37 protein-coding genes, 1 tRNA gene and 2 pseudogenes (1 of these 40 cut by a window edge) are annotated in these 42,177 nt (G+C 62.7%); 22 read left to right on the top strand and 18 right to left on the bottom strand.

What is annotated here, in order from left to right:
* Positions 1-258: 258 nt before the first annotated feature.
* The 6 genes from R2N16_RS19685 to tssH form a co-directional block, all read right to left on the bottom strand.
* Complete coding sequence (locus R2N16_RS19685; protein ID WP_316667746.1) at positions 259-1,071, bottom strand: DUF2145 domain-containing protein; 813 nt, start codon at positions 1,069-1,071, stop codon at positions 259-261.
* On the bottom strand, positions 1,068-1,604 hold the full coding sequence (locus R2N16_RS19680; RefSeq protein ID WP_316667743.1) for a hypothetical protein: 537 nt from the start codon (positions 1,602-1,604) through the stop codon (positions 1,068-1,070). The genes R2N16_RS19685 and R2N16_RS19680 overlap by 4 nt, the downstream gene beginning before the upstream one ends.
* Before the next feature lie 68 nt (positions 1,605-1,672).
* Positions 1,673-2,158, bottom strand: a complete 486-nt coding sequence (locus tag R2N16_RS19675) for an Hcp family type VI secretion system effector (protein ID WP_222327954.1) — start codon at positions 2,156-2,158, stop codon at positions 1,673-1,675.
* Between the two features lie 107 nt (positions 2,159-2,265).
* A complete protein-coding gene (tssC, locus tag R2N16_RS19670) occupies positions 2,266-3,759 on the bottom strand; it encodes a type VI secretion system contractile sheath large subunit (protein WP_316667741.1) in 1,494 nt (497 codons plus the stop codon).
* A gap of 49 nt (positions 3,760-3,808) precedes the next feature.
* The gene (gene tssB, locus R2N16_RS19665) at positions 3,809-4,348 is read right to left on the bottom strand and encodes a type VI secretion system contractile sheath small subunit (protein WP_316667739.1); all 540 of its coding nucleotides are present in this window, start codon (positions 4,346-4,348) and stop codon (positions 3,809-3,811) included.
* 39 nt (positions 4,349-4,387) lie between these two features.
* Positions 4,388-7,096, bottom strand: coding sequence for a type VI secretion system ATPase TssH (gene tssH, locus R2N16_RS19660; RefSeq protein ID WP_316667737.1), 2,709 nt, complete (start codon positions 7,094-7,096; stop codon positions 4,388-4,390).
* Between the two features lie 383 nt (positions 7,097-7,479).
* Here tssH and R2N16_RS19655 point away from each other — a divergent pair, with 383 nt between their 5' ends.
* From R2N16_RS19655 to R2N16_RS19630, 6 genes are read left to right on the top strand one after another with little or no spacing between them, the layout of a single operon-like run.
* Positions 7,480-8,133 carry a TagK domain-containing protein gene (locus R2N16_RS19655; RefSeq protein ID WP_316667735.1) on the top strand — a complete coding sequence of 218 codons (654 nt, stop codon included), beginning with the start codon at positions 7,480-7,482 and terminating at the stop codon, positions 8,131-8,133.
* The gene (locus R2N16_RS19650) at positions 8,130-8,963 is read left to right on the top strand and encodes a type VI secretion system accessory protein TagJ (RefSeq protein ID WP_316667733.1); all 834 of its coding nucleotides are present in this window, start codon (positions 8,130-8,132) and stop codon (positions 8,961-8,963) included. Before R2N16_RS19655 ends, R2N16_RS19650 begins: the two co-directional genes overlap by 4 nt.
* Positions 8,960-9,481, top strand: a complete 522-nt coding sequence (gene tssE, locus R2N16_RS19645) for a type VI secretion system baseplate subunit TssE (RefSeq protein ID WP_316667731.1) — start codon at positions 8,960-8,962, stop codon at positions 9,479-9,481. The genes R2N16_RS19650 and tssE overlap by 4 nt, the downstream gene beginning before the upstream one ends.
* 3 nt (positions 9,482-9,484) lie before the next feature.
* Complete coding sequence (gene tssF / locus R2N16_RS19640; protein ID WP_316667729.1) at positions 9,485-11,365, top strand: type VI secretion system baseplate subunit TssF; 1,881 nt, start codon at positions 9,485-9,487, stop codon at positions 11,363-11,365.
* 2 nt (positions 11,366-11,367) lie between these two features.
* A complete protein-coding gene (tssG, locus tag R2N16_RS19635; protein ID WP_316667727.1) occupies positions 11,368-12,405 on the top strand; it encodes a type VI secretion system baseplate subunit TssG in 1,038 nt (345 codons plus the stop codon).
* A 4-nt stretch (positions 12,406-12,409) separates the two neighbouring features.
* Positions 12,410-13,480, top strand: coding sequence for a type VI secretion system protein TssA (locus R2N16_RS19630; RefSeq protein WP_428984148.1), 1,071 nt, complete (start codon positions 12,410-12,412; stop codon positions 13,478-13,480).
* Here the strand turns inward: R2N16_RS19630 and R2N16_RS19625 are convergent.
* On the bottom strand, positions 13,468-13,767 hold the full coding sequence (locus tag R2N16_RS19625) for a hypothetical protein (protein WP_316667723.1): 300 nt from the start codon (positions 13,765-13,767) through the stop codon (positions 13,468-13,470). The two genes, R2N16_RS19630 and R2N16_RS19625, sit on opposite strands and share 13 nt — an antisense overlap.
* Before the next feature lie 121 nt (positions 13,768-13,888).
* Here R2N16_RS19625 and R2N16_RS25545 point away from each other — a divergent pair.
* A pseudogene (locus R2N16_RS25545) lies at positions 13,889-13,987 on the top strand (recombination directionality factor); the annotation flags it as partial.
* A gap of 657 nt (positions 13,988-14,644) precedes the next feature.
* Here the strand turns inward: R2N16_RS25545 and R2N16_RS19610 are convergent.
* Positions 14,645-15,694 carry a filamentous hemagglutinin N-terminal domain-containing protein gene (locus R2N16_RS19610; RefSeq protein ID WP_316667721.1) on the bottom strand — a complete coding sequence of 350 codons (1,050 nt, stop codon included), beginning with the start codon at positions 15,692-15,694 and terminating at the stop codon, positions 14,645-14,647.
* Between the two features lie 628 nt (positions 15,695-16,322).
* Positions 16,323-16,572 (bottom strand): annotated as a pseudogene (locus tag R2N16_RS25540) (acyl-CoA thioesterase); the annotation flags it as partial.
* An 88-nt stretch (positions 16,573-16,660) separates the two neighbouring features.
* On the opposite strand from R2N16_RS25540, the gene R2N16_RS19605 reads away from it, so the two are divergent.
* From R2N16_RS19605 to R2N16_RS19595, 3 genes are all read left to right on the top strand, one after another.
* Entirely contained in the window at positions 16,661-17,587 is a 927-nt protein-coding gene (locus tag R2N16_RS19605; RefSeq protein WP_316667720.1) for a LysR substrate-binding domain-containing protein, read from the top strand.
* 336 nt (positions 17,588-17,923) lie between these two features.
* The gene (locus tag R2N16_RS19600; protein WP_316667718.1) at positions 17,924-19,252 is read left to right on the top strand and encodes an MFS transporter; all 1,329 of its coding nucleotides are present in this window, start codon (positions 17,924-17,926) and stop codon (positions 19,250-19,252) included.
* Positions 19,253-19,277: 25 nt separating this feature from the next.
* Positions 19,278-20,477, top strand: coding sequence for a M20 aminoacylase family protein (locus R2N16_RS19595; RefSeq protein WP_316667716.1), 1,200 nt, complete (start codon positions 19,278-19,280; stop codon positions 20,475-20,477).
* A gap of 191 nt (positions 20,478-20,668) precedes the next feature.
* Here the strand turns inward: R2N16_RS19595 and R2N16_RS19590 are convergent, their stop codons facing one another.
* Complete coding sequence (locus R2N16_RS19590; protein WP_316667714.1) at positions 20,669-21,130, bottom strand: Lrp/AsnC family transcriptional regulator; 462 nt, start codon at positions 21,128-21,130, stop codon at positions 20,669-20,671.
* A 146-nt stretch (positions 21,131-21,276) separates the two neighbouring features.
* Here R2N16_RS19590 and R2N16_RS19585 point away from each other — a divergent pair, with 146 nt between their 5' ends.
* Positions 21,277-22,755: an aminotransferase class V-fold PLP-dependent enzyme gene (locus R2N16_RS19585; protein WP_316667712.1), complete on the top strand. Its 1,479-nt coding sequence runs from the start codon at positions 21,277-21,279 to the stop codon at positions 22,753-22,755.
* A gap of 17 nt (positions 22,756-22,772) precedes the next feature.
* Here the strand turns inward: R2N16_RS19585 and R2N16_RS19580 are convergent, their stop codons facing one another.
* Positions 22,773-23,294, bottom strand: a complete 522-nt coding sequence (locus tag R2N16_RS19580; protein WP_316667710.1) for an Lrp/AsnC family transcriptional regulator — start codon at positions 23,292-23,294, stop codon at positions 22,773-22,775.
* Between the two features lie 145 nt (positions 23,295-23,439).
* Here R2N16_RS19580 and R2N16_RS19575 point away from each other — a divergent pair, with 145 nt between their 5' ends.
* The 3 genes from R2N16_RS19575 to R2N16_RS19565 all read left to right on the top strand — a co-directional run bounded on the left by R2N16_RS19575 (position 23,440) and on the right by R2N16_RS19565 (position 27,818).
* A complete protein-coding gene (locus R2N16_RS19575) occupies positions 23,440-24,456 on the top strand; it encodes a 1-aminocyclopropane-1-carboxylate deaminase (RefSeq protein ID WP_316667708.1) in 1,017 nt (338 codons plus the stop codon).
* Between the two features lie 91 nt (positions 24,457-24,547).
* Complete coding sequence (gene mdeB, locus R2N16_RS19570) at positions 24,548-27,247, top strand: alpha-ketoglutarate dehydrogenase (protein ID WP_316667706.1); 2,700 nt, start codon at positions 24,548-24,550, stop codon at positions 27,245-27,247.
* A 151-nt stretch (positions 27,248-27,398) separates the two neighbouring features.
* A complete protein-coding gene (locus R2N16_RS19565) occupies positions 27,399-27,818 on the top strand; it encodes a hypothetical protein (RefSeq protein ID WP_316667704.1) in 420 nt (139 codons plus the stop codon).
* A gap of 4 nt (positions 27,819-27,822) precedes the next feature.
* Here the strand turns inward: R2N16_RS19565 and R2N16_RS19560 are convergent, their stop codons facing one another.
* Positions 27,823-28,656 (bottom strand): aldo/keto reductase, encoded by an 834-nt coding sequence (locus R2N16_RS19560; RefSeq protein ID WP_316667702.1) that lies wholly within the window; start codon positions 28,654-28,656, stop codon positions 27,823-27,825.
* Between the two features lie 112 nt (positions 28,657-28,768).
* Positions 28,769-30,004 (bottom strand): NADH:flavin oxidoreductase/NADH oxidase family protein, encoded by a 1,236-nt coding sequence (locus R2N16_RS19555; protein WP_316667700.1) that lies wholly within the window; start codon positions 30,002-30,004, stop codon positions 28,769-28,771.
* 91 nt (positions 30,005-30,095) lie between these two features.
* Here R2N16_RS19555 and R2N16_RS19550 point away from each other — a divergent pair, with 91 nt between their 5' ends.
* A complete protein-coding gene (locus R2N16_RS19550) occupies positions 30,096-30,551 on the top strand; it encodes a MerR family transcriptional regulator (RefSeq protein WP_316667698.1) in 456 nt (151 codons plus the stop codon).
* 69 nt (positions 30,552-30,620) lie between these two features.
* On the opposite strand, the gene R2N16_RS19545 is transcribed toward R2N16_RS19550, so the two are convergent.
* Positions 30,621-31,262 carry a LysE/ArgO family amino acid transporter gene (locus tag R2N16_RS19545; protein WP_316667696.1) on the bottom strand — a complete coding sequence of 214 codons (642 nt, stop codon included), beginning with the start codon at positions 31,260-31,262 and terminating at the stop codon, positions 30,621-30,623.
* Between the two features lie 74 nt (positions 31,263-31,336).
* Between R2N16_RS19545 and R2N16_RS19540 the strand changes: the two genes are divergently transcribed.
* Positions 31,337-32,233 (top strand): LysR family transcriptional regulator ArgP, encoded by an 897-nt coding sequence (locus R2N16_RS19540; protein ID WP_316667694.1) that lies wholly within the window; start codon positions 31,337-31,339, stop codon positions 32,231-32,233.
* A gap of 4 nt (positions 32,234-32,237) precedes the next feature.
* Here the strand turns inward: R2N16_RS19540 and R2N16_RS19535 are convergent, their stop codons facing one another.
* A complete protein-coding gene (locus R2N16_RS19535; RefSeq protein WP_316667691.1) occupies positions 32,238-33,098 on the bottom strand; it encodes an MBL fold metallo-hydrolase in 861 nt (286 codons plus the stop codon).
* A gap of 101 nt (positions 33,099-33,199) precedes the next feature.
* Between R2N16_RS19535 and R2N16_RS19530 the strand changes: the two genes are divergently transcribed.
* The 5 genes from R2N16_RS19530 to R2N16_RS19510 all read left to right on the top strand — a co-directional run bounded on the left by R2N16_RS19530 (position 33,200) and on the right by R2N16_RS19510 (position 36,074).
* Positions 33,200-33,565, top strand: a complete 366-nt coding sequence (locus R2N16_RS19530) for a metalloregulator ArsR/SmtB family transcription factor (protein ID WP_316667688.1) — start codon at positions 33,200-33,202, stop codon at positions 33,563-33,565.
* A gap of 2 nt (positions 33,566-33,567) precedes the next feature.
* Positions 33,568-34,389, top strand: a complete 822-nt coding sequence (locus R2N16_RS19525; protein ID WP_316667686.1) for a sulfite exporter TauE/SafE family protein — start codon at positions 33,568-33,570, stop codon at positions 34,387-34,389.
* A gap of 35 nt (positions 34,390-34,424) precedes the next feature.
* A tRNA-Pro gene (locus R2N16_RS19520) sits at positions 34,425-34,501 on the top strand.
* Between the two features lie 137 nt (positions 34,502-34,638).
* Positions 34,639-35,112 carry a phosphohistidine phosphatase SixA gene (gene sixA / locus R2N16_RS19515; protein WP_316667756.1) on the top strand — a complete coding sequence of 158 codons (474 nt, stop codon included), beginning with the start codon at positions 34,639-34,641 and terminating at the stop codon, positions 35,110-35,112.
* A gap of 128 nt (positions 35,113-35,240) precedes the next feature.
* Complete coding sequence (locus tag R2N16_RS19510) at positions 35,241-36,074, top strand: GNAT family N-acetyltransferase (RefSeq protein WP_004634231.1); 834 nt, start codon at positions 35,241-35,243, stop codon at positions 36,072-36,074.
* Between the two features lie 80 nt (positions 36,075-36,154).
* Here the strand turns inward: R2N16_RS19510 and ppx are convergent, their stop codons facing one another.
* Positions 36,155-37,693 carry an exopolyphosphatase gene (gene ppx / locus R2N16_RS19505; RefSeq protein ID WP_316667683.1) on the bottom strand — a complete coding sequence of 513 codons (1,539 nt, stop codon included), beginning with the start codon at positions 37,691-37,693 and terminating at the stop codon, positions 36,155-36,157.
* 169 nt (positions 37,694-37,862) lie between these two features.
* On the opposite strand from ppx, the gene ppk1 reads away from it, so the two are divergent.
* On the top strand, positions 37,863-40,034 hold the full coding sequence (gene ppk1, locus R2N16_RS19500; RefSeq protein ID WP_316667681.1) for a polyphosphate kinase 1: 2,172 nt from the start codon (positions 37,863-37,865) through the stop codon (positions 40,032-40,034).
* A 79-nt stretch (positions 40,035-40,113) separates the two neighbouring features.
* On the opposite strand, the gene phoR is transcribed toward ppk1, so the two are convergent.
* Positions 40,114-41,442 (bottom strand): phosphate regulon sensor histidine kinase PhoR, encoded by a 1,329-nt coding sequence (gene phoR, locus R2N16_RS19495; protein ID WP_316667679.1) that lies wholly within the window; start codon positions 41,440-41,442, stop codon positions 40,114-40,116.
* An 84-nt stretch (positions 41,443-41,526) separates the two neighbouring features.
* Positions 41,527-42,177, bottom strand: partial view of a phosphate regulon transcriptional regulator PhoB gene (gene phoB / locus R2N16_RS19490; RefSeq protein ID WP_039597542.1) — the 3' portion only. The gene runs 63 nt beyond the window's last position; the window shows 651 of its 714 coding nt (coding positions 64-714); its start codon lies off the right edge, out of view — the gene reads right to left on this strand; the stop codon is at positions 41,527-41,529.

Genomic DNA, 42,177 nt, shown 5'->3' with positions numbered 1-42,177 from the left:
GTTGTGGACACAGTCGGTCGTCCGTGTCCGTCGCAGACGATCATCGCATCAGTTCCTCAAGGCGGGGCGACGGTACATATCAGATGCTTACCGAGAAAGGAAAAGAAGCCCGCTAGTAGCGCTGCCCAAGATGCCGCGACAAAGGCGAATGAAGGTTGTTGAGCGTGGTGATTCATCGTTCTGCCGTTTTCTTTAGATGAGGTGACCGCGCTTCCTCGTGACTTGGAGCGCGCACCACCTTCTGTTCTGAATAGCCAACTACTTTGCCGACTTGACCTCAATCGCCTCCCAGCCTTTATTGCGTGCTGTGAGGAACTTTTGAACTGAGTCCACCGTTACCGTTTGAATCCGGTCCGAGAATCGCAACTCGTTGGGGTGGTCATCAAACGCGACGTTGGCCTTGAACATCCGCCCGCCCAGTCGTTTGAATGCACCAACGTTCATTTCTGATGGTTGATAGCCAGCTAGCCGCAACCACGCCTGGGCCTGTTCACGGTTGCTGATCTTGATTTCCTTGCTTTCCGCTGCGGCAGTCGTCTCCAGAACCCAGGTATTGGAGTTCTCGTATCGCAGCGAAAACGGATACGCCACCAGGCTGTACGCAGGGTTGTGCACCGCACGCAGTTCCGCTGGGTTACTCATGCGCTCCAGCAGGCGGTCTGCCACAGGCTTGGGCGGAACCATGATGAGCGCGTCGTACGAGAACATGTCATCCATGAAGAAGTTCGCGAGGCCCTCGTACCACAGGTCTGACTTTCCAGTCCCGCAGGTATTTAGCAGGTGCACCACGCGCCAAGGTTGGCCGGGTTCTGCCCGATACACAAAACCCACGTGGGAGTACTTCAACCCGTACTTGGAAAGATCTTGCCCAACACGTGCCAACAGCACGACGCGTGCATCATCGTGTTGATCCAGCGCCGTTCGCACACGTTGTGCGGCAGCCATCGCGTCGCGCAACGTGGTCTCAGTCAATGCTGCCTCGTTGCAACTCTGTCCAGCGCTTGCCGAGAACGGCAACGTGGCAGCAAGCAAAGCCGCGCAGCCGACTAGTTTTCTCAAGCCGCTACTCATGACGACTCTCCAGGAACGCGCGAGTGATGCAGCAGGGCCTCGCCTACGGTATTGGGAATGAAGGCCAACACCTTGCCTGATGCGACCAGCAGCGTGCCCGTGGCGACGGCCGAAACCTCGACCGTGGCACCCACAGAAGCGCCGACCGTATGTAGTGCGCTCTTTGCGATCTTGGCCGAAAGCTTGCCCGCTCCCTTGACCGCATTGAGCATGACTTCAACGGAGTCCCCGCCAACGTCGACGATGCCAGAAATCACATAAAAGCCACCGATGCTTGCCAATGCACCCCCTGCCGCCGGACCGCCATTTCCAGCAGACCCGGCAACGCTAGCCACTGGCGCCGTCAAGACAGAAAGCGTGCCAACCGAGATCGCCTCCGATCCGTGCACGCTTGGATTCGACTGTGCGTGCGCATGCAGTGCAACAGTGCTTGCCGCAACCAGGATCAAACCAGTTGTCAGCGCCTTCATTTTTTCTTGTATCACCTCACACTCCCCAATGATTGCTATTCCAAAGCCCGCAATCGTCTTCAACCGCGTGGCCTCAGATCTTGTATTTGGCGCCCACCCAACCGTTGCTTTGGCCGGGCAGGTGAACCGCATCAAGCTTCCTTATTGCCCTTGATGTCGTAACCGGCGGTCACGGCGCCGCCGCTACCGCCCTGGGCGTTCTGCACCACGTACTCTTGCTTGACCTTGGCGAAGGACAGCGACACGGTTTCGCGCGAACGCACCTTGTCGTCCGTGGAGCCGCCCGGGGCCACTTGCGTCACGAGCACGTCGCTCATCGTGATCTTGAGAAACTCCAGCGGGTTGCCACCAGCCTCGCGCACCACCAGCGTGGCTTGGTCGATGTGCTTACCGGTCAGGCAATACTTCATCAGGTTCGGCGAAGCACGATCGATGTGGTGCTCGAAGGTCAGGTCCGACACGGTTGCCTTGCCGGCGCCACCACCGCTGCCCGAGTGCATCGTCGAGAGCTGCTCGATCTTCCAGCTCCAATTGAGCACTTCCACTTCGTTCTTGTGCGACGCGTCTTGCGACTCACCGTCGATGCCATTGATCTTCAGGAAGATGTCCTGTGCCATTGCAACGCTCCTTCTTTGGATTGAGGGGTACAGCAAACAAAGAACCAAAAGCCTCCCCACAGGCCTGAGGTGTCAGGACCGCGAGGGAACTGCTTGGGGTTTAGGGGTTAAGCGGCGGCCTTGACCGACGGCAGGCGTGCGACCAGGCGCAACGACACCGTCAGACCTTCCAGTTGGAAGTGCGGACGCAGGAAGAACTTGGCGCTGTAGTAGCCCGGGTTGCCCTCCTGCTCCTCGACCACAACTTCAGCGGCGGCCAACGGGCGGCGAGCCTTGGTCTCTTGCGAGGAGTTAGCCGGATCAGCATCCACGTAGTTCATGATCCACTCGTTCAGCCAGCGCTGCATGTCTTCGCGCTCCTTGAACGCGCCGATCTTGTCGCGCACGATGCACTTCAGGTAATGCGCGAAGCGCGAGCACGCGAACAGGTACGGCAGGCGTGCTGACAGGTTGGCATTGGCCGTGGCATCCGCGTCGTAGTACTCGGCGGGCTTTTGCAGCGACTGCGCACCGATAAAGGCCGCGTAATCGGTGTTCTTGCGATGCACCAGCGAGATGAAACCGTTCTTCGACAGCTCGGCCTCGCGACGGTCCGAGATGGCGATCTCGGTCGGGCACTTCATGTCGATGCCGCCGTCGTCGGTCGGGAAGGTGTGGCACGGCAGGTTTTCCACCACGCCACCGCTCTCCACGCCGCGGATCAGCGTGCACCAGCCATACAGCTTGAACGAACGGTTGATGTTAACCGCCATGGCGTAGGCCGCGTTGCTCCACACGTACTTACGGTGGTCGGCGCCGTCGGTGTCCTCTTCAAAGCCGAAGGCATCCACCGGGTTGGTCTTGATGCCATACGGCAGACGCGACAGGAAGCGCGGCATGGCTAGGCCCACGTAGCGAGCATCTTCCGAATTGCGCAGCGTGTTCCACGGTGCGTATTCCAGGTTCTGGAAGATCTTGGAGAGGTCACGCGGGTTGGCCAGTTCCTGCCACGAATTCATCTGCAGCACGGAGGGCGAGGCGCCAGCAATGAACGGTGCGTGTGCAGCGGCCGAAATCTTGGCCAGCGAGCCAAGCAGTTCCACATCGGGCGGGGTGTGGTCGAAGTAATAGTCAGCCACCAGGCAGCCATAGGGCTCACCACCCAGTTGGCCGTACTCTTCTTCGTAGATGCGCTTGAAGAACGGGCTTTGATCCCAGCCGATGCCCTTGTAGCGGCGCAGCGTGCGGCGCAGTTCTTCCTTGGACACATCCATCACGCGGATGCGCATCTTGTCGTCGGTCTCGGTGTTCGACACCAGATGATGCAGGCCACGCCAGGCGGATTCCAGCTTCTGGAAGTCCTCGTGGTGCAGGATCAGGTTGATCTGCTCGGAGAGCTTGGTGTCGATGGCGCCGATGATGGCTTCGATGCTCTTGTAGGCGTCGTCGCTCATCGTGAAGGTGCTGGCGAGCGCCTGCTCAGCAAGGGTACGGACGGCCAGATCGACGGCCTCGCGGGCCTGATCGGTCTTGGGCGAGAACTCGCGGTTGAGTAGCGATGCAAAGTCGGACTGGTCAACTGTCGCGACGGTCTTGTGTTGCTGTTGTTGTGCGGAAGACATGGATAACTCGATCAATGGTGGAATTCAGGAGGGCAAAAAGCCCCGCGGCTCAGGACTCAGCCGATTCGGCGTCGATCGAGGTTTGGGCTCCCTCGGGTTTCGGCGCCTTGGCCAGCGCTTGCAACAGGGTCGGGTCTTGCAGCAGTTGGTTGATGAGCGATTCGGCGCCCGACTTGCCATCCATGTACGTCTGCAGGTTGGCCAGTTGCGTGCGGGCTTCGAGCAATTGCTTGAGCGCGTCGACCTTGCCAGCAACGGCGGCGGGCGAGAAGTCTTCAATGCTCTCGAAGGTCATGTCGACCATGAGTTGGCCTTCGCCCGTGAGCGTGTTGTTCACGGCAAACGCCACGCGCGGCTTCATGGCCTTCATGCGCTCATCGAAGTTGTCGATGTCGATTTCGAGGAACTTGCGGTCAGCTACCTGCGGCAGCGGCTCGGCCGGTTTGCCCGACAGGTCGGCCAGCACGCCCATCACGAAAGGCAACTCGATGCGCTTTTCCGAGCCATAGACTTCGACGTCGTATTCGATCTGCACACGCGGCGCGCGGTTGCGTGCGATGAATTTCTGCGAACTGTTCACAACAGACATGGTTCTCCCCAATGGGCTGGATAAACGTGCCGTGCGGGCTTATGCCGCCTCGGTTTCGGAATACGCCGGTGCAGCAACTAGGCTGTCGGCGCGATATTTGGTGTGGTAGGTCAGCTCTTTCGGCTCGGTGCCCGAGCATTCGATATGGATGGCGCTTAACGGGCGCTTCTCGGAGAGCGCACCGAGCCACAACCGCGCGAGTGGCGGTTGAATGACCTGCTCGATAAAGCTGATCAACTGGCGGGCCCCCGTTTCTCCTACCGGGCAGCGTTCCACGATGTGTGACACCACGGCCGCGCTATAGCCCAACGGGATGTCGTGCTGCTCGCGCATACGCTTGACCACGCGGTCCAGATGCAAGCACACGATTCGGCCGAGGTTCTCGGGCGCGAGTGGCAGATAGGGCACGACCACCAGGCGGCCCAGAAAGGCCGCGGGGAACACCTTGCGCAACTCGGGTAACAGCGCTTCGCGCAGGGCGGCGGGCTCGGGCATCAGCGTTGGGTCATCACACAGACTAGCCAGCAGGTCCGACCCGGCATTGCTGGTCAGCAGCAGGATGGTGTTCTTGAAGTCAATGACGCGCCCTTCCCCGTCTTCCATATAGCCCTTGTCGAAGACCTGATAGAAGACTTCATGCACATCGGGGTGGGCTTTCTCGACCTCATCGAGTAGCACCACGCTGTAGGGGCGGCGGCGCACGGCCTCCGTCAGCACACCACCCTCGCCATAGCCGACATAGCCCGGCGGGGCCCCCTTCAGGGTCGAGACGGTGTGCGACTCCTGGAATTCGGAGAGATTGATGGTGATGAGGTTCTGCTCGCCGCCATACAACGCGTCCGCCAGTGCCAACGCGGTTTCGGTCTTGCCAACCCCGGACGGGCCGACCAGCAGGAACACGCCGACCGGCTTGTTGGGGTCGGTCAATTGCGCGCGAGCGGTCTGAACGCGCTCGGCCAGTTGGGTCAGGGCGTGGTCCTGACCGATGACACGCGCGCCGAGCGTTTGCGGCAGCGCCATGACGGACGCCACCTCGTCGGCCATCATGCGCGTGACAGGGATGCCGGTCCAATCGGCCACAATGGCGGCGACGACGGATTCATCCACTTCTGTATACACAAGGGGCGCTTTCGCCTGAAGCGCATGCAGACAGGCTTCCAACTCCGCCAAGGCGCCTTGGTAGTCCGATGGCGGCTCGTCGGCGCCTGACGTAAGCATCGCCTGCCGATGTTCGAGGATGCCCGTCGCCAGCACACTTTCCTGCTGCCAACGGGCTTCGGCCTGGGCGAGTTCCGTCAGGATGGTTTGCGTTGTGGCATTGACGGCGGCAATCCGCGCGCTGTCCGCCCGGCCAAGGGTGGCTTCCTTTTCCAGGAGTTGGACTTCGGCCTTGGCCGCAGACAAACGTTGGCGCAGCAATTCAACCGCAGTGGGCGGTGCGTGCAACGACAGCGCGACCCGCGCACAGGCCGTATCGAGCAGGCTGATGGCCTTGTCCGGCAACTGGCGCGAGGGGATATAACGATGTGACAGCTTGACAGCAGCGCGCACCGCCTCATCGCGGATCAGTACATTGTGGTGCGTCTCGAAGGTGGGCACCAGGCCGCGCACCATGGCGACCGCGCTGGCCTCCTGCGGCTCCATCACTTGCAGCACCTGGAAGCGGCGCGTGAGCGCGGCGTCTTTTTCGATATGGCGCTTGTATTCGCTCCACGTGGTGGCGCCGATGGTGCGCAATGCACCACGAGCCAATGCGGGCTTGAGCAGGTTGGCAGCATCGCCGGTACCAGCTTGGCCGCCAGCACCCACCAAGGTATGGACCTCATCGACGAACAGGATGATGGGCTTGGGCGACTTGGCGGCCTCCTCTAGTACGCCCTTCAGACGCGCCTCAAACTCGCCTTTCATGCTGGCGCCGGCCAACAGCGCGCCGACATCCAGGCTGAGCAACCTTACGTCCTTCAGACTCGGAGGCACTTCGCCAGAGGCAATGGCCTGGGCCAAGCCTTCGATCACTGCGGTCTTGCCGACACCGGCTTCGCCCGTGATAAGCGGATTGTTCTGCCGGCGGCGCAGCAGGATGTCCGTCATGGTGCGGATCTCGTGCTCCCGGCCGATCACGGGGTCGAGTTCGCCAGCACGAGCCGCCTGGGTGAGATCGCGGCAGTACTGGCCCAGAGCGGACTTGCCCGACTTGGATGCAGCCATGGCACCACTGGCCTCGCCCGGCGTGGCGGGCTCCAGACCGCTACCGTCATAGGCAGCCTCGCCACTCTCCGGAGATTGCGCGACCAACGCTGGCACGGTCTCCACCAACTCGTCAACGCGCACCTTGGCGAACTGGTTCGAGATGGCGAGCATCGTGCGACGCAGCTCAGGCGTCTTGAGTAGCGCGGTCAGCAGATAGGCGCCGCGCACACGGTCGTCGGTAAGGGCCAGCGTGGCGAACACCCAGGCACGCTCGATGGCGGTTTCGATCTGGAAAGCGAAGTCGCTGATGGACGTGGCGCCTGCCGGCAGTGCCGCCAGCGCACGGGTCAAGTCAGCGTCAAGCGCGGACCGGTCCACGCCCGCGTGCGTCAAGACCCGCTGAAGATCGCCATCCGGCGCCTGCAGCAACTGATGCAGCCAGTGCACCACCTCCACATACGGGTTGCCGCGCAACTTACAGAACGCGGTCGCGCTCTCGATGGCCTTGAACAGGGTGGGATTAAGTCGACCGAACAGCGCCTGACGCGATATATCCATTGAAACTATTTTTGTGACTTCTCTTGAAATTCCGACCACCTATTCCGGGCGGCCTGAATCGGCTCTTATTTTTAGAATACGAGGGACAGCCCGCTCAGTGCAATTGAACTTATGCACTAGAAATTTCAATATAAATTTACAATTCAACCGAAAACAACGCGAAAACCCGTGTTATGAAAATAGACAGAAGCCAAAACCTTTTCCTGGCGCGGCCCTCAGGGTCTTAAGCGTCAATAGGGATCGACCTCCGATGGCGCCACCACCAATAGCATGCGAGACCCGCAGGAATTCGATTTTCCACAAATATTGACAATTCATTGCACCTCAATCCATGAATTAGAATTTACTGAACTCTGATGTTTGAAATATTAGATTCCAAATAATTGGCATTACGAAAGCATCCCGTTTGCGAATATCATTCGCATCGTTTCAATCCGTTAGTCCATTTGCGCGTGAAAATCATGGGTAACCAACAACTTGACCAGCACGAGGGCGGCTTGCTCGACGATCTCCTGCCCGCTGGCCGTGGCGACTCGGCGCGAAATGCGGACGACCCATTTGCCTTGTTGCGACACAACGGCACGCCCACGCGTCACCTGCCCTCGCAGGATGTGCGGGATGCGGTCGTGGACCCGTTGGCGCAGCTTCAGCGTGAAGCGAAGGCCGTGCTGCGCAACCCGGAGTTGGCCAGCACCTACCACCAATCGGCGTTGGTTGAGCGGTCCACCGCGCTGCCAGAGGCGGATACGCCAGCGAAATATCCTTGGGGAGGCGCCGATGCCGAAGCTGCCAGCCTGCTTGATCTACTTTCAGGGCCAGCAGGCATCAACGACCTGATCGGCACGATGGACTCCCTCGATACCCGCCGACTCTTGACGCCGCCCACAACGCCAGATGTCTTGCAGCTCTTTGCAGGTGACATCGTCACGCATCAGCGGCACGGCATGACGGCCACACTGACCCGCCGCGAGCATCACCTCGTGTCGATGGACAGTGCCTATCTGCCAGCAGCGCAAACCGAAGGGGAACAACCATGACCACGATTGCCTTGGCGTCAAACCAGCCATCCAGCCCCGGACTCGCGGCCGCCCTGCAGGAAGCTGGATCGGTTCCTCTTGCCTTGCAAGCGGCGGAAGCGCGCGTGCGCCAGCAACCCGCCGCACTCGATGCTCGCTGGCCGTTGTTCCAGTGGCTTTGCGTGGTGGGCGATTGGCCGCGTGCCCTCAAGCAACTGCAGGTGGCCACCCAGTTGGCGCCCGACTTTGCGCAGACCGCGCACGTCTATCGGGATTTGCTCCGGGCCGAGATCTTCCGCGCTGCCGTGCTCAACGGCGAGCGAGAGCCGGGCGCCTTGTTGGCATCCCCCGCTTGGGTCCAGCCACTGCTTGATGCACTGAGGCTGGTTCGAGAAAACAACCTTGACGATGCGGATCGCTGCCGCGAGCTGGCGCTCTCCAAGGCTGCCGCGCCCGCAGGCACGCACGATGGCACGCCGTTTGGCTGGATCACAGACAGCGACACGCGCTATGGGCCGACGTGTGAGCTGATTTCGGCAGGCCGCTACGCATGGCTGCCGCTTGCGCAGATGCGCAAATTGGAGATGCAGCCAGTCACAGGGTTGCTCGACCTGATCTGGCGCCCCGTCACCGTGACCCTGATCGACGGCGCTGTCTGCCGAGGCTTCACGCCCGCGCGTTATTCGGGCTCCGAGCGTAGCAGCGACGTGCTCCAACTGGCACGCAAGACGGATTGGACTGATCTCGGCCAGACCGGCGTCGTCGCGCTTGGACAAAAGACGTGGATGACCGATGCGGGCGACGTTGGCCTGCTCGACGTCACCTCGCTGACCTTTGAGCACGGCACATGAGCGAACATCACACGCCCAAGCGGCCCAATACGCAATTGTTGCCGACGCTCTTCGACCGTCTGCGTGACGATGCACCGCTACGGCAAACCGAGAACGCCAGCGAGTACACGGTGAGCCGCTCACAGATGCGCGAGATCATCCAACGCGACCTGACCTACCTGCTCAACACCACCAACCGCGAAGACGAAATCGACCGCGCTCGCTACCCGGCGGTGGCACGCTCGACGGTCAATTACGGCGTACCGCCCGTGGCCGGCAGCTATCTCTCGACCCACAAGTGGACTGACATTGTTTCGATTGTCCGCCGAGCGATCCTGGACTATGAGCCGAGACTCATTCCCGGCTCACTCGGGGTCAAGCCCCTGGGCGATGAAGACGCGCCAACGCGCTACAACACGCTGGTGTTCGAGATCAGCGGGTTGATCCACATGGACCCTTATCCAATGACGTTCACTGCCCAGAGCTCACTCGACTTGGAGACCGGCAAGATGAACGTCCAATCCATTCACACAAGCTGACCGATGGACCCTCAACTGCTGGATTACTACAACCGGGAACTCGTCTACATGCGGGAGCTGGCAGGCGAATTCGCCAAGCAGCACCCGAAGGTGGCCAAGCGCCTGGGCATGCACGGCATCGAGGTGGCCGACCCCTATGTGGAGCGGCTGATCGAGGCGTTCTGCTTTCTGTCGGCGCGCACACAGATCAAGCTGGACGCGGAGTTTCCGCGCTTCACTCAGCGACTGCTGGAAGTGGTGTATCCCAACTACGTGGCGCCCACGCCCGCCATTGCGGTGGCGCAATTCCACCCGAGCCACAGTGAAGGCGATCTCGTGCGCGGCCAGCCGGTACCGCGGGGCACCTCTTTGCTCGCCAAGGCGCCACCCGGCGAATCCACGCAGTGCGAGTTCCGCACGACGCAGCCGCTGTCGCTATGGCCGATCGAGATTGCCGAGGCGCGGCTGACGGGCATTCCACCAGACATTCAACGGCTGGAACGCTATGTGCCCGCGCATGTGACGGTGCAAGGGGCGCTGCGATTGCGGCTGCGCCTCACCCTGGACGCCACCTTTGCGCAGTTGAATGGGTTGGAATCGCTGCCGATTCACCTGTGTGGTGATGACCAGATTGCCTCACACCTGTTCGAGCTGCTGCACAGCGCGGGCTGCGCCACGTTGATCGGCAAGCCGGGGGCCATGGGTGAACGCGTGCATGCCGTCACTAGCAATGCGGTGAGCCACGTCGGCATGGCGCCCGATGAGAGCGCGCTGCCGCTGGATTGGAACAAGTTCCACGGGCACAACCTGGTGCATGAGTACTTTGCGTGTCCGCAGCGGTTTTATTTCTTCGGGCTCAACGGGCTAGCGTCTGGGTTGTCCGGGATCGACGGCCGGGAGGCGGAAATTGTGGTGTTGCTATCCAAGTCGCCGCAAGCATTGGCTAGCCAGGTGGACGCGGGACAGTTCGCGCTCTTCTGCACGCCCGTCATCAATCTGTTTCCGATGCGGGCCGACCGGATGGAGATTGATCCGGGGCGCACGGAGTTTCATCTCGTGGCGGATCGGCGCCGGCCCCTGGATTACGAGATTTTTTCGATTCGGAAGCTGTCGGGGCAGGCCAACGAGCACAGTGCTCCGGTCGACTTTCGGCCGCTGTTTTCCACGCTCAACAGCGATGAGGGCAACCACGGCCGCTACTTCTCGATGCGGCGGGAGCGCCGGCTGGTGTCTGAACACGGGCGCAAGCACGGCACGCGCACGGACTACACCGGTACCGAGGTGTTCGTCTCGCTGGTGGATCAGGTTGAGACGCCCTACCCCAATGATCTGCGCTACCTGTCGGTCGAGGCCATGGCGACCAACCGGGATTTGCCGATGCTGGTGCCACGCAATGGCCTCAATGACTTGCGCTCGCCCGATTCCATTCCGGTGGCGGGGGTTGGGCTGATCCGGCCACCTTCCACGCCGCGCCCGCCCTTTGCGGAGGGTGAAACGGCTTGGCGGCTGGTCCGCCAACTGGGCTTCAATTATCTGTCGCTCACGGATCTGGATCACCGTGAAGGGGGGCAGGGCCTGCGCGACATGCTGCGCCTCGTCGTGGGCAGCGAGGACCTGGCACAGCAGCGCCAGATCGAGAGTTTGATTGGCTCCAACATCAAACCGGTCACGCGGCGGTTGCCGGGAAGCGGGCCGATCCTCTATGGGCGCGGCGTGCAGTGCGAGCTGACAGTCGATGAGACAGGGTTCTCCGGCATCAGCCCGTACCTCTTTGGGGTGGTGCTGGAACACTTCTTGGCCCGGCATGTGTCGGTCAATGCCTTCACGGAGGCGGAGTTAACCTCTATTCAACGTGGGCGTGTACATCGCTGGCCGGTGCGCATGGGTAACCGGAGTGCGGTCTAGCCATGTATCGCGGAATCGACGATAACGCGCCACCGGCCGGAGGAACCCAGGTACCGGCAGCCCAGCCGCTCCATCACGCACCCTGGCGGCTGAGTTTCCTGGGGCTGTTGCGGCAGTTGAGCGCGCAGCAGCAGGATCGTCCACCGATTGGTCATGCGCGGCGGCCGAGTGACGAGCCCTTCCGGATTGGACAGGTCGCCTCACTCACCTTCGCCCCACGGGAAATCGCGCAGATTCGACAAGAGCGGGACAAGCTCAAGATTCGCCTTTTCGGGCTCGGCATGCTGGGCCCAAATGGTGCGCTACCGATCCACTTTACGGAAATCGTGCGTGAGCGGACCGAGGCGCACCGCGACAGTACCACAGCGAATTTCCTCGACCTGTTTCACCATCGCGCGCTCACGCAGTTCTATCAGGCGTGGGCGCATGCGCAATCGACGGCGGGGTTGGATCGCAAAGACGATGAGGTGTTCTCGCGCTATGTTGGATGGCTGGCGAGCAACGTGCCGGAAGAGATGGCAGGCCCTCTGCCCTCGCATGCCCGGCTGGCGGCCAGCGCCCACCATGTCCGCGAGGCGCGGAACCCCGATGGCATTGCGGCCACGTTGGCGCATTTCTTTGGCGTGCCTGTGCAACTTGAGGAATTTGTGCTGCACTGGATTGCGATTGATCCAACTGAGCAATCGTTGCTGGGCGCCCCCGGCGCACTTAGCGTCATGGGACAAGGCGCCATGTTGGGTGAGGCGGTACCGGACCGCCAGCACAAGTTCCGCTTGGTCATTGGGCCGCTGGACCTGAAGCAATACCTGAACTTCACGCCGAATGGGCGGGATTTGCCCGTGTTGATCGAGTGGGTGCGCTCGTTCGTCGGCTACGAGTTCGTGTGGGAGGTCGAGCTTCAGGTCATTCCCGACTCAGCGCCACCGGTGGTGCTGGGTTCCTCCGAACGTCTGGGCTGGTCAACCTGGCTTGGCGAGCCGGATCAGGATCGCGCCATTACCGGCATGGTGTTTGAGCCGGAGCAGTATGCAAAACATTGAAGCAATGAAAACGAAATCGAAGAGTCCGGCATTCGGGCAGCCCGTCACTGCGTTCCCAGAGTTGTACGAGCCTATCTCCAAAGAAAGGCCCTGCGGGGATGACCTGGAGTACGACCCCGAGTTTGTGGTGCTGCAGGCCAAGGCGGCAACCAAGCCCGACGCCCAGTATGGCGAGTTCGTCAGCACACCGGAGGCGGTGAACTGGTCCGATTTGGAGCGCGATTGCCGCCGTCTGCTGCTGCGTACGCGCGATATTCGGGTGCTGGTGCTGTTGCTGCGCTGCCGGGTCCGGCTGGATGGCGCGAGCGGCTTGCGCGATGGCTTGGCGGTCTTGGCACAATTGCTGGCGAAATGGCCGGAAGCCATTTACCCGCAACTGGTGGTGGACGGTGAAATCGACCCGGCGTTGCGCGCCAATGCGCTGGCTGCGCTGGCGGACCCGCAGGGGCTGATGCAAGACGTGAGGGAACTGGCCATCACCAGCACCGGCGCGCTGCGGCTGCAAATGCGCGATGTGGAGCGGTCATTCGGCATCCCCAGGCCGGCGGATGCGCTGGCACCGGAATCGGTGCAACAACAGCTTCAGGACTTGCGGCAGCAGCAAAGTCCGGCGCTGATGGCACTCGACCAAGCAGCAGCCTTTGCGGCATCGATCGACGCATGGGCTCGTCAGCATCTGTCAGACGACCACCCTGATCTGGGGCCTTTGCTCAAGTTGCTGGGTTTCGTCGCCGAGGCTATCCCTCGTGCAGCCACGTTGGTACCTGTTGAACCCGTGCGCGCCGCGTCAACCGACGTGTCTTCAACGGGTGGAGTGAACCTGGATCGCGCCGATCCGCCTATTGACGCCCTACATAAAGCAAGCCTCAGCGGCACTTTGCCTGATGCCCACATGGACCGGGATGCGGTTCGCGCCACGATTCGCTCCGCCCAGCTTTGGTTTGAACACAACGAGCCGAGCAGTCCGGTGTCGCTGCTGCTCAAGCAAGCCGAGCGCTTGACCGGCAAACGCTTTGATGAGGTGTTTCAGGCCATTCCGGCCGATCTCGTGGAACGATGGGCTCAGAACGATTGATGCATCACGATGGCCGGCGCGCCATGATTGAAAACAGCAGCACACCAACGCAAGAAGAATCGGGTACGCCCACCCTGCAGGACCTGCAGCGCGAACTCCAGATCGTCAACCTCAAGCTCAAGGCTGCGCAGCAGCGCGAGCGCAAGGTAGGCCTCGTCAGCGTACAGCGGACCATTATCAAGTTCGGCATCCAGCCGCATGAGTTGAGTTTCCTGCCCCCACGCGGCGTTGGGCGATGCCTCCCGGGCCTTATTCGAAGCCGGCGAGGTGTCCTTCAAGCGCAGCAAGGATGGCACCTCGACCGATTTGGCGCGGCTGTTGGCCCACCACCCTGCCCTGGCCCAGCAATACGCCACCCCCAAAGCCGGTTCCCGGCGTTTTCTCATGTACCCCTGACGGAGTGTTCTCATGATCAAAGGACTTGCTATTACGCCGCCCGTCATCGGGCGGATTTCGATTGGCCGTGTGGTGGAGAAGAACGGCCACCGTCGGACCGCTGGCACAGATGTTCGTCATCGATGCACTGTGCAAGTGGTCCGGCAAGATCGCGCTGACACGGATCGAGGAACTGCGCAAGGCGTTCGAGGGCAATCCGCTGATCGGTGAGAATCGAGCCACCAGCGTTGACAACGTTGTTAGCCGTGATCTTGACGCTGCCAGCGTCCGCGGTGATATAAGCCAACCGGGCGGGATCGATTACCTCGCCATAGTCGACTGACATGCCGGATTCACGCTTGGAGAAAACCAGCCAGCGTGTACCGCGGCTCGAGTAGGTAACGGGTGTCCCTGCGCCCACCCCATCGGCATGGTCAATGATGTTGAAAAGATCACCACCAGCTGACAAGGCGACCTGTTGATTCGACAGGATGCGCGCGTTCCGATTGGTGATGTTGCCAGCGGCATTGACCGAAACGTCGCCGTTCTGGCCGAACAGAATGCCCAACTGACTGCCTGGCGTCGTCTGGTTCAGTACGTTCCCGCCTGCATTCAGGGTCACCGCGCCGAGCGAGTCCGAGTTTGCGCTGATGCTGGTATTACCTTGTATCAGCGTGTTTCCGTTGGAAATATCGCCTGCGCTCTTGATCAGCACGCCGCTGTTGACCGATGCGAGCGTGCTTGTTCCTGATCCATTGTTCTGAAGCGCAACCGATGCGCCATCCAGAATCACGGCGCCGTTGGAGACAACGCTGCTTTCAGACAGCCAATGTTTCCAGTTGCGGACACATTGAATCCGCCACTGTTGGCCTTGATGTTCATGCCACTAAGTTGAACCGCGTCCTTGGCGGTGAGACTCACGTTGTTAGCCGCCGTCAGCGCAGCGTTGGTGAGTTGAACGCCTCCATTAGACGTGAGAACGAAATCGCCATACGACGCGTTCAATGCACCGGCACTGCGTACGCCCGGGCCTTTATCCGTGACGATCGGTTCAATGCGGCCGCTGGCGAGGCTGCCCGCCGCCGTGATATCGATGGCATAGCTGCTTGCCGTTTGCGGCTGACTAGGCGGCGTCAGTTGAAGCCAGTCATGACCGTTGTCCGTTGGGGACAGACCCGTGTTGATAACGGCGCGGCTCGTACCGGCGGTCAGCCGGGTTACTGCCGTTGGGGAGGAAAACGTGTTGGTGACTGGCCCCTGCACATTGATGTTTCTGGCCAGCATGTCCAAACCGATCAATGTACCGGTCAAACCGTTCGGCCCCACGGTGATGGTGCCGCTGTTCGTATCGAGGTTGACGTTGCGTTGATTGAGACCCGGCGCGATCTGCACGTCGGTGAAGCTGATCTGGCCTGTGGACAGTGCGAGGTGGCCGGTGTTGACGAATGAGCCTCCGTCAACCGTAATGCCATTGGGATTGGCGAGTACGACGTTGGCCCTGAGCCCCGCTACAGACAACTCACCCGAGATCTGGCTCGGATTAGTACTGGTCACCTGGTTGACGATCGTGCGGGCATTGATGCCGACGTTATTGAGAGTGACACCAGAGTTACCGACGTTGAACTGTGTATAGGTATTCTGCGAAACGCCTGACACGGCAGGGGCGATATTGACGATCTGCCGTCCGTTTGCCCCCGACACAACACTCGTCGCGGTTCCGCCGTCTGGAACCACGCCTGCACCAAATGTGGGAACACCCCACGCGAGCGCGCAGAGGCATGCAATATCGCGAAACACGGCATGCGTGCCACGCGGCTCAATATGGATCGACTCGGCCATCTCTGCTTCGCCGCCTGCGTCTGGCGGGACACTCCCAGTTTTTGTAGTTGTTCGCGGGTACCGCTATCCATGATCGAGACAGCGGACACTCGGGGTGTGAACGGAGAAAGCAGCGACAACTTAATGCGTCATTTACCCCTCTCAAGCAGGGAAAGAGGCAAATAAAATCGGGAATCAGACCACATCTACCTAAATCGATCTACCCAATCGGAAGGGTTGGCATTCAACTCAGCAGAGCAGTCGCCTCAATTCAATATTGATGACATCCTGGCTTAGTTTTATTTAATTCTTGAAATACGCTGCTGCTGCGGGCGCCAGTCTCTCAAGAGCTTCGACATGGATTTGTCGACTCACCGCGGCCCGACTGTTCACACGTCTTCGGACGCGGCATAACGCAATTGTGCGACCACGAAAGCTCCGGTCGGAACGGCAAAGACATGCTATTGATCCCCCCGTAAGGCACGTCTACTTCGAGAAAATCGCCGCCGGTTGGCAGGTGGCGAAAATGGTGCTCCCCTCACGACCAAGACGTTCTCAACGTGAGCTTTGCCAAAAGACGGCCAATCAAGCTGTTGAACAACTACATCGAGTTACGCTTTCTATCGCGGCGGTGGCAGTCCACGCACTAAAACGGAAACGTCTTTTCCATGAACTCTTGATGAGCACGCTTGGTCATGAAGATGGCACCATCGCGCATCAAATCGACGCATTCGTGAAACCACCGCTCGCGCATCACGCCCTCACTCCAAATAGCGAGCGAGATAGGCGTTTGCGAAGGCGTTGGAATCCTTCAACTGCACATCGAAGGAGTAGTGGAAAAACTGCCGCGCCGAAACAGGGTCGGCAGAGTCACCTGCTGCGCCCCCGAGCAGCCACAATTGCCGTCGCCCACCGCCTGCGACAAAATGGCGACGCCCCGACGGACCGCCGCATCACGCGGGAACGGCCTTCGCTCACGACACCTCCATGAAACTCCACCAGCTCCGCGCACTTGCTGCAATCGCCGACGCCGGCAGCATCCAGGAGGCCTCGCGCGTGCTGCACATTACGCAGCCTGCACTCAGCAAGGCCATCAAGGAGCTTGAGACCTCGGTGGGCGCGACACTCTTCGTTCGGTCCAGCAAAGGTATCCGCCTGACACCGTATGGCCAGCGGCTGGTCAGCCATGCACGGCTCATCAGCGAGAACGTACGCCGCGCGCGCGACGACCTCGAAGACATGAAGGGCACTGTCGTCAGCGAAATCAGCTTCGGCGTGACGCCGGTAACGGCGCTGATGCGCCCGGTGGCGGCCGTGCTCGACACCTTCCGCCGCGAGTTCCCTGCCGCCCGCCTGCGCATCCAGGAAATGCGCTCGGCGCAGTTGCTGGAACAGGTCCGAGAGGGATTGATGGACTTTGCCCTGACCTCGCAACTGCTCCCGGCCGATGGTGGGCTCGACTGCACGCCGGTGTGCCGCGTGCCCTCGGTGATCGGCGCGCGCAAGGAGCATCCGTTGCGAGGCTCGCGTTCGCTGCGCGAGCTGCAGCAGGCCGACTGGCTCACGCTGGACCCGCTCAGCGATATCCACGCACCCTTTTCGCGGCTCTTCGCCAACGCCGGGCTCGAGCTGCCGGGACGCGTAGTGGAATGCACGTCGATGAACCTCGCGCTGGAACTGTGCTGGAAGTCCGACGCGCTCTTGCTCCTCTCAGCTGAATCCCTGCGCCATTCAGTGATCCTGCAGACCATCGACTTCATTAGCGTCGACGAGCCGCTGCCCGATCGCATGGTGTCGCTCGTCACGCGCGACCGCCACACCCTCACGTGGGCCGCCGAACGCCTGCACAGCCGCCTGCTCGCCGGGCTGCAAGGACGACACGGGCATCTGGGAAAGCTGCCCGCTGCGAACTGACCTCGCAGCGGCCCGCTCGGGAAAGCCCCATCTCACTGACCAGGCAACCTGGCAACCTGCACCATGGGCGTGTTCGCTGGACAAGCCAGACAACCATGAACGCGGGCTAGCGGACCGCAATCCATGCGCCGCATCGGGTATGGCCGCTCGGGCCAGTCAAATCTGCCAACGCTTCGACCGTCTGCCTACGGGATAACCCGCACGAGCCATAGCCGTTGCTCATACCCATGAACAAAAGCGAGGGCCGTGAATGCTACGGGGCTCTTACCATGTGCCGCACAGGATCGGGCGCACCGGTCTCCTGCCAGTGCTACCTGCCCTACCAGCGAGGATTTCATGATCGAGTCGCAGCCCGTGTCACTTTCTCTGCCGTCACAGCCGGGGGCCGCGACGAGCAACGCTGGCGCCACGCCCGCTGCTGAACGCTCCCACGCGCGCCGCGCCGTGGTGGCAGCCGCCATCGGCAACGGCCTGGAGATGTACGACTTCACCGTCTACAGCTTCTTCGCGGCGACCATCGGACGGCTCTTCTTCCCCAGCACCAGCCCGCTGGCCTCGCTGATGCTGTCGTTTGCCACCTTCGGTGCCGGCTTTGTCATGCGGCCGCTGGGCGCGGTGCTGATTGGGCACTTCGCCGACCGCCGCGGCCGCAAGGCCGCCCTCACCCTCACCATCGGCTTGATGACGGCCGGCACCGCGCTGATCGCCTTCGCACCGACTCATGCCTCGATCGGACTGGCCGCCACCGCGCTCGTGGTGCTGGGGCGCCTGCTGCAAGGCCTGTCGGCTGGCGGTGAGATCGGCGCGGCCTCGGCGCTGCTGATGGAATCGGCCAGCAAGCAGAAGCGCTGCTTCCTGGTGAGCTGGCAAGGCGCGACGCAGGGCGGCGCGGCGCTCGCCGGCGCGCTGACGGGTGCGGCCATCACGGCGACGCTCTCTCCGGAAGCCATGATGTCGTGGGGCTGGCGCATTCCGTTCATGATCGGCCTGCTGATCGCGCCGGTCGGCTTCTACATCCGCCGCAACCTGAAGGAAACGCATGTAAGCGGAGCCGAACACGCCGATCTGAAGACCGTGTTCCGCCAGTATTGGCGCGTGCTGCTGCTGGGCATGCTGTTGATGACGGGTAGCACCTCGGGCATGTACATCACCGTGTTCTACATGCCGACGTACCTGATCCAGTCGATCCACATGCCGCCGGTCACGGCCTTCCTCGCCGCGTGCATGGCCGGTCTTGCCATGCTGGTCATGTCGCCCATCTTCGGCCGGCTCGCAGACCGCATGCCCACGCGCAAGCCCATCATCGTGGCAGCCGCGCTGGCGTCACTGGCTTGGTGCTATCCCAATTTCCTGCTGCTGACCACGCACGCCACGCTGGTATCCGTCGTGCTGCAGATCGGCGTGAGCGTAACGATCATGTCGATCAGCGGCGGTGCCGGCGCAGCCATGATGATGGAGGCGTTCCCGCGCGAGCACCGCGCCACCGGCATGGCGGTGATGTACAGCCTGGGTGTGACCGTCTTTGGCGGCTTTGCCCCGCTGATCGTGACCTGGCTGATTGCCGCCACCGGCTCCTCCATGGCCCCTGCCTGGTACCTGATGACTGCCAGCACCATCAGCCTGATCGCCCTGACGCTGTTTCCCTCGCACCCCGGCCGCGATTGACCCATCTCCGCACCCATACGACGCCATGAACCAACTGCCCGAAAACCTGAACATCCCGGCTCCGCTGCGCGAGGCTGCACAGCGATTCGCCCAGATCCGACAGCGCATCCACGCCCGTCCTGAACTGGGGGCGGATGTTGGCAACACCGCCGAACTGGTGGCCGGCTTGCTGAAGCAATGGGGCTATAGCGTGCATACCGTGGGCGGCCACGGCCTGGTGGGCCAACTCAAGGTGGGCGACGGCACGCGCAGCATCGGCCTGCGTGCAGACATGGACGCCCTGCCCATGCAGGAGCGCACGGGCCTGCCCTACGCCAGCGAAGTCCAGGGCCGCATGCACGCCTGCGGCCACGATGGACACACCGCCACGCTGCTGGCCGCCGCTGAATACCTGGCTTCCACGCGCAACTTCAACGGCACCCTCAACCTGATCTTCCAGCCCGACGAAGAAGGCCTGGCCGGGGCGCTCGCAATGATGGCCGATGGCCTGTTCGAGCGCTTCCCGTGCGACGGCATCTATGCCTTCCACAACGCGCCCGGGCTGCCGCTGGGTGCTGCCGTGGTGCAGGAAGGCCCGCTGGGCGGCTCATCGGACCGCGTCACCGTGACCTTCCGCGGCCGCGGCGGCCATGGCGCCATTCCCAATTTGGCCAACGATCCAACCCTCGCCATGTCGGCCACCGTGCTGGCCCTGCAGAGCATCGTCTCGCGCAACGTGGCGCCTGTGGACGCCGCCGTCATCAGCGTTGGCGAAATGCATGCCGGCACGACGCACAACATCATTCCCGAGACGGCGATGCTCAAGCTGAGCGTGCGCGCCACCAAACCGGAAGTGCGCGAGTTGCTGGAGCGCCGCATCCGCGAGGTGATCACGCACCAGGCTGCCTCGTATGGCGTGGGGGCGGACATCGAGTATGAGCGCCTCGTGCCGGCCATTCAGAACAGCGCGCACGAGGCCGGCATAGCCCGCGAGGCGGTGGCGTCGGTCGTGGGTGGCGAGCGCGTGCTGCGCATGCCGCCGTCGTCGCAGATGGGCAGCGAAGACTTTGCATGGATGCTGGAGAAGATGCCCGGCTGCTACTTCGCCCTGGGCAACGGCATCGCCGGACAAGCGTGGGTCGGCTGCTCGCTGCACAACGACGGCTACGACTTCAACGACAAGCTGATCCCGATCGGAGCGGCATGCTGGGTAGCGCTCACCGAGCAGTGCCTGCGCGCGTCGTGAACTTCGCCATGCTCGGTCTCGGCCGACCGATGCTGTGTTCTCGCTGCACCAAAAATTGCGCCAAAACGCCGCTCATTTAGAGAGAAGCCGCGCCAGCACAGGCGCGGCGTCCAGCTGCTGAGGCTGATTTAGGCCAACGGTCTGGGGTTCGAACCCCTCCGGGCAGGCCAGAAGCTCGGGACATTGACGGCCTACGCACCATCCCGCACCGGCAGCGCAGTCGAATACTTGATCTGCTCCATCGAGAACGATGAACTCACATCCGACAGCGGCACGGACTTGATGAGGTGCTTGTAGACCCGGTCGTAGTCTTCGATACCCGCCACCGCAACGCGCAGCAGATAGTCCATCTCGCCGCTCATCCGATAGACCTCGACCACTTCCGGCATGTCGCGCACCACCTGCGTGAAACGCTGCGCCCATTTCTCCGTGTGCTGATCGGTTCGCACGGCAACGAACACCGTCGTACCCACACCCAGCTTGCGTGGGTCGCACAGCGCCACCTGGGCGCGGATGACGCCCGTGTCCTTGAGCCGCTGCACCCGTTTCCAGCATGGCGTCTGCGAAAGATTCACACGCTGCGCAAGCTCTGCAATGGGCAGCGTCGCATCGATCTGCAACAGCCTCAGTAGTTCGCGGTCAATGGTGTCCATTTCCAGTCGAGAAATTAATTTCTATGCATGCGTAATTTTAGGGAAAATTTTCCGCAACACTGTGGAATCCACAGGAAACTTTGAATTATTTTTCTGGGCTGTCCGCCGTATCATTTTCGTGCCTCCATCGCAGCACAGAGAACGAAATGAGCGACAGCAACACCTTGCATTACCTCGACTACGCAGCCACCACGCCGGCCGACCCTCGCGTGATTGCTGCCATGACCGCCTGCCTTGGCATGGAAGGCGCGTTTGGCAATCCTGCGTCGAGTTCGCATGCGACGGGCCGCCTCGCACGCAACAAGGTCGAGCAAGCGCGCGGGCAAGTTGCTGCGCTCATTGGTGCAGATGCCGACGAGATCATCTGGACGTCGGGCGCCACCGAATCCAACAACCTCGCGCTGAAGGGCTACGCGGATACCGCCACAGGCAAGCGCCACCTCATCACCAGCCGCATCGAACACAAGGCCATCCTGGACACGATGGCGAGCCTGTCGGCGCGCGGCTGTTCAGTGACGTATCTCTCGCCGACACGCGATGGCGAAATAACGCCTGAAGCCGTGGCCGCAGCGATGACTCCGGACACTGGCCTCGTATCACTCATGCTGGTGAACAATGAGCTTGGCACGCTGACCGACGTTCGCGCGATCGCGCAGATCGTGCATGCCGCGGGCGCGCTGTTCCACGTCGATGCCGCACAGGCACTGGGCAAGACGCCGATCGATGCGCGCGCGCTCGGTATCGACATGCTGTCGATGTCCGCCCATAAGGTGTATGGCCCGAAAGGGATCGGGGCACTGTATGTCCGCCGCGACATCGCATCGCACATTGCGCCGCAAATCCACGGTGGCGGACACGAGCGCGGCCTGCGCTCCGGCACGCTCGCAACGCATCAGATCGTCGGCATGGGGGTCGCATGCGAATTGGCGGCGGAAGAACTTGAGCACGAGACCGCCCGCATTTCTGCACTGAGCCAGCGGCTGAAGGCATCGGTGCTTGCCCTCGGCGATGTGGCGCAGAACGCTGACGTCGCACGACGCATTCCCCATACCCTGAGTCTGACAGTGAACGCGCCAGGCTTCTTCCCGATGATGCTGGGCGACGATCTTGCCGTGTCGTCCACATCGGCGTGCAACTCCGCTGCGGGCACGCCCTCACACGTGCTGACGGCCATCGGCCTGGATGCCGATGCTGCGGGCCGCACCGTGCGCATCAGCCTTGGCCGCTTTGCAACCGAACAGGACGTCGACTTTGCCGTGGCGTGTTTCCGGCGCGCGATCGAGCAATGCCGCGCCGCGGCATCCAGCGGGTTGACCACGTCGCGACAGATCATGCCGGCCGATCTGAAGGCCATCCGCAATGCAGGTTTCCGCTCGGTGATCTGCAACCGCCCGGATGGCGAGAGCATCGACCAGCCCGCGTTCGAAGACATTGCCGTTGCGGCCCGCGAATTGGGCCTGGAAGCGCGCTACCTGCCGGTCGAGCCGGATGGCATTGGCGATGCAGACGTCGCGGCATTTGGCGAACTGGTCGATACATTGCCCAAGCCCATCCTCGCGTATTGCAGAAGCGGGAACCGGGCCGGCATGCTCTGGAACCGCCTGCTGGATCAACGTAAGAGCTGAGCCGCTCCGGCCCCCAGCTAAGCCACCGGCAGCTCCGTCGTCGACAGCACCTGCTTGAGCACCATGAACGTCCGGATCTGCCGCACACCCGGCAGATACAGCAACTGTTCAGCGTGGAGCCGGTTGTAGCCCTCGTTGTCTTTCGTGCGCACGAGCATGAAGTAGTCGAACTCGCCAGTCACGACGTGACATTCCAGGCAACCAGGCACTTTCTGCACCGCCTTCTCGAATGCCGTGAACGATTCCGGCGTCGAACGATCCAGCACGACGCCGATCATCACCAGCGACCCCAAATCCAGCGCGCGCGGATCGAGCAGCGCAACAATCCCCTTGATCAGGCCCAGCTCCTTGAGCCGTTCTACGCGGCGCAGGCAGGCTGGTGGGCTGAGGCTCACCTTGGCCGCGAGCGCCACATTGGAGATGGACGCATCGCGCTGGAGCGCCCTGAGAATCGCGCGATCGGTGCGATCCAAGGCGTGGCGCGCCGAAGCCACCGACCCGTCAGGCACGTCCTGCAATTTTGTTTCGCTCTTTTTCATTTCTTAGAAATAAAGAGATCAATAACCTGATTTTCAACCGGATACATTCTGGATACTAGACGATCTTTGCAACCTCATTTCGCAGTGTTCTGCGTACCATTGGTTTCCGACATCCCGCCACCTGCGGCACTGAAGGAGCCCCCTCATGAACCTGCAAAGATTCCCCCGCTACCCGCTGACGTTCGGCCCGACCCCCATCCAATCGCTGAAACGCTTGAGCGCGCACCTGGGCGGCAAAGTGGCGCTGTATGCCAAGCGCGAGGACTGCAATAGCGGCCTGGCCTTCGGCGGCAACAAGACGCGCAAGTTGGAATACCTGATCCCGGAAGCGCTGGAAGGCGGGTACGACACGCTGGTGTCCATTGGCGGCATTCAGTCGAACCAGACGCGCCAGGTGGCTGCAGTGGCAGCGCACCTCGGCCTCAAGTGCGTGCTGGTACAGGAAAACTGGGTGAACTACTCCGACGCCGTGTACGACCGCGTGGGCAATATCGAGATGTCCCGGATCATGGGTGCCGACGTGCGCCTCGATGCGGCAGGCTTTGACATCGGCATCCGGCCCAGTTGGGAACAGGCCATGGAAGATGTGCGCAAGCGCGGCGGCAAGCCGTTCCCGATTCCGGCGGGCTGTTCTGAACACCCGCTCGGCGGCCTGGGCTTTGTGGGCTTTGCAGAAGAGGTGCGAAAGCAGGAAGCGGAGCTGGGCTTCAAGTTCGACTACATCGTGGTGTGCTCGGTCACGGGCAGCACGCAAGCCGGCATGGTCGTCGGCTTTGCGGCGGATGGCCGGGCCGACAAGGTGATCGGCATCGATGCCTCGGCCAAGCCGGAGCAGACGCGTGCGCAGATCCTGCGCATTGCCCAGCACACTGCCGAGCTGGTCGACCTCGGCCGCGACATCACCGAGAAAGACGTGGTGCTCGACACGCGCTACGGCGGCCCGGAATACGGCCTGCCCAACGAGGGCACGCTTGAAGCCATTCGCCTGTGCGCACGCCAGGAGGCCATGCTCACCGACCCTGTGTACGAAGGGAAATCCATGCACGGCATGATCGACATGGTGCGCAACGGTGAATTTCCCGAAGGCTCGCGCGTGCTCTACGCCCACCTGGGCGGCGTGCCGGCACTCAACGCGTACAGCTTCATCTTCCGCAACGGTTGATGCAGCGCCGCCGCAGCGGCGCATCCGGGCGCGGGCGTGCATCGCGTGATCACGGCCCGCCTTCCAATCCTCCCTCCAGGCAGGACCAGCCATGACGGATTTTTCGACGGGGGCCACGTCGATGCGCCTCCTCGCGCATCGCACCGAAGACAGCGACCCAGGCGAAACCGCCGAATGGCTAGATGCGCTGGATGCCGTCATACAGCATGCCGGCACCTCGCGCGCGCAGTTCCTGTTCGACCGTCTGGCAGAACGCGCCTCAAAGCGTGGCGTCGGCACCGCCCTCGCCCGCGTCACGCCTTACGCCAACACGATCCCCGTTGAAGCGCAGCCGCCGTATCCAGGCGATATCGATACTGAAGAGCGGCTGGCCGCCGCGCTGCGCTGGAATGCGCTCGCCATGGTGGTACGCGCCAACCAGGCCTACGGCGAGCTGGGCGGACACATTGCAAGCTACGCATCGGCCGCCGATCTGTTCGAAGTCGGCTTCAACCATTTCTTTCGGGCTGACAACGCGGCGCACGGTGGCGATCTCGTCTACTTCCAGCCGCACGCATCGCCCGGCGTCTACGCACGTGCGTATCTCGAAGGCTTCCTCGACGAAGCGCATCTCGAACACTATCGGCGCGAGATCACAGGGCCGGGGCTGTGCTCATATCCGCATCCATGGCTGATGCCGGAGTTCTGGCAGTTCCCCACCGGGTCAATGGGCATCGGGCCGATCAATGCGATCTACCAGGCGCGCTTCATGCGCTATCTGCAGAACCGTGGCCTGCTGCAGACATCCGAACGCAAGGTGTGGGGCTTCTTCGGCGACGGTGAAATGGACGAGCCTGAATCGATCGGCGCTCTCTCGCTGGCAGCGCGTGAGCGGCTCGACAACATCGTGTTCGTCATCAATTGCAATCTGCAGCGGCTCGATGGCCCCGTGCGCAGCAACGGCCGCATCGTGGATGAACTCGAAGCGCAGTTCACGGGCGCGGGCTGGAACGTCATCAAGGTGCTGTGGGGCTCTGACTGGGATGCCCTCTTCGCCCGCGACCGCTCGGGGGCCTTGCTGCGGGCGTTCGCGCAGACCGTCGACGGACAGTTCCAGACCTTTTCCGCAAACGACGGCGCCTACAACCGCGAGCGCTTCTTCGGCCAGAACTCCGAGCTTGCCGCGCTCGTCTCGCATTTCAGCAACGAAGACATCGACCGCTTGCGCCGCGGTGGCCACGACGTGCGCAAACTCCACGCTGCCTACGCACAGGCGCTGCAGCACAAGGGCCAGCCCACGGTGATCCTCGCCAAGACCATGAAGGGCTTCGGCATGGGCAGCGTTGGTCAGGGCCGGATGACGACGCACCAGCAGAAGAAGCTCGACGTCAATCAGCTCAAGGCGTTTCGCGATCGCTTCCGCCTGCCGCTGTCCGACAGCGATGTCGAGCAATTGAAGTTTTACAAGCCAGCGCCAAACAGCCCGGAGATGCAATACCTGCATGCACGCCGGGCTGCCCTCGGAGGCTATCTGCCGAGAAGGCGGCGTGCGGCAACACAGGCGCTGACCGTGCCTGAGCTGCCATCCTGGGGGCAATTCGCGCTGCAAGCCGAAGGCCGCGAGATGTCGACCACGATGGCCATCGTGCGCATGTTCGGCAACCTGCTGAAGGACGACGCCCTCGGCCCACGCATGGTGCCGGTGGTGGCCGATGAGGCACGCACCTTTGGCATGGCAAGCATGTTCCGCCAGGTCGGCATCTATTCGCCGCTGGGCCAGCAGTACGAACCGGAAGATCTGGGTTCGATGCTGTATTACCGCGAAGAAACCGGCGGGCAGATCCTGGAGGAAGGCATATCGGAAGCCGGTGCCATTTCGTCGTGGATTGCCGCAGCCACCGCTTACAGCACGCACGATCTGCCGATGCTGCCCTTCTACATCTACTACTCGATGTTCGGCTTCCAGCGCATTGGCGATCTCATCTGGGCGGCGGCGGACCAGCGTGCGCGCGGCTTTCTCATCGGCGCAACGGCGGGAAAGACAACGCTCGGCGGTGAAGGACTCCAGCATCAGGACGGCACGAGCCACCTGGCCGCATCCACCGTTCCCAACTGCCGCGCATGGGACCCGGCATTTGCCTACGAGATTGCCGTCATCCTCGACGAAGGCATGCGCGCGATGCTGGAGCGTCAGGAGGACACGTTCTACTACCTGACGGTGACGAACGAGAACTACGCGCAGCCATCCATGCCGGATAGCGCCCTGCGTGCGGGCATCCTCAAAGGCATATATCCGCTGACACCGCAAAGCCTGTCGACCGCGCGCGTGCAGTTGCTTGGCTCGGGCGCCATCCTGGGTGAAGTCATGGCCGCCGCACAGATGCTCAAGGAAGACTGGAACATCGACGCCGCCACCTGGAGCGTGACCAGCTTTTCAGAGTTGCACCGCGAGGCCATTGCCGCGGAGCGCGTCGCCCGCCTCGGTGGTGAGGCCGCGCCTTCGTATGTGGAGACCGTCTTGCGCGAATCGCGCGGCCCCGTCATTGCGGCCACCGACTACGTGCGCGCCGTGCCCGAGCTGATTCGGGCGCACGTACCGCGGCGCTACGTCACGCTCGGCACCGACGGCTTTGGCCGCAGCGACTCGCGCCGGGCGTTGCGCGCGTTCTTCGAGGTAGACCGCGCGTCCATCGTCATCGCCGCGTTGAAGGCGCTTGCTGACGATGGTGCGCTGGATCATGCCGTGGTCCGTGAGGCGGTTGCACGCTACAACAAACACGCGACGGTGAACGACGCGCCGTGGACGCGCTAAACACCTCACTCGCACGGCTGCGCCGATGCATCAGCGCAGTTGGCAGAAGGGCCTTGGTCACGCCCGCTTTTTCGTTTCCAAATGTTACGAGGTGCACCGGGGGCGACTTCGGATAGCACGAGCAGCGAAGCCGTGCAGTACAGTCCATGCCATGAAAAAAGCCCTGACTTGCCCGTCTCTCGTCCTGCTGGCCTTGCTCGGTGCGTGCGCATCGCACCCGCCAGAGCAGCCCGTTGATTCGACCAGCACCACCGCTTCAGCAGCAACCACCAGCGCAGACAACGGCTGGCAGGCACTGCGCGCCAACTACATGGCATGCGTCCAGCGCCATGCCGATACCGGTGTGCCGGGCACCACGCAGACGAAGGCCGTGGTCTCCTCCGCGCTCGACGCCTGCGAAGGCGAGCTGCGCACCATGCACGACGGTTTCCGCGACCACCTTAGCGTGTCGATGTCATCGTCCGGCGCCCGCAAAGCGGCCGACCGCGTCACTGCGGACACCCGCGACAAAGCGCGCGTCTACCTGATGGGCTACGTCGACCACGAGCGTTATCTGGCGAAGTCGCGCTGAGCGGTTACAGCATCTCCAGTGCGCGCGGCCCCTTGGGCGGCGGGAAGATGCTGTCCAGCATCGCAAGCTGTTCAACCGTGAGCGTGTGCAACAGCGCGCCGATGTTTTCGCGCAACCGGGCACGATGGCCCGTCTTTGGAATCGCGATGATGCCGTCGCGCGCCAGCAGCCACGCCAGCGCCACCTGTGCCGGCGTCATGCCGCACTCCTGCGCAAAGCGCACGAGCTTCGGATGCCGAACCAGCCGCGCCTGCTCGATGGGCGAATAGGCCATCACCGGCACGCGGCGCTCGTGCAGCCAGGGCAGCAAGTCCCATTCGATACCGCGTCGGCTGAGGTTGTACAGCAATTGGTTCACGGCAATCTCATCGCCGCCGGGCACGTCCCACCATTCCTGCATGTCGGAGAGGTCAAGATTGCTCACGCCGTAATGGCGGATCTTGCCGTCGCGCTGCAGGGCCTGCAGCCCTTCCACCGTCTCTTCGAACGGCACATCGCCGCGCCAGTGCAGCAGGTACAGATCGAGGCGGTCAGTGCCGAGCCGGCGCAGGCTGCGCTCGCACGCTGCAGCGATATCGCGCCGGCTGGCGTTGTGCGGGTAGACCTTGCTGACGAGAAAGACTTCGTCGCGCCGCCCGGCAATGGCTTCGCCGATCAGCGATTCGGAGAGCCCTTCGCCGTACATCTCCGCTGTGTCGATCAGGCGCAAACCCAGGTCCAGACCCAGGCGCAACGTGGCGATTTCTTCCACGCGCGTGGCGCGGTCATCACCCATGTTCCAGGTGCCCATGCCGAGTGCAGGGACGCGTTCGCCGTTGGGCAGAGTGACTTGTCTCATGTCGTGCTCTCCATGTCGTGCGCTCCCGCTTTCCGATCGGGAGGCAAAACATGAATCTACAAGAGACGCGGCGCACCGGTAAGGCAGCGCCCGTCCGGTCAGAAAATACGCCCTAGCGCGCCTGACGTTGCGCAGTCCACCGACGATAGCGCCGCGACTGGCAAGCCGCGGCCAGTTGCTGCTGAAGCAGCGCCCGCAGCGGGGACACGCGCGGGTCCGTCGTGCGCCCCGTGCTCAACCGGTGGAGCTGAAACTTGACGACCGCCATGTTCGCCAGGGCGCCCAGCGCCTTGTTCTTCCACGCAATGGGCTGCAGCGCCGGCGCGCTGTTCTTGCCGCCCGCCCAGTCGCGCGGCAGGTTCGGATCAATGGACAGCGCAGTCGCAATGCCCACCATATCGACGCCGCTGTCGACCACCTGCTCCGCCACCGCCCGGCGCCGGATGCCGCCCGTGACCATCAGCGGCATGCGGGCGATGGCAGCAATGTCGCGCGCGAATTCCAGGAAATACGCCTCGCGGGCAAGCGTACGGCCATCGCGCGCGTGCCCTTGCATGGCGGGCACTTCATAGCTGCCGCCCGACAATTCGACCAGATCGACGCCCAGCGGGTTGAGCAGTTCGACCACCTGCTTGGCATCGTCAGGGCTAAAACCGCCGCGCTGGAAATCGGCCGAGTTCAGCTTGACCGACACCACGAACTGCGGCGACACGGCTGCGCGCACGCTGCGCACGATATCGAGCAGCAGGCGCGCGCGGTTCTCGATCGGGCCGCCCCACTGGTCCTGCCTCCGGTTGGAGAGGGGCGACAGAAACTGGCTCAACAAATAGCCATGGGCGGCGTGGATCTGCACACCGCTAAAGCCGCTCTGCTCCGCCAGTTGCGCGCTGCGTGTAAAGCGCTGCTGGACTTCGCGGATATCTGCCTCGGTCATCTCCCGCGGCACGGGAAACTGCTTGGAAAGCGCCCCGAGCGCCAGCGGAACCGCCGAGGGCGCCAGCGTCGGCTGCCCGAGTGATGCCGGCATCTGCCGCCCCGGATGGTTGATCTGGACCCACGCATGCGCACCATGTGCCCGCGCCACCTGTGCCCAGCGACGGAAGCGTTCCAGACGTGCGCCGTCTTCCAGCACGACGCCGTTCGGGCCGGTCATGGCGCGGTGGTCCACCATCACGTTGCCGGTCAGGATCAACCCGGCACCGCCTGCGGCCCACGTTTCATACAGCCGCAGCAGCGCGTCGGACGGCGCGTGATCGGCATCGGCCATGTTCTCTTCCATGGCGGCTTTGGCAAGGCGATTGGGGATCACCGCGCCGTTGGGCAAGACAAGGGGTGTGAAGAGCTTCATGGGTGACATCCGCGGTGGGTATTTGACATTTGACGACACCTTAACCCTAAGCTTAAAGTCAACTTGAATGTCAAGCCTGCGGAGCACGTCAATGAAGATCGGTGAACTGGCCCGCCTGAGCGGCGTGGCCGCCTCCCGCATCCGGTTCTATGAAGCCAGCGGCCTGTTGCAGCCGGCTGAGCGGCAGTCCAATGGCTATCGGGAGTACTCGCCCGAATCGGTGACGCGGCTGGAGATCATCTTGCGAGCACAAAGCGCGGGGTTCTCGCTGGAAGAGATTCGCGCACTGTTGCCCGGGCATCTGGGCGCGTGGCCACGCGAGGAACTTCTGCAGGCGCTGCGCAGCAAGGTCGCGGAAATCGATGTGCTTGAGCAGCGCCTGGCGCAAAACAAGCGCGACTTGCTTGCGCTCATCCGCGAAGTCGACCACGAGCCCGACGGCGAAGACTGCGCCGACCGCGCCCGCCGCGTGTTCGACAAGATGAATCTTCGGCCGCTCAAGCAGCCGATCGAACAGCAAGCACGCCCTGCAAGAAAGCGCGGCTGAGGCGCTTGCTGATTCCAAGACACGCTCGAACGTGCGGAAGTCGTGCTGATGCCATCACGATAAGCGGCGTCAAAACCCGCCCACGGCGTGACGCAGCAGCAAAGCAGATAGCGTCAGCATCGTCACGCCAATCAATCCATCCAACACCTGCCACGCCTTGGGTCGGGCAAACCATGGCGCGAGCCAGCGCGCGCCAAACCCCAGCGTCGCAAACCAGAACATGCTGGCAGACCCTGCACCCGCCACAAACCAGCCGCGCAACGCCGAGGCCTGCTGGGCACCAATGCTGCCCACGAGCAACACCGTATCCAGATAGACGTGCGGATTGAGCAGCGTAAAGGCCGCCGCCTGCGCCAGCGCCGCGCCCCGACTGAGGCCATCGCCACCTGCGGCTGCCCTCAACTGGTTGGAATGCCGCGCGCGCCGCAGCGCCTGCACGCCATACAGCAACAGGAATGCGGCCCCCGCCAACGCAAGCCATCGGGCGAGCTGGGGCCGCTCGCCCAACGCCTGCGCCATGCCAAGTACGCCCGCCAGAATCAGCAACGCGTCCGCCATCGCACAGAACAGCACCACGCTGCCGACGTGCTCCCGGCGCAGTCCCTGGCGCAGCACGAAAGCGTTCTGTGCGCCGATGGCCACGATCAGCCCCAGGCTCAGGGCCAAGCCCTGCAGGAACACGGAAGAGGAAGTTGCAAGCGATGTCGTCATGCGCACAGCTTGCCGCCCCGGTTGAATGAAGACAAACTATCTTTTCTTCATTCAATTCAGTTTTCCTAACTTACGTGCTGGATTATTCCGCCCTGGCGGCTTTGGCTGCCGTCATCCGAGAAGGCAGCTTCGACCGCGCTGCCCGCGCGCTGCATGTGACGCCATCGGCCATCTCGCAGCGCATCCGGCTGCTGGAAGAACGCGTTGGCTGCGCACTGGTGGTACGCGACCAACCGTGCCGCCCGACCGAAACCGGCCGGCGGCTTTGCCAGCACGTAGACCGCGTTCGCCTGCTCGAACAGGAATTGCAGGGCGCGCTGCCGACGCTGGCGCCAGAAGGCGTCGCGCGTGTTGCGCTGCCCGTTGCCGTGAATGCCGACAGCTTGGCGACCTGGCTCGCGCCAGCTATTGCCACGTTCGCAGCAGCACACCCGGTGTTGATGGAAGTCGCTGTGGATGACCAGGATCACACCGGCGAATGGTTGCGCAGCGGCGCCGTGCTGGCTGCCGTTACCGCCACCGCACGGCCGGCCACGGGCTGCAACAGCCGCCCCCTCGGGTCTATGCGCTATCTGGCTGCGGCCAGTCCCGCATTCGTGCAGCAGCATTTCCCAGACGGCGTCGGCGCAGGTGAGTTGGCAAAAGCGCCCTGCCTCGTGTTCAACACCAAGGATGCCTTGCAGACAACCTGGGCAAGGCGTCTGTGCCATCGGCATATCGAACTGCCGCGCCATCTGCTGCCGTCGTCACAGGCGTTTGTGACCGCGGCCGTGGCTGGCATGGGCTGGGGGCTGCACCCGCATGCGCTGATTGCGCAGCATCTCGAAGCGGGCTCGCTGGTCGAGCTGGTGCCGAACACGCCGCTGGACGTCCCGCTGCATTGGCAGCACGCGCGTGCGGCATCCGCGCTGCTCGACGAACTCAGCCACCAAGTGCTGACTGCGGCGCGCGCCGCGCTCCTTGCGCCATGAGCGGCTACAGTGCGTTCAGCGGGATCTTGAGATACTGCACGCCGTTCGGCTCAGCCGGGGGCAGCATGCCCGCGCGAATGTTCACCTGAATGGCCGGCAGCATCAGCGTCGGCATGCCGAGCGTGGCATCGCGCTTCGTGCGCATCTGCACGAACTCGGCCTCGCTCACGCCATCGCGCACATGGATGTTGGCGCGGCGCTGCTCGGCCACCGTTGTTTGGCACGCGGCTTCTCTGCCAGCGGGCGGATAGTCGTGGCACATGTAGAGCCGAGTGTCCGGCGGCAGATCCAGCAGGCGGCGGATCGACTGGTACAGCGCGCCGGCATTCCCCCCCGGAAAATCGCAGCGCGCAGTGCCCACGTCCGGCATGAACAGCGTGTCGCCCACAAACACCGCATCGCCCACCTGATACGCCATGTCCGCCGGCGTATGGCCCGGCACGGCCAGCGCCTTTGCTTCCAGAGTCCCAATATGGAACACCTCGTCCGGCGCGAACAGGTGATCAAACTGCGAGCCGTCGAGCAGAAACGCGGGCTCGAGATTGAAGATCGGCTTGAACACGCCCTGCACGACGCAAATGCGCTCGCCGATGGCGATGCGCCCGCCGCAACGCCTACGCAGATATGGCGCGGCCGACAAGTGATCGGCATGCGCGTGCGTCTCCAGCAGCCATTCGACGCGCAAGTCCTGGGCTTCGATGAACGCGGCGACACGGTCGGCTGATCGGGTCGTCGTGCGGCCCGACTTCGGGTCGTAATCGAGTACCGAGTCGATCACGGCGCACGGCGTGCCGGGACCCGCGTGCACCACATAGGTCATGGTGCAGGTATCGGGGTCGAAGAAGGATTCGATCTGGGCGTGCATGATGGGCTTTCGCGAACAATCTATATTTTTATAGAATATCGCCTGACATTCTGTCTGCCAATAGCCCAAACAACACGAATCGAACCCTGCATCACGCCCCGATGAGCCATTCCACCGTCAGTCCCGATGTTGTGCCGCTGCCCGAGGCGGCCATTTCCATGCTGCGCGCGTCTGCGTCGCAGGCGTGTGCCGTGCTCAAGGCCATGGCCCACGAAGACCGCTTGCTCCTGCTCTGCCAACTCACGCAAGGCGAGCGCAATGTCGGCGAGCTGGAGGCGCTGGTGGGCCTGCATCAGCCCAGCCTGTCGCAGCAGTTGGGCGTGCTGCGCGACGAAGGCCTGGTCACCACACGACGCGAAGGCAAATACATCTACTACCAGCTTGCCAGCTTCGAGGTCATCCAGATCATGCAGACGCTCTCCGAGCTTTACTGCGGCAAGGTCTTGAAGAAGATGGCGGGCCACTGACCATGTCGCCGATGGAAGCGGGTTGGATCATCAGCGCGGGGCTGGGCTCTGTGGTGGGGCTCATCCTGGCGCTGACAGGCGCAGGCGGGGCCATTGTCGCAGTGCCGCTGCTGATTTTTGGATTGCATCTGTCGGTGCCGCAAGCCGCGCCGATTGCGCTGCTGGCAGTGGGGCTGTCCGCTGGGCTGGGCGCGATGCTCGGCTTACGAGAAGGCAAGGTCCGCTACAAGGCCGCTGGGTTGATGGCGTTGGGTGGCGTGGCGATTTCGCCGCTCGGCATCTGGGTTGCCCACCGCGTGCCGAACACGCCGCTCACGCTGCTGTTTGCAGTGGTGCTCGCTTACGTGGCAGTGCGCATGTTCCGACAAGCGCGCGCAGCACCGTCAATCGAGCCGCAGCCAAGACGGACGGCACCGCCCTGCCACCTCGACACCACCACGGCCAAGCTGGTCTGGACGCTGCCGTGTGCGCGTGCATTGGCTGCGTCGGGCGTGGGCGCGGGCTTTCTGTCCGGATTGCTCGGCGTGGGCGGCGGCTTTGTCATCGTGCCCGCGCTGCGCCGCGCGACCGATTTGCCGATGCAGACCATCGTCGCCACCTCGTTGGCCGTGATTGCGCTGGTGTCCACTGGCGGCGTGGTCGCCTCGGCCATCGGCGGGCATGTCGATTGGCATATCGCGCTGCCGTTTGCCGCAGGCGCGTTGACCGGCATGCTGGTGGGCCGGCGCTTTGCACGGCATTTGGCAGGCCCGGCGCTGCAACAAGGATTCGCCGCGTTTGCGGCCGTCGTGGCGCTTGGCATGGTCGTTCGAACGTTGATTTGACCTGCGTGTTGCGAAAGCGGTACAATCGCGGTCTTCGGGGCGTAGCGTAGTCTGGTAACGCGTCCGGTTTGGGACCGGAAGACCGCGGGTTCAAATCCTGCCGCCCCGACCAGAATTGAGCATCAAACAAAACGGCTTACGTTCACCACGTAAGCCGTTTTGCTTTGGTGCGCCGCGTTGCGGCTCGTGATGCCATCTGACGATGCTATAAAGACAGCATCGCATCATGCAATGCCGCTCACCTTCCCCATGAACCTCATCCTGTGGCGCCACGCTGAAGCCGAAGACGTGGCCGCGCCCTTGCGCATCCAGCGCAACACCGATCTCCAGCGAGAACTCACCAAGCGCGGTCAGAAACAGGCCGAGAAGATGGCCAATTGGCTACGCCCTCGCCTGCCGGAAGACACCCTCGTACTCGCCAGCCCCGCCGTGCGCACGCAGCAGACCGCGCGCGCGCTCACCGAACATTTCCAGACGCTGACCGCACTTGCGCCCGGCGCCGATGTCAGCGAGATCCTCGATGCCTTGGACTGGCCGTCGAATACGAACCTGCTGCTGGTCGGGCATCAGCCGTGGCTGGGCCGCCTCGCCAGCCTGCTCATCGCGGGGGTGGAAATGGACTGGAGCGTGAAGAAAGCCGGCGTGTGGTGGCTCTGCCGCCGCATGCGCGAAGATGAAGCACAGACGGTGCTGCGCGCGGTGATGAATCCCGATCTCGCGTGACACATCACCCCCGTCACACTATCGACACGCAAAATTCACGCGACCGTCACGGTTGACACGCTTTTGTCGCGGATCTGTCACGCAGCGTCTCTAGAATCGCCCCGAAATTCACCCTTGGGGATGCACGAATGCGAGACCTGCCGACGCCCACCCAGCCGTTGATCGACGCACTGCCGAGCCTGAACCTGGGCAACGCACGGAGGGGCCTTCCTCGCTCACCCGACGCTGTTCCGGCGCGTGACAAGCCTGTTCTGGCCGTTTCGTGGGCGCGCCATCAGGATGAAGTAACCGAAGCGCAGCGCCTGCGCTACAAGGTGTTTGCAGAAGAGATGGGCGCCCGCCTGCCCTCGGCCCACACTGAACTGGACGTCGACATGTTCGACGCCGTGTGCGATCACCTGATCGTGCGCGACCAGAAAACCCTGCGCGTGGTCGGCACCTACCGGGTGCTGCGCCCGGACGCCGCAAAGCAGATCGGTTGCCTGTATTCCGAATCCGAATTCGACCTCGTGCGCTTGGCGCACCTGCGCCCGAAGATGGTTGAACTGGGCCGCTCGTGCGTGCACCGCGACTACCGCTCGGGCAGCGTCATCATGGCGCTGTGGGCCGGTCTGGGCGAATACATGCAGCGCTACGGCTTCGAATCGATGCTGGGCTGCGCAAGCGTGTCGATGGGCGATGGCGGCCACTTTGCTGCAAGCCTGTATCGCAGCTTCGTCGATGATGGCTCGCTCGCACCGATCGAGTACCACGCCTTCCCGCGCGTGGCACTGCCGGTGGACGAACTGAACCAGGATCTCGAAGTCGAGCCGCCTGCGCTTGTGAAGGGTTATCTGCGCCTGGGCGCACGCATCTGCGGCGCCCCGGCCTGGGATCCCGACTTCAACGTCGCCGACTTCCTCACGCTGTTGCGCCTGTCGGACATCAACCCGCGCTACGCACGCCACTTCCTGCGCGGCTGATATCACTCCTAACAACAGCATGCAAAACAAAACGGCCCGGGTAACTCCGGGCCGTTTGGCTTGGGATGCGGCGAGATGCTTTACACGTACACCACCTTGTAGCGGCGGCCGATGCGCTGCCACTCATCGGCTTCCTTCATCAGGCTGTATTCCACCAGCGGATTCTGCTCGATCCAGCTCTTGGGCAACTCGACCTCGAAACCGCCTTCGTTGAGTTCGCCTTCGCTGTGGCGCACGCGCAAGCCCGGCAACTGGATCGCTCCACGCCGACGGCACAACACAAACGCCAGACGCAGGCTGAACAGCATCCGCCAATCCAAGAACTTGCCGCCGCCCGAAAGCTTGCCCAGCTTGCCGGCATGGCCCAGCAGCAGCGTCGCCAGGCGCGCCTGATCGGTCTTCGAAAAGCCCGGCATATCCGCATGGCTGGCGATGTACGCCGAGTGCTTGTGATACCCGCTGTGCGAGATGCTCATGCCGATCTCGTGCAGGCTTGCCGCCCAACCCAGCAGCGCGAGGTTGTCTTCACGGCGCTCATCGGGCGGATCGGGAAACTGCGACAACAGCGCCGTCGCCGCATCGCGAACGCGGCTCGCCTGCGCGCGGTCGACGCTGTAGCGACGCATGAACTGCTCGATCGTGACCGTGCGCATGTCTTCGTGATGCGAACGGCCAAGCAGGTCATACAGCACGCCCAGGCGCAAGGCGCCATCGGTCACGTCCATGCGGTCGACATCGAGTTCCGCGAACACACCCAGCATGATCGACAGCCCGCCCGGCAGCACCGGAATCCGGTCCGACTTCAGGCCATTGAGCTTCAGGCGGTTGGTATTCTCTGACTTGACGAGCGCGCGCTTCAGGCGCTCCAGCCCTTCGCGCGTGATGCCGTGTTCGTTGCTCTTGTCATTGAAGCCGTTCAGCTCGATCAGCTCGGCCAGCGCACGCGCCGTACCCGATGACCCGACGGCCTGGTTCCAGCCAGCCGTGCGGTACTGTTGCACGAGTACCTGGATCTCGCGACGCGCGGCCAACTCAGCCTGCTTCATCGCGTATTCATCAACGTTGCCGTTCGGAAAGAAATGCCGGCTGTGCGAAACGCAACCGATATACAACGACTCCATCAGCTTGGGCTTGTAGCCGTTGCCGATGATGAACTCTGTAGAGCCGCCGCCGATGTCAACGACGAGCCGGTTGCCCTGGCACGCTGGTGCGTCATGCGATGCACCGAGATAGATAAGCCGCGCCTCTTCGCGACCCGCAATCACCTCGATGGGAAACCCCAATGCGGCTTCAGCCTCGATCAGGAATTCCTGCGCATTCTTGGCCACGCGCAAGGTGTTGGTGGCCACGGCACGCACATGCTCGGGGGCAAAATCACGCAGGCGGTCGCCAAAGCGGCGCAAGGCATCGACGCCACGTCGGCGCGCGGGCTGATCCAGGTATTTATCTTGCGTAAGCCCGGCGGCCAAACGCACCGGTTCGCGCAGCGCATCAACCTGGAAGATCTGGGTACTACTGGTACCGTTGGCACCTAGGGTTTCGTCAACGCGGCCGATCATCAGCCGGAAGCTGTTGGAGCCCATGTCGACAGCAGCCAGCAGACGGGGGGTGGGACTCATGAATGAAAACGGGTGAGGAGCAGAATCAGGGGCGCGGAGTATTGTCGTTCGAAACAATGCGCAACAAAATATGTCTTTATTGTGTCCCGAACGTGACAAATCCAATGTGTCACAAATTTGACACTGAACTATGAAAAAGTGGCCGGATCGTCATCCGTCTGAACACAACATGTCGACATTGCCCGCGGGCGATCTGCTTAATCGCGAACTGGGCATCCTGGAATTCAACGCCCGTGTGCTCGCCCAGGCCGCTGACCCGGGTGTGCCGCTGATGGAGCGGCTGAAATTCATCTGCATCGTGTCGAGCAATCTCGATGAGTTCTTTGAAATCCGCATTGCAGGATTGAAGGAGCAGATGCGCGACAACCCTTCGTCGGTCACGCCCGACGGGCTGTCGGTGCAGCAGGCATTTGGCGTGGTCTCGGAGCGGGTGCGGCAGCTGGTCGCGCAACAGTATGCCATGTTGCAGGACGAGATCCTGCCGCTGCTGGAGAAGGAAGGCGTCTTCTTCCACATGACCACCAACTGGAATGAAGCCCAGCGCGCCTGGTGCCGCAGCTTCTTTCAGCGCGAACTGGTGCCCATCCTGACGCCGATGGCGCTGGACCCGGCGCATCCCTTCCCGCGCGTGCTCAACAAGAGCCTGAACTTCATCATCGAGCTGTCTGGTAAGGATGCCTTTGGCCGTGAGGCTGAACTGGCCATCGTGCAGGCGCCGCGCGCCCTGCCCCGGCTTGTGCAGATGCCGCCGGAGCTGTCGGGTTACCCATATGGATTCGTGCTGCTCTCGTCGTTCATGCAGGGCTTTGTGCATGAGCTGTTCCCGCAGATCGACGTGCACGGCTGCTACCAATTCCGCGTGACGCGCAACTCCGACCTGTTCGTGTCGGAAGATGAAATTACGGACTTGCGCGAAGCGCTGCAGGGCGAACTGTCCACGCGACACTTTGGCGACGCGGTGCGCCTGGAGATCGCGCACGACACATCGTCGGCACTGGTGGTGCGCCTGCTGCAGGAGTTCGGCCTGGCCGACGCGGACTGTTACCGCGTCAAGGGCCCGGTGAACCTCGTGCGCCTGCTGCAGGTGCCCGACATGGTCGACAAACCGGTGCTGAAGTACCCGCCGCACGTGCCTGCAACGGTCCGGCAGGTGGCCAACAGTTCGAACGTGTTCGACGCCATCCGCCAGGGCGACATCCTGTTGCACCATCCATACGAAAGCTTCACGCCCGTGCTGGAGCTGCTGCAACAAGCTGCGCGCGACCCCGACGTAGTCGCCATCAAGCAGACTGTCTACCGCACCGGGAACGAATCCACGGTGATGGAAGCGCTCATCAAGGCGGCGCACAACGGCAAGGAGGTGACGGTCGTTGTCGAACTGCTCGCGCGCTTTGATGAAGAGACGAACATCAACTGGGCAGACCAGCTTGAATCGGCCGGCGCACATGTCGTGTATGGCGTGGTTGGCCACAAGTGCCACGCAAAGATGCTGCTGGTGGTTCGCCGCGAGGTGTCCGGCAAGGGCAAGGCGGTCAAGCTGCGCCGCTACGCGCACCTGGGCACGGGCAACTACCACCCCAAGACCGCTCGCCTCTACACCGACTTCGGCCTAATGACGGCCAACGAGCAGATCTGCGAAGACGTGCATCACGTGTTCCAGTTGCTCACTGGCACGGGCGCGCAGGTCAAGCTGCATCATTTGTGGCACTCGCCGTTCACGATGCACGGCAACCTGATCGAGCATATCCGGGCCGAGGCACGCGCAGCGCGCGCAGGCAAACGTGCGCGCATCATCGGCAAGATGAATGCGCTGCTGGAGCCGGCCATCATCGACGAGCTATACAAGGCGTCGCGGGCGGGCGTGAAGGTCGACCTGATCGTGCGCGGCGTGTGTGCGCTCAAGCCGGGCGTGCCAGGACTGTCGGAGAACATCACCGTACGCTCCATCGTCGGGCGTTTTCTCGAGCATCACCGCGTCTACTACTTCCATGCCGTCGGCGAGGAAGTCGTCTATCTCTCGAGCGCCGACTGGATGGACCGCAACCTGTTCCGCCGCGTGGAAGTGGCATTTCCCGTGCTCGATCGCAAGCTCAAGGCGCGAGTCATCAAGGAAAGCCTGCAGGTGCATCTGCGCGACAACGCATCGGCGTGGGTCATGCAGCAGGATGGTCGCTACGTGCAGCGACAGGCGCGTGGCAAGCACGTGCGCATCAGCCAGTTGGAACTGCTGAACCACTTCTCGCCGCAGGCAGCTGCGGCGGCAGAGACGGCGGCTGCAGTGGCGGCGGCAACGGCGGCTGAACCGACGGTGCGCGCTCCGGTGGAGATCTCCGCAGGTTGAACCGCTGGCCGGCTTGCAAACGAAAAACGCACGCTCAACAGCGTGCGTTTTTGTTTGGCGCATTGGAGAGCACCGCCAATCAGGCGACGCGCTCATCGGTAACGGCAGCGCTGCGCACGACCGTGCGCTCCGGCGGGAACACGGCGCGGAAGGTACTGCCCTTGCCGTGCTCGCTGGTCACCTGCAGCTCCCCACCGTGGCGCGACAGCACGTGCTTGACAATGGCCAAGCCCAGCCCGGTACCCCCAGTGTCGCGTGAACGGCTGCGGTCCACGCGATAGAAACGCTCGGTCAGACGCGGAATATGCTCGGGCGCAATGCCAATCCCCGTGTCGGTGACGGAGTACATCGCGTGGCCGTCCCGCACGCCCCAATCGAGGCGGATCGTGCCGCCATCCGGCGTGTAGCGCACCGCGTTGGACGCCAGGTTGCTGAACGCGGAAAGCAGTTCGAGTTCGGCGCCGCACACGCTCACGGCGGGGTCGCATGTCATGCTGACGGTGTGCCGGCCGGCAGACAGCGCTTCGATATCGTGCTGGAGCTGCAGCATCATGCGCTGCATCGGCACCGGCACCAGCGAGGGCGGCTCGGAATTGCCTTCCAGCGTGGCGAGCGCCAACAAATCTTCCACCAGGTGCTGCATGCGCATGGCCTGCGTATGCATCATGTCCAGGTAGCGCCTCTTGTCTTCTTCGGGCAGCGGAATGTCGCGCACCGTCTCCAGAAAGCCCGAGAGCACGGTCAGCGGCGTCTTCAACTCGTGCGAGACGTTAGCCACGAAATCGCGGCGCATCGCTTCGGTGTTCTCCAGCTTGGTGATGTCCTGCGTCACCAGCAGCTTGCGATCTTCGCCGTACGGCAAGATCTGGGCAGAGACGATGCTTTGCTTGTGCGGGCCCACATCATGCATGGTGAGCGGCTCCTCGAACTCGCCGCGCGCCAAGTAGCGCACGAACTCCGGTCGGCGGATCAGGTGGGTAATGCGTTGGCGCAGGTCACGCTTGGCAGACAGGCCGAAGTGTTCTTCAGCCACCGCGTTGCACCATTCGATCTGGTCTTCGCCATCAAGCATCAGCACGCCGTTGGGCGACGCCTGAATGGCCTGGATGAAGCGGCTGTGCTGTTGCTCAACCTGCAGCACCTGGGTGCGCCAGCCCTTCATCAACCGGTGCAGGCGGTAGTAGACCTCGCCCCACAGGCCAAGCGCGCTGGGGATCTCGCCATAGGCCGGCGAATCCAGCACGCGCCACAGGCGTTGGATCTGATAGATGTAATACAGGAGCATCCCCAACAGCATTGCGCTGAGCACGGCCAGCGCAACGACATGGTCGACGAAGATATACAGGCATGCCGTGACGATGCCCATGAAGGCGGCAAAGACGGCAAAGCGGGTCCAGAAGACGTTCATAAAGGCATTTTAAGCGCTGGACCACGACGGACGTGTGAACGCGCGATGGAAATCCCCCCCTCGCGCGTTCGCCTGACTGATGCGTTATTGCCCCGGATTGCGCGCCAGGCGATAGCCGCTGCCGCGCACGGTTTCGATCATGTTGCTGTAGCCACCCGGGGCGAGCGCTGCGCGCAGGCGCTTGATGTGCACGTCCACGGTGCGCTCTTCCACGAACACGTGGTCGCCCCACACCTGATCGAGCAGTTGCGAGCGGCTGTGCACGCGCTCTGGATGCGTCATCAGGAAATGCAGCAGGCGGAACTCCGTCGGACCGAGGTCCAGCTTGATCGGGTTTTCTGCCTCAATGTTCGCGGCCGTCACGCGATGCGTGGCCGGGTCCAGCTTCAGGCCGTTGATCGCCACCACGTCGTCGGTCAGCTGCGGCGCGCGGCGGCGCAGCACAGCCTTGATCCGGGCCAGCAATTCCTTGGGCGAGAACGGCTTGGTGACGTAGTCGTCCGCACCGCTGTCCAGACCCATGATCTTGTCCTGCTCTTCGCTGCGGGCCGTCAGCATGATGATCGGGATCTGCCGCGTGCGCTCGTTGGCGCGCAGCTCCTTGGCGAACATCACGCCCGACTTGCCCGGCAGCATCCAATCGAGCAGGACGAGGTCGGGCAACACGTCGCTCATCAGCGACAGCGCCTGCTCGGCGTTGTACGCGCGGATCGGGTAGTGCCCCGCGTGCTGCAG

This window comes from Ralstonia psammae (genome assembly GCF_958405935.1).
GTDB classification, from domain to species: Bacteria; Pseudomonadota; Gammaproteobacteria; order Burkholderiales; family Burkholderiaceae; genus Ralstonia; species Ralstonia psammae.
This window is presented reverse-complemented; position numbering and strand designations above follow the sequence as displayed.

Bases quoted from the DNA above. Each gene is read 5' to 3' on its own strand.
- R2N16_RS19685 (WP_316667746.1), bottom strand. From the start codon at position 1,071: ATGAGTAGCGGCTTGAGAAAACTAGTCGGCTGCGCGGCTTTGCTTGCT.
- R2N16_RS19675 (WP_222327954.1), bottom strand. From the start codon at position 2,158: ATGGCACAGGACATCTTCCTGAAGATCAATGGCATCGACGGTGAGTCG.
- tssC (WP_316667741.1), bottom strand. From the start codon at position 3,759: ATGTCTTCCGCACAACAACAGCAACACAAGACCGTCGCGACAGTTGAC.
- tssB (WP_316667739.1), bottom strand. From the start codon at position 4,348: ATGTCTGTTGTGAACAGTTCGCAGAAATTCATCGCACGCAACCGCGCG.
- tssH (WP_316667737.1), bottom strand. From the start codon at position 7,096: ATGGATATATCGCGTCAGGCGCTGTTCGGTCGACTTAATCCCACCCTG.
- R2N16_RS19650 (WP_316667733.1), top strand. From the start codon at position 8,130: ATGACCACGATTGCCTTGGCGTCAAACCAGCCATCCAGCCCCGGACTC.
- tssE (WP_316667731.1), top strand. From the start codon at position 8,960: ATGAGCGAACATCACACGCCCAAGCGGCCCAATACGCAATTGTTGCCG.
- tssF (WP_316667729.1), top strand. From the start codon at position 9,485: ATGGACCCTCAACTGCTGGATTACTACAACCGGGAACTCGTCTACATG.
- tssG (WP_316667727.1), top strand. From the start codon at position 11,368: ATGTATCGCGGAATCGACGATAACGCGCCACCGGCCGGAGGAACCCAG.
- R2N16_RS19630 (WP_428984148.1), top strand. From the start codon at position 12,410: ATGAAAACGAAATCGAAGAGTCCGGCATTCGGGCAGCCCGTCACTGCG.
- R2N16_RS19610 (WP_316667721.1), bottom strand. From the start codon at position 15,694: ATGGCCGAGTCGATCCATATTGAGCCGCGTGGCACGCATGCCGTGTTT.
- R2N16_RS19605 (WP_316667720.1), top strand. From the start codon at position 16,661: ATGAAACTCCACCAGCTCCGCGCACTTGCTGCAATCGCCGACGCCGGC.
- R2N16_RS19600 (WP_316667718.1), top strand. From the start codon at position 17,924: ATGATCGAGTCGCAGCCCGTGTCACTTTCTCTGCCGTCACAGCCGGGG.
- R2N16_RS19595 (WP_316667716.1), top strand. From the start codon at position 19,278: ATGAACCAACTGCCCGAAAACCTGAACATCCCGGCTCCGCTGCGCGAG.
- R2N16_RS19590 (WP_316667714.1), bottom strand. From the start codon at position 21,130: ATGGACACCATTGACCGCGAACTACTGAGGCTGTTGCAGATCGATGCG.
- R2N16_RS19585 (WP_316667712.1), top strand. From the start codon at position 21,277: ATGAGCGACAGCAACACCTTGCATTACCTCGACTACGCAGCCACCACG.
- R2N16_RS19580 (WP_316667710.1), bottom strand. From the start codon at position 23,294: ATGAAAAAGAGCGAAACAAAATTGCAGGACGTGCCTGACGGGTCGGTG.
- R2N16_RS19575 (WP_316667708.1), top strand. From the start codon at position 23,440: ATGAACCTGCAAAGATTCCCCCGCTACCCGCTGACGTTCGGCCCGACC.
- mdeB (WP_316667706.1), top strand. From the start codon at position 24,548: ATGACGGATTTTTCGACGGGGGCCACGTCGATGCGCCTCCTCGCGCAT.
- R2N16_RS19565 (WP_316667704.1), top strand. From the start codon at position 27,399: ATGAAAAAAGCCCTGACTTGCCCGTCTCTCGTCCTGCTGGCCTTGCTC.
- R2N16_RS19560 (WP_316667702.1), bottom strand. From the start codon at position 28,656: ATGAGACAAGTCACTCTGCCCAACGGCGAACGCGTCCCTGCACTCGGC.
- R2N16_RS19555 (WP_316667700.1), bottom strand. From the start codon at position 30,004: ATGAAGCTCTTCACACCCCTTGTCTTGCCCAACGGCGCGGTGATCCCC.
- R2N16_RS19550 (WP_316667698.1), top strand. From the start codon at position 30,096: ATGAAGATCGGTGAACTGGCCCGCCTGAGCGGCGTGGCCGCCTCCCGC.
- R2N16_RS19545 (WP_316667696.1), bottom strand. From the start codon at position 31,262: ATGACGACATCGCTTGCAACTTCCTCTTCCGTGTTCCTGCAGGGCTTG.
- R2N16_RS19535 (WP_316667691.1), bottom strand. From the start codon at position 33,098: ATGCACGCCCAGATCGAATCCTTCTTCGACCCCGATACCTGCACCATG.
- R2N16_RS19530 (WP_316667688.1), top strand. From the start codon at position 33,200: ATGAGCCATTCCACCGTCAGTCCCGATGTTGTGCCGCTGCCCGAGGCG.
- R2N16_RS19525 (WP_316667686.1), top strand. From the start codon at position 33,568: ATGTCGCCGATGGAAGCGGGTTGGATCATCAGCGCGGGGCTGGGCTCT.
- sixA (WP_316667756.1), top strand. From the start codon at position 34,639: ATGAACCTCATCCTGTGGCGCCACGCTGAAGCCGAAGACGTGGCCGCG.
- R2N16_RS19510 (WP_004634231.1), top strand. From the start codon at position 35,241: ATGCGAGACCTGCCGACGCCCACCCAGCCGTTGATCGACGCACTGCCG.
- ppx (WP_316667683.1), bottom strand. From the start codon at position 37,693: ATGAGTCCCACCCCCCGTCTGCTGGCTGCTGTCGACATGGGCTCCAAC.
- ppk1 (WP_316667681.1), top strand. From the start codon at position 37,863: ATGTCGACATTGCCCGCGGGCGATCTGCTTAATCGCGAACTGGGCATC.
- phoR (WP_316667679.1), bottom strand. From the start codon at position 41,442: ATGAACGTCTTCTGGACCCGCTTTGCCGTCTTTGCCGCCTTCATGGGC.